51 protein-coding genes and 3 tRNA genes (1 of these 54 running past the window's edge) are annotated in these 57,671 nt (G+C 53.4%); 30 read left to right on the top strand and 24 right to left on the bottom strand.

Annotation, left to right across the window (positions count from 1 at the left end; translation table 11 throughout):
• Positions 1-13 carry the 5' portion of a hypothetical protein gene (locus tag Q3F21_RS20990; protein ID WP_340257443.1) on the bottom strand. The gene continues 248 nt to the left of window position 1, outside the view, so only the first 13 of its 261 coding nucleotides appear in the window; it begins with the start codon at positions 11-13; its stop codon lies beyond the left edge, outside the window.
• An 805-nt stretch (positions 14-818) separates the two neighbouring features.
• Between Q3F21_RS20990 and Q3F21_RS20985 the strand changes: the two genes are divergently transcribed.
• The 4 genes from Q3F21_RS20985 (at position 819) to Q3F21_RS20970 (ending at position 3,747) form a co-directional block, all read left to right on the top strand.
• A tRNA-Leu gene (locus Q3F21_RS20985) sits at positions 819-900 on the top strand.
• A 43-nt stretch (positions 901-943) separates the two neighbouring features.
• Positions 944-1,020: transfer RNA gene (locus Q3F21_RS20980), tRNA-Glu, on the top strand.
• A 252-nt stretch (positions 1,021-1,272) separates the two neighbouring features.
• Positions 1,273-2,511: a glycosyltransferase family 2 protein gene (locus Q3F21_RS20975; protein WP_340257441.1), complete on the top strand. Its 1,239-nt coding sequence runs from the start codon at positions 1,273-1,275 to the stop codon at positions 2,509-2,511.
• A gap of 270 nt (positions 2,512-2,781) precedes the next feature.
• On the top strand, positions 2,782-3,747 hold the full coding sequence (locus tag Q3F21_RS20970; RefSeq protein WP_340257439.1) for a TIGR01212 family radical SAM protein: 966 nt from the start codon (positions 2,782-2,784) through the stop codon (positions 3,745-3,747).
• Between the two features lie 62 nt (positions 3,748-3,809).
• Here Q3F21_RS20970 and Q3F21_RS20965 read toward each other — a convergent pair whose 3' ends face one another.
• Positions 3,810-4,541 carry a glycerophosphodiester phosphodiesterase gene (locus Q3F21_RS20965; RefSeq protein ID WP_340257437.1) on the bottom strand — a complete coding sequence of 244 codons (732 nt, stop codon included), beginning with the start codon at positions 4,539-4,541 and terminating at the stop codon, positions 3,810-3,812.
• A gap of 352 nt (positions 4,542-4,893) precedes the next feature.
• Here Q3F21_RS20965 and ablB point away from each other — a divergent pair, with 352 nt between their 5' ends.
• Positions 4,894-5,733, top strand: coding sequence for a putative beta-lysine N-acetyltransferase (gene ablB, locus Q3F21_RS20960; protein WP_340257435.1), 840 nt, complete (start codon positions 4,894-4,896; stop codon positions 5,731-5,733).
• Between the two features lie 6 nt (positions 5,734-5,739).
• On the opposite strand, the gene Q3F21_RS20955 is transcribed toward ablB, so the two are convergent.
• The gene (locus Q3F21_RS20955) at positions 5,740-7,299 is read right to left on the bottom strand and encodes a PucR family transcriptional regulator (protein ID WP_340257433.1); all 1,560 of its coding nucleotides are present in this window, start codon (positions 7,297-7,299) and stop codon (positions 5,740-5,742) included.
• 142 nt (positions 7,300-7,441) lie between these two features.
• Between Q3F21_RS20955 and Q3F21_RS20950 the strand changes: the two genes are divergently transcribed.
• The 7 genes from Q3F21_RS20950 (at position 7,442) to Q3F21_RS20920 (ending at position 14,582) form a co-directional block, all read left to right on the top strand.
• Positions 7,442-8,794 (top strand): aspartate aminotransferase family protein, encoded by a 1,353-nt coding sequence (locus tag Q3F21_RS20950; protein WP_340257431.1) that lies wholly within the window; start codon positions 7,442-7,444, stop codon positions 8,792-8,794.
• Positions 8,795-8,812: 18 nt separating this feature from the next.
• Positions 8,813-9,505: a 3-oxoacid CoA-transferase subunit A gene (locus Q3F21_RS20945; RefSeq protein ID WP_340257429.1), complete on the top strand. Its 693-nt coding sequence runs from the start codon at positions 8,813-8,815 to the stop codon at positions 9,503-9,505.
• Positions 9,487-10,164 (top strand): 3-oxoacid CoA-transferase subunit B, encoded by a 678-nt coding sequence (locus Q3F21_RS20940; protein ID WP_340257427.1) that lies wholly within the window; start codon positions 9,487-9,489, stop codon positions 10,162-10,164. The genes Q3F21_RS20945 and Q3F21_RS20940 overlap by 19 nt, the downstream gene beginning before the upstream one ends.
• A gap of 13 nt (positions 10,165-10,177) precedes the next feature.
• Positions 10,178-11,449, top strand: a complete 1,272-nt coding sequence (locus Q3F21_RS20935; protein WP_340257425.1) for a peptidase — start codon at positions 10,178-10,180, stop codon at positions 11,447-11,449.
• Positions 11,450-11,493: 44 nt separating this feature from the next.
• Positions 11,494-12,855: a 4-aminobutyrate--2-oxoglutarate transaminase gene (gabT, locus tag Q3F21_RS20930; RefSeq protein ID WP_340257423.1), complete on the top strand. Its 1,362-nt coding sequence runs from the start codon at positions 11,494-11,496 to the stop codon at positions 12,853-12,855.
• A gap of 54 nt (positions 12,856-12,909) precedes the next feature.
• On the top strand, positions 12,910-14,328 hold the full coding sequence (locus Q3F21_RS20925; RefSeq protein ID WP_340257421.1) for an aldehyde dehydrogenase family protein: 1,419 nt from the start codon (positions 12,910-12,912) through the stop codon (positions 14,326-14,328).
• A 165-nt stretch (positions 14,329-14,493) separates the two neighbouring features.
• Positions 14,494-14,582 (top strand) — tRNA-Ser (locus Q3F21_RS20920).
• A 106-nt stretch (positions 14,583-14,688) separates the two neighbouring features.
• On the opposite strand, the gene Q3F21_RS20915 is transcribed toward Q3F21_RS20920, so the two are convergent.
• Positions 14,689-14,997, bottom strand: a complete 309-nt coding sequence (locus Q3F21_RS20915) for a DUF3817 domain-containing protein (RefSeq protein ID WP_340257419.1) — start codon at positions 14,995-14,997, stop codon at positions 14,689-14,691.
• A 572-nt stretch (positions 14,998-15,569) separates the two neighbouring features.
• On the opposite strand from Q3F21_RS20915, the gene Q3F21_RS20910 reads away from it, so the two are divergent.
• Positions 15,570-17,144 carry a fatty acyl-CoA synthetase gene (locus tag Q3F21_RS20910; protein ID WP_340257417.1) on the top strand — a complete coding sequence of 525 codons (1,575 nt, stop codon included), beginning with the start codon at positions 15,570-15,572 and terminating at the stop codon, positions 17,142-17,144.
• Between the two features lie 79 nt (positions 17,145-17,223).
• Here the strand turns inward: Q3F21_RS20910 and Q3F21_RS20905 are convergent, their stop codons facing one another.
• Together Q3F21_RS20905 and Q3F21_RS20900 are read right to left on the bottom strand one after the other, a co-directional pair.
• Complete coding sequence (locus tag Q3F21_RS20905) at positions 17,224-17,367, bottom strand: hypothetical protein (protein ID WP_340257415.1); 144 nt, start codon at positions 17,365-17,367, stop codon at positions 17,224-17,226.
• A gap of 92 nt (positions 17,368-17,459) precedes the next feature.
• Positions 17,460-19,598: an exo-beta-N-acetylmuramidase NamZ domain-containing protein gene (locus tag Q3F21_RS20900; RefSeq protein WP_340257413.1), complete on the bottom strand. Its 2,139-nt coding sequence runs from the start codon at positions 19,596-19,598 to the stop codon at positions 17,460-17,462.
• Between the two features lie 278 nt (positions 19,599-19,876).
• On the opposite strand from Q3F21_RS20900, the gene Q3F21_RS20895 reads away from it, so the two are divergent.
• From Q3F21_RS20895 to Q3F21_RS20870, 6 genes are all read left to right on the top strand, one after another.
• The gene (locus Q3F21_RS20895) at positions 19,877-20,500 is read left to right on the top strand and encodes a YhcN/YlaJ family sporulation lipoprotein (protein WP_340257411.1); all 624 of its coding nucleotides are present in this window, start codon (positions 19,877-19,879) and stop codon (positions 20,498-20,500) included.
• A 133-nt stretch (positions 20,501-20,633) separates the two neighbouring features.
• Complete coding sequence (locus Q3F21_RS20890) at positions 20,634-23,825, top strand: BTAD domain-containing putative transcriptional regulator (protein WP_340257409.1); 3,192 nt, start codon at positions 20,634-20,636, stop codon at positions 23,823-23,825.
• Between the two features lie 117 nt (positions 23,826-23,942).
• Positions 23,943-24,521: a TetR/AcrR family transcriptional regulator gene (locus tag Q3F21_RS20885; RefSeq protein WP_340257407.1), complete on the top strand. Its 579-nt coding sequence runs from the start codon at positions 23,943-23,945 to the stop codon at positions 24,519-24,521.
• A 79-nt stretch (positions 24,522-24,600) separates the two neighbouring features.
• Positions 24,601-25,791 carry an HlyD family secretion protein gene (locus Q3F21_RS20880; protein ID WP_340257405.1) on the top strand — a complete coding sequence of 397 codons (1,191 nt, stop codon included), beginning with the start codon at positions 24,601-24,603 and terminating at the stop codon, positions 25,789-25,791.
• Positions 25,784-26,959: an ABC transporter permease gene (locus Q3F21_RS20875; RefSeq protein ID WP_340257403.1), complete on the top strand. Its 1,176-nt coding sequence runs from the start codon at positions 25,784-25,786 to the stop codon at positions 26,957-26,959. Before Q3F21_RS20880 ends, Q3F21_RS20875 begins: the two co-directional genes overlap by 8 nt.
• A gap of 95 nt (positions 26,960-27,054) precedes the next feature.
• The gene (locus tag Q3F21_RS20870) at positions 27,055-27,555 is read left to right on the top strand and encodes a DUF3907 family protein (RefSeq protein ID WP_340257401.1); all 501 of its coding nucleotides are present in this window, start codon (positions 27,055-27,057) and stop codon (positions 27,553-27,555) included.
• Between the two features lie 60 nt (positions 27,556-27,615).
• Here the strand turns inward: Q3F21_RS20870 and Q3F21_RS20865 are convergent, their stop codons facing one another.
• The 6 genes from Q3F21_RS20865 to Q3F21_RS20840 form a co-directional block, all read right to left on the bottom strand.
• Complete coding sequence (locus Q3F21_RS20865) at positions 27,616-28,209, bottom strand: NAD(P)H-dependent oxidoreductase (protein ID WP_340257399.1); 594 nt, start codon at positions 28,207-28,209, stop codon at positions 27,616-27,618.
• Between the two features lie 65 nt (positions 28,210-28,274).
• A complete protein-coding gene (locus Q3F21_RS20860; protein ID WP_340257397.1) occupies positions 28,275-29,672 on the bottom strand; it encodes a S8 family peptidase in 1,398 nt (465 codons plus the stop codon).
• 151 nt (positions 29,673-29,823) lie between these two features.
• On the bottom strand, positions 29,824-30,597 hold the full coding sequence (locus tag Q3F21_RS20855; RefSeq protein WP_340257395.1) for a Cof-type HAD-IIB family hydrolase: 774 nt from the start codon (positions 30,595-30,597) through the stop codon (positions 29,824-29,826).
• Between the two features lie 120 nt (positions 30,598-30,717).
• On the bottom strand, positions 30,718-31,833 hold the full coding sequence (locus Q3F21_RS20850; protein ID WP_340257392.1) for a sn-glycerol-3-phosphate ABC transporter ATP-binding protein UgpC: 1,116 nt from the start codon (positions 31,831-31,833) through the stop codon (positions 30,718-30,720).
• A 107-nt stretch (positions 31,834-31,940) separates the two neighbouring features.
• Positions 31,941-32,942 (bottom strand): PucR family transcriptional regulator, encoded by a 1,002-nt coding sequence (locus tag Q3F21_RS20845; protein ID WP_340257390.1) that lies wholly within the window; start codon positions 32,940-32,942, stop codon positions 31,941-31,943.
• A gap of 40 nt (positions 32,943-32,982) precedes the next feature.
• The gene (locus tag Q3F21_RS20840; RefSeq protein WP_340257388.1) at positions 32,983-33,933 is read right to left on the bottom strand and encodes a metallophosphoesterase; all 951 of its coding nucleotides are present in this window, start codon (positions 33,931-33,933) and stop codon (positions 32,983-32,985) included.
• 163 nt (positions 33,934-34,096) lie between these two features.
• Between Q3F21_RS20840 and acsA the strand changes: the two genes are divergently transcribed.
• A complete protein-coding gene (gene acsA, locus Q3F21_RS20835) occupies positions 34,097-35,812 on the top strand; it encodes an acetate--CoA ligase (protein WP_340257386.1) in 1,716 nt (571 codons plus the stop codon).
• Between the two features lie 90 nt (positions 35,813-35,902).
• On the opposite strand, the gene Q3F21_RS20830 is transcribed toward acsA, so the two are convergent.
• The 4 genes from Q3F21_RS20830 to Q3F21_RS20815 all read right to left on the bottom strand — a co-directional run bounded on the left by Q3F21_RS20830 (position 35,903) and on the right by Q3F21_RS20815 (position 40,217).
• On the bottom strand, positions 35,903-36,973 hold the full coding sequence (locus Q3F21_RS20830; RefSeq protein ID WP_340257384.1) for a cation diffusion facilitator family transporter: 1,071 nt from the start codon (positions 36,971-36,973) through the stop codon (positions 35,903-35,905).
• A 34-nt stretch (positions 36,974-37,007) separates the two neighbouring features.
• Entirely contained in the window at positions 37,008-38,057 is a 1,050-nt protein-coding gene (locus tag Q3F21_RS20825; RefSeq protein ID WP_340257382.1) for a flavin-containing monooxygenase, read from the bottom strand.
• 177 nt (positions 38,058-38,234) lie between these two features.
• Entirely contained in the window at positions 38,235-39,611 is a 1,377-nt protein-coding gene (locus Q3F21_RS20820; protein WP_340257380.1) for a hypothetical protein, read from the bottom strand.
• Positions 39,612-39,836: 225 nt separating this feature from the next.
• Positions 39,837-40,217: a metalloregulator ArsR/SmtB family transcription factor gene (locus Q3F21_RS20815; protein ID WP_340257378.1), complete on the bottom strand. Its 381-nt coding sequence runs from the start codon at positions 40,215-40,217 to the stop codon at positions 39,837-39,839.
• Between the two features lie 177 nt (positions 40,218-40,394).
• Here Q3F21_RS20815 and Q3F21_RS20810 point away from each other — a divergent pair, with 177 nt between their 5' ends.
• Complete coding sequence (locus Q3F21_RS20810; RefSeq protein WP_425341290.1) at positions 40,395-41,387, top strand: permease; 993 nt, start codon at positions 40,395-40,397, stop codon at positions 41,385-41,387.
• 15 nt (positions 41,388-41,402) lie between these two features.
• Entirely contained in the window at positions 41,403-42,497 is a 1,095-nt protein-coding gene (locus Q3F21_RS20805; protein ID WP_340257373.1) for a TIGR03943 family putative permease subunit, read from the top strand.
• An 84-nt stretch (positions 42,498-42,581) separates the two neighbouring features.
• Here Q3F21_RS20805 and Q3F21_RS20800 read toward each other — a convergent pair whose 3' ends face one another.
• The 6 genes from Q3F21_RS20800 to Q3F21_RS20775 form a co-directional block, all read right to left on the bottom strand.
• On the bottom strand, positions 42,582-43,463 hold the full coding sequence (locus Q3F21_RS20800; RefSeq protein ID WP_340257371.1) for a metal ABC transporter permease: 882 nt from the start codon (positions 43,461-43,463) through the stop codon (positions 42,582-42,584).
• Positions 43,460-44,815, bottom strand: coding sequence for a metal ABC transporter permease (locus Q3F21_RS20795; protein ID WP_340257369.1), 1,356 nt, complete (start codon positions 44,813-44,815; stop codon positions 43,460-43,462). Before Q3F21_RS20795 ends, Q3F21_RS20800 begins: the two co-directional genes overlap by 4 nt.
• The gene (locus Q3F21_RS20790; protein ID WP_340257366.1) at positions 44,812-45,603 is read right to left on the bottom strand and encodes a metal ABC transporter ATP-binding protein; all 792 of its coding nucleotides are present in this window, start codon (positions 45,601-45,603) and stop codon (positions 44,812-44,814) included. The genes Q3F21_RS20795 and Q3F21_RS20790 overlap by 4 nt, the downstream gene beginning before the upstream one ends.
• A gap of 29 nt (positions 45,604-45,632) precedes the next feature.
• Positions 45,633-46,568, bottom strand: coding sequence for a metal ABC transporter solute-binding protein, Zn/Mn family (locus tag Q3F21_RS20785; protein ID WP_340257445.1), 936 nt, complete (start codon positions 46,566-46,568; stop codon positions 45,633-45,635).
• Positions 46,569-46,806: 238 nt separating this feature from the next.
• Positions 46,807-47,469: a response regulator gene (locus tag Q3F21_RS20780; RefSeq protein ID WP_340257363.1), complete on the bottom strand. Its 663-nt coding sequence runs from the start codon at positions 47,467-47,469 to the stop codon at positions 46,807-46,809.
• On the bottom strand, positions 47,466-48,275 hold the full coding sequence (locus Q3F21_RS20775) for a sensor histidine kinase (RefSeq protein WP_340257361.1): 810 nt from the start codon (positions 48,273-48,275) through the stop codon (positions 47,466-47,468). Before Q3F21_RS20775 ends, Q3F21_RS20780 begins: the two co-directional genes overlap by 4 nt.
• A gap of 107 nt (positions 48,276-48,382) precedes the next feature.
• Here Q3F21_RS20775 and thiD point away from each other — a divergent pair, with 107 nt between their 5' ends.
• Complete coding sequence (thiD, locus tag Q3F21_RS20770; RefSeq protein ID WP_340257359.1) at positions 48,383-49,177, top strand: bifunctional hydroxymethylpyrimidine kinase/phosphomethylpyrimidine kinase; 795 nt, start codon at positions 48,383-48,385, stop codon at positions 49,175-49,177.
• 119 nt (positions 49,178-49,296) lie between these two features.
• Here the strand turns inward: thiD and Q3F21_RS20765 are convergent, their stop codons facing one another.
• The gene (locus Q3F21_RS20765; protein WP_340257357.1) at positions 49,297-50,724 is read right to left on the bottom strand and encodes a DUF4179 domain-containing protein; all 1,428 of its coding nucleotides are present in this window, start codon (positions 50,722-50,724) and stop codon (positions 49,297-49,299) included.
• A 4-nt stretch (positions 50,725-50,728) separates the two neighbouring features.
• Positions 50,729-51,244 carry a sigma-70 family RNA polymerase sigma factor gene (locus Q3F21_RS20760; RefSeq protein ID WP_340257355.1) on the bottom strand — a complete coding sequence of 172 codons (516 nt, stop codon included), beginning with the start codon at positions 51,242-51,244 and terminating at the stop codon, positions 50,729-50,731.
• A gap of 142 nt (positions 51,245-51,386) precedes the next feature.
• On the opposite strand from Q3F21_RS20760, the gene Q3F21_RS20755 reads away from it, so the two are divergent.
• The 7 genes from Q3F21_RS20755 (at position 51,387) to Q3F21_RS20725 (ending at position 57,471) form a co-directional block, all read left to right on the top strand.
• A complete protein-coding gene (locus Q3F21_RS20755) occupies positions 51,387-51,596 on the top strand; it encodes a hypothetical protein (RefSeq protein ID WP_340257353.1) in 210 nt (69 codons plus the stop codon).
• Positions 51,597-51,678: 82 nt separating this feature from the next.
• On the top strand, positions 51,679-52,752 hold the full coding sequence (gene splB / locus Q3F21_RS20750; protein WP_340257351.1) for a spore photoproduct lyase: 1,074 nt from the start codon (positions 51,679-51,681) through the stop codon (positions 52,750-52,752).
• A gap of 305 nt (positions 52,753-53,057) precedes the next feature.
• Positions 53,058-53,693 carry a deoxynucleoside kinase gene (locus tag Q3F21_RS20745; RefSeq protein ID WP_340257349.1) on the top strand — a complete coding sequence of 212 codons (636 nt, stop codon included), beginning with the start codon at positions 53,058-53,060 and terminating at the stop codon, positions 53,691-53,693.
• 44 nt (positions 53,694-53,737) lie between these two features.
• Positions 53,738-54,424, top strand: a complete 687-nt coding sequence (locus Q3F21_RS20740) for a deoxynucleoside kinase (protein WP_340257347.1) — start codon at positions 53,738-53,740, stop codon at positions 54,422-54,424.
• Positions 54,425-54,539: 115 nt separating this feature from the next.
• Entirely contained in the window at positions 54,540-56,255 is a 1,716-nt protein-coding gene (locus tag Q3F21_RS20735) for a hypothetical protein (RefSeq protein WP_340257346.1), read from the top strand.
• 105 nt (positions 56,256-56,360) lie between these two features.
• On the top strand, positions 56,361-57,098 hold the full coding sequence (locus tag Q3F21_RS20730) for a class I SAM-dependent methyltransferase (protein ID WP_340257345.1): 738 nt from the start codon (positions 56,361-56,363) through the stop codon (positions 57,096-57,098).
• Between the two features lie 88 nt (positions 57,099-57,186).
• Complete coding sequence (locus Q3F21_RS20725; RefSeq protein WP_340257343.1) at positions 57,187-57,471, top strand: 4a-hydroxytetrahydrobiopterin dehydratase; 285 nt, start codon at positions 57,187-57,189, stop codon at positions 57,469-57,471.
• Positions 57,472-57,671 lie beyond the last annotated feature (200 nt).

Genomic DNA, 57,671 nt, shown 5'->3' with positions numbered 1-57,671 from the left:
CATCGGGAATCATGGTTTACCTCCGTAAAGAACCAATGTACACTCAGTTTTACCTGAAATGGTCCTCTGTATCCAAGAGAGCCTTTTCGTTTCGGCAGTTATATAACGAATGCAGCTAGAGGAACTGGACATAAAAAAGCCACTGGCCAAATGCCAGTGGCTTTAAGGTATCGACTCATTATTTTAGTTAAATGGGAATAGATGGCAAAACCGGTGTCATCCATCCTCATACTTTGAGCGGTCACGGAAAGTAAGCTTTCTGCTATCGAAAACTGCGTTTCCGACCATTGGCTCCTTTGGTAAACCTATTTTACAATAACATAAACTCCCTAAATTGTCTATATTAGGAAAATAATGTTTGATTGTTGAGCTATTATAATCAAAGAGTCGCAAGCATAGATGGGATAAATAGGAAGATAGGAACGCTCCCGTTTCTTGATCGACAGAAACAGTTAGCACAGCATTTGTTTGTGTCGAATATATGTCAAATTTTTGACATCGAGGTCAGTTCTGATTGTTTTTTGGGTGGTGTGTTTTTTTGCAGGTAACAAGGTGAAGGAGCTTCGCGAAGAATTCGTATTATTGTCGAAACGCATATTATATAGGAAGAAACAAGGAGTCCTAAAATTTCTATTGACTTGAAAACAATAACCGTGTATACTTCGTAATTGTTAGTGAATCAGCCGGAAGCAGTTCGGACTGCCCTCAAGTTGACGAAAAGGCTAAGACAAGCGCATAATTTGAGCATCAGCATAACTTTCCGTACGAAAAAGGCTGTCGGTCGGAAATTCGGTTCACTTACTCCATATTATTAACTTGCGGTCGTGGTGGAATTGGCAGACACACCATCTTGAGGGGGTGGCGGGGCGACCCGTGCGAGTTCGAGTCTCGCCGACCGCATTATGGCGATTATTTCTGAAGCCAGGTGAAATCCTGCAACCTTGGCCCGTTGGTGAAGCGGTTTAACACAGCAGCCTTTCACGCTGTCATTCAGGGGTTCGAATCCCCTACGGGTCACCATTTATGGCATATCGTTTCCAGACCAAGCCTTTTTGAAGGCTTTTTTTTCTGCCTACTGGCATGGATTCGAATAGAACTGAATAAAGGTGGGAATGGTGATAGAAGTGCCTCTTTTTTTCCCACTTTTGGGTCATTGCGATATGCGGGATTTTGAGGTACACTCCCAATTGAGAGATAGATTAGAGTAAAAATTTGGAAAAACACTGCCTGAATCAAGAAAAAAAACAAGATTTAGGTCGAGGAGAAGAATCCATGAGTGAATTGAAAGAGATCATTGAGGGACTGTTCATCGGATTTACTAGTACGGTAGGTGTAGTAAGTACGTATCAGACACTTGTGTCATGTGCAGGCCTGTTCCGCAAAAAGGAGCAGGTTACCCATGAGCCGCAGAAAACATTTGCCGTCCTGGTTGCAGCACACAATGAGAGCGCCGTGATTGCGCCGCTCATCGAGAATTTGAAGCAGCTTGATTATCCCCGTGAGATGTACGATATTTTTGTTATCTGTGACAACTGTACGGATAATACTGCTGAGATCGCACGTCAGCACGGAGCCTACGCTTGTGAGCGTTTTGACGCATCGAAGCGAGGCAAAGGTTTTGGGATTGAATGGATGTTGGAAAATCTTTGGGCACGGCCGAAGCAATATGATGCCGTCGTTATGTTTGACGCTGACAACTTGGTAGAAAAGAACTTTTTACGCGTCATGAATGACCGCCTTTGCAAAGGAGCGCGGGTTATCCAAGGATACCTTGACTCCAAAAATCCATTTGATTCGTGGATTACGCTTTCATATGCGGTTACCTATTGGTTCACCAACCGGATGTGGCAATTGGCGCGTCACAACCTTGGACTCCCTAACACTTTGGGGGGAACAGGCCTTTGCATTGAAAGCAGCTTACTAAAAGAGATGGGCTGGGGAGCAACCAGCTTGACGGAAGATCTGGAGTTTGCCACTCGATGCATTGAGCGGGGGATCTACCCGACGTGGGCACACGATACAAAGGTGTGGGATGAAAAGCCAATCGATCTGAAAGCTTCGATGCGCCAGCGCTTGCGCTGGATGCAGGGTCACTACGATGTTGCCGGCCGCTATATCGGTTCGGTGTTGAAAAATGGCTTACTCAAGCGCAAGCTGGGCATGCTCGATGCGGCTTTTTACCTGTTCCAGCCGATGTATGTGCTGATGGTGACGATGATGTCGATTCTGTTCCTGGGCCGCTTTTTGCAGATCGAAATGCTCATGCCGGTCGCAACTATTTTGCCAACCTGGCTTGTGTATGGGTCGACAGCTGTCTTTTACATGCTGCCCCTGCTGGCTCTCTATCTCGATAAAGTTCCGTGGAAAGGGTATTTCGGCTTATTGCTGCTGCCTTTCTTCTTCTTGACGTGGCTGCCGATCATGTTTTATGCGTTTTTTACCAAGAAGAATCAAGTGTGGAGTCACACATCCCATACTCGCGCGATACGTATCGAGGAGATACAACAATAGCACAGCGCAAAACAACCACAGGGAATGGTGCCCTGTGGTTTCCTGTATTGCGGTTCCCATTTCGGCCTCTCGGTCTGGTATAATGGAGAAGCCGTTTCTGAAGCAGCTTTACAGGTGAGCAGCATCCCCGTGTCGCGGGAAGTATATATGAAGTATATATAGTCGAAGTTGTACGCTCTCTCAGAAGTTTTTGTCGGACTCAGATGAGGTTTCGCCGAGCCTACGTTTCGATTTCGAGGAAGCATTGCGGTCAAGAAGGGAGAAAACATGATGAATACGCAGATAAAACCGTTGGAAACCCCGCAGATGTGGGGCGACAAACGTTATCATACATGGAACTACCATCTTCGCCAAACCTTTCAGGAGAAGGTGTTTAAAGTACCGTTGGACGGCGGATTCAGCTGCCCGAACCGGGATGGCAGCGTGGCAACGGGGGGCTGCACGTTTTGCAGTGCCAGAGGATCGGGAGACTTTGCCGGCGATCGTCGGATGGATCTGGAAAGGCAGTTCCACGACGTAAAAGACAGGATGCATCAAAAATGGCCGACAGCCAAGTACCTCGGTTTCTTTCAGGCGTATACGAATACGTACGCCCCTGTGGAAGAGCTCCGCGAAATGTATGAAGTCGTGCTGAAACAGGAAGGCGTAGTCGGGCTTTCGATCGCAACACGCCCGGACTGCTTGCCGGATGACGTAGTGGAATATTTGGCGGAGCTGAACGAGCGCACGTATTTATGGGTCGAGCTGGGGCTGCAGACCATACATGAACGCACGGCGCAATTGATTAACCGCGCTCACGATTATCAGTGCTACCTGGACGGTGTAGAAAAGCTGCGAAAGCACAACATCCGGGTTTGCTCGCATATTATCTACGGCTTGCCGGGCGAAACGCATAAGGACATGATGGAGACAGCCAAAGCGGTGGCGAATCTGGATGTGCAAGGCATTAAAATCCACCTGCTCCATTTGCTGCGCAAGACTCCGATGGTCAAACAGTACGAAGCAGGCTTGCTGGAGTTCCTGACACAGGAAGAATACACCAAGCTGGTGGCAGATACACTGGAAATGCTGCCGCCGGAGATGATTGTGCACCGCGTCACCGGAGACGGACCTCCTGATCTGCTCATCGGTCCGATGTGGAGCCGGAAAAAATGGGAAGTGTTGAACGGAATTGATGCCGAGATCGTTCGCAGAAACAGCTGGCAAGGGAAGTTTTATACACCGTGTTCTCGATAGGAAAGAGGGCGTACTCACCCGTCTCTTGTGGACAGTGAGCCGCCCTCTTTGCGTTTTCCCCCTCAGGGATGTTTGCTTAACGCTTTTCTCGCCCTGCCCGGGTAATTGGTAATGATGCCGTCAACGTTCATTCGTGCGGCTTCCCGTATGCCGGCTGTCGAATTAATGGTCCAACCGAGGACCCGGAACCCATCCGCTTTCGCCTTGCTGACCAAGTCGGGAGTCAATTCGTCTTTGGGGACATGCAATTCGTCGACGCGGTACCGTCGCCCCACTTCCCATGGGTTCATAAGCGGCCCAATGTACAGCAAAGCGGTCGTCTGATGGGGGTCAAGCTCCTTGACTGCAAGCAGACTGTCAAAGTTAAAAGAGGAGATGACGGTGCGGTTCGTTAAATCGTACTGGCGGATCAGCCCGATCACGTATTCCTCCAGTTGGGGCTGGGCATAGAAAAAGTTTTTTAGCTCGATGCAGAAACGCAGTTTCGTCGGGGCAAACGTTTGGAGCACCTCGCGCAAAGAAGGGATGCGGATGTGTTTTTGACGAGATGGAACGGCTTTGTCTGCACGAAATTTTTTCAGCTCATTCCAGGTGTGTTGGCGAACGATTCCGCGTCCGTTGGTAGTCCGTTCGAGGTGATGATCGTGAATGACGACCACCTTGTCATCCTTGCTCAACTGGACATCCAGCTCAATCCCATCTGCGCGACGTCGCACAGCGGCGCGAAAAGCTTCCATTGTATTTTCCGGATAGCGCCCGGAAGCACCGCGGTGTGCGTAGATCAGTGGCGTCACGAGAGCTTCCTCCTTCCGTTCGTGGCTCATCCTGCACAAGTGGTCCTTATTACATACATATGTATATCGCCCCTCGCTACAACCAGAAGAGAGGCGGCTGGCTCATCATTCAGGTGCACGAACAAAGCACAATAACGAGCAATACGAACAGGACAAGCACAAGCGTAATGTTGTTGTTCCGGCTGCAACTCATCTGATTCTCTCCCTTCGGCAGTCTGGCGTACTTTATCCTATGTCTGTCTGCTAGGATTGGAACTCGTCAAATACCTGCGCCGTTTTTGTACAGTCTGGAGGATGAATGAACAGAACAACATGGTAAAATAGCAGCAAGCGAAGGAAAGGCGGGATCAGCATGCTTGATGTGTCTACCATGATTTCAACAGGAGATTTGGTTATCGATCAGCGAAGCAAGCGTGTGAAAGTGCACGTTTACGACCCGGAAGCCATCTCTGAATTGCACGGGAAAATGATTGAATGCGCCAAACAATCTGAAGCGACAAAACTGATTGTGTACGCAAAAAGAAAGGATGTGCCTGCCTGGCTTACTCTCGGCTATCGCCAGGAGGGTGTCATCGACGGGTTTTTTCGGGGAGAAAATGCGCATATGCTCGCCAGCTTTTTAACAGAGGAGCGAGCGACCTCCACGCATCATCTGGCTGAGGAGGAGATTCTTCAGCTCAGCTTGTCCAAGCAGGTTGAGACGAAACCGCTCCCGGACGGATACAGCTTGCGCGAGGCGACCGAAGAGGATGCCGAGGAGCTTGCGAATTTGTACCGCATCGTATTTGCCACTTATCCAACGCCGATGGATGACCCTGCGTACGTTCGCAAAACGATGAGGGAATCAACCCATTATATCGTCGCCGAGCACAAGGGCCGCATAGCCTGTGCAGCCTCTGCGGAGGTGACGGAGCGTTTCGGTTCTGCGGAGCTGACAGATTGTGCCACGCATCCGGAGCATGCCGGGAAAGGACTGCTTCAGCCGATCTTTACCGCATTGGAGCAAAAGATGAAAGGCCAGGGCGTTTATTACTTGTACACCCTGACCCGGGCCCAATCGGCCGGAATGAATATAACTGCGGCAAAGCACGGATATACGTATCGAGGCCGTTTAATCAATAATTGTACGATATTTTCCGGCTATGAAGACATGAACATATGGGTGAAATCGCTGCGTCCGACCTGGGAGTAGCGTTCCTTACTCCGGCGGAAAGAGCTGTTCCTGCAGTCGGCGTGCCATCAGCGCCAGCTGCAGCTGCCACCGCTGGTGAGCGTCGTCCAGATCACAGCCTGTTTTCTCTTTGATTTGCGTGAGCCGGTATGTGAGCGTATGCCGGTGAATATATAGTGCTTGAGACGCTTTTAATCCGTTTCCATTGTGGATCAGGTACATGTCCAGCGTTTCCAAAAGCTGCTGCTTATGCTTTTGATCGTAGCGCAGCAAAGGAAAAAGAAGCGGCTTCCAGATCGCTTCCAGCAGCTCGGCTTTGTGGCGATAGGGAAACAGAAACTGATAGCCCTGCATGTGCTGGTAGGACAACAAAGCGGGCGAGCGGACCAGCAGCGGGTACGCTTGCAGGGCAAAGAGCGCCTCCTGCACGGCCTCGGCCAGGTCAGTCAGCCGTCCGCGGGGGGAGCTCAGTCCGACTCGCAGGCTGTGCCTGCGCTCAAGTCTGTCCCAACGAGCGGTGAACTGTTCCAGCAAAGCGAGGCTGGTCTGGTCATGCTGCATAATGAAAAACAGCGAATGTGGCCTCTCGCGCAGCAAGTAGGGGCGATTGTGCGAATCGAACAGCCGCTTCATGAGCGTTATGCAGGCTTGATGTAGCTCGAAGGAAGGACGGTCCGAAGAGGGCTCTACCTGTAGGGCAGCGACAAAATGAGCGCCTGATAGCGGATAGCCGAGCATGCGGCAGCGGCTCTCCAGCTCGGCTGAAGCCAGCTCCGTGCCGCTCAGGAGCTCTTCCACGAAGTCGCCTTTCAGCCGCCATTCCGTTGCGGCCACTGCATTTTCCTTGATGTATTCCATGGCGCAGAGCGTCGCGGCGTGCTGCAGGGCCACATCGTCCAGCTCCTTCCACTCTTCCCTGGGCTTGGACAATCGCAGTGTGCCGAATTTCTCGCGATGGGCGCGTATCTCGACGGTGTGCGTCTGCTCCTTTTCCTGCCTGTCGCTGCTCCCCTCGGCCTGTTGGGCAGCTTCCCCTTCCTGATTGCCGTACACCTTGAAGCCAAGCGCATCTGTCAAAGAAACCCGGCCTCCGGTCAGCGTAGCGAGCTTTTCCACGATCGCTCCCAGCCCGCCTTTGGAGAGGGCGGCTTCAATCATCTGATGGTGAATGGCTTGGGAATAGGCGAGCGTTTCGAATTGCCGGTTGACGATCGGCTGAAGGATTGCTTTGGTGATCGTCGAAAAGTTCATTTCAACGGGTATTTCGATAAGCGGCAGCTGATGACGGTCAGCCATGCGGATCAAATCATCGGGGATTTCCCGCAAATAAAAGCCGGTATGGAAGGCGATGCCGCTCAGTTTTCGCTTGGCCAGCGCCGGAATGAGGGCGGCTCGGCGCTTTGCGTCTTCGGCCAGCCCAAAGCCGGTCGTGATCAGAAACTCGCCTTCCTGCAGCCGTCCCACATCCTCCAATACCTCGACAATCGTCACCCAGCGGATGGGATTGTCCAAGCCCTCTGCGCCACCGACCAAACGAGTCTGAACCATGTCAGGGAGCTGCAGCGCTTCACGTATGGTGATCGTCATTTTTCGAACCCCCTACGAATCTCTTTATACAAAATGTATAAAACATTCCGTCTCTTTGTCACGCTTTTTCTTCCAGCCAGTCGAATGGCACCGTCATCCTCATTCGTTACGATAAGGGAAGAGAGAAGGAGAGGTGGCTAGCATGCAGAGAAGTTATGTGATAAAGCCTGAGCTTGGCAAAGAGTATCCCCGGGTTTCGCACGGAAAAGGGATTTACTTGTACGACACGTCGGGCAAACGATACATCGACGGCTGCTCCGGTGCGGTAACGGCCAGCATTGGCCACGGCATCGAAGAGATCGCCGAAGCGATGGGAGAGCAAGCGCGAAAGGTCTCCTTCGCGTACCGCTCGCACTTTAGCAGCGAGGCTGTCGAAGAATTGGGAGCCAAGCTTGCCGAATGGGCCCCCGGCGAGCTCAATTGGAGCTTTTTCGTGAACAGCGGCTCCGAGGCCACGGAGACGGCGCAAAAGATCGCGATCCAGTATTGGCAGGAACAAGGGCGGCCTTCCAAGACGAGAATGATCTCCCGCTGGATGAGCTATCACGGCATCACCATGGGGGCCCTGTCGATGTCCGGACACGTGCTGCGGCGCAAGCGGTTTGTTCCGTTGCTGGCTGATTACCCCGCGATTTCGCCGCCGTATCCGTATCGCAGGCCGGATGGGATGTCTCTGGAGCGGTACGCGAGCCTTTGCGCCGATGAGCTGGAGACTGCCATTTTGCGGGTAGGTCCGGATCAGGTGGCCGCGTTTATCGCCGAACCGGTAATCGGTGCCTCAGGCGGCGCCGTCGTGCCTCCTGACGGCTACTTCCAACGCATCCGGGAGATTTGCGACAAGTACGACGTCTTGTTTGTTGCCGACGAGGTGATGACGGGTGTGGGCAGGACCGGCGAGAAGTTCGGGATCGACCACTGGGGCGTCAGGCCTGACCTGATGACGCTCGGCAAGGGGATGAGCGCCGGCTATACGCCGATGGCTGCAACCATGGCGACGGAACAGATCATCGCCACGATCACACGCGGCTCCGGTCTGATCATGGCTGGCCACACGTACAGCGCCAACCCGCAATCCGCCGCCGTATCGCTCGCCGTGCTCCGCTACGTCGAAGCCCACAACCTGGTCGAGAAGGCGGCCGTACAGGGCGCCTACCTGCTCAGAAAACTGCGGGAGCTGGCAGACGAGTCCCCGCTCATCGGGGAAGCTCGCGGCCTGGGGCTGCTGTGCGGCCTGGAGTTTGTCAAAGACAAGCGGACCAAAGAGCCGTTCCCGCTGTCGAAGGGAGTTGCATCCAGGGTTATTGCTCGGGCGTTTGAAAACGGTCTGCTCGTCTATCCGGCGACAGGCGGGTTGGAGGGCGTAGCGGGCGATGCGGTTATCCTTTCCCCGCCGCTGACGATTACGACTGCGGAAATCGACGAGCTTGTGGATCTGCTGAAAAAGTCTGTTCTGCGTGTACAGGAAGAATTGAGACAGGAAATGCAACTGACCTGACCCAGGGGAGGAGGACACATGGCAAACCAGTTTGACAAAGTAATCACAGTCGAAGAAGCACTCGCCCATTTTCACGACGGGATGACGCTCATAGCGGGAGGCTTTGGCGGGGTTGGCAATCCACCTACCCTGATCCAGGGCATCCTCGACAAGGGTATCAAAGACATCACACTGATCAGCAACGATACGGCTTTCCCCCATATCGGCGTAGGGAAGCTGGTGGCAGAGCGGCGGGTAAAAAAAGTGATCGCTTCTCATATCGGCTCCAATCCGAATGCCGGGGCCCAGATGACGGCAGGCGAGCTGGAGGTGGAATTTTGTCCGCAGGGCATCCTCGCAGAGCGCGTTCGCGCCGGAGGAGTCGGCCTGGGCGGGATTTTATCCGACATCGGCATCGGCACCATCGCGGAAAAGGGAAAGGAAAAGGTGCTGGTGAACGGCAAGGAATATTTGCTGGAAACTCCGTTGACTGCGCAGGTAGCCATCGTTCACGCGAAAAAGGCCGACCGCTTCGGCAATCTCGTCTACGAGACGAGTGCCCGCAACTTCAATCCATTGGTAGCGATGGCGGGCGATATCACAATCGTCGAAGCAGACGAAATCGTAGAGATCGGAGCGCTGTGTCCGGAAGAGATCGTCACACCTGGCGTCTTCGTCAACTACATCGTGAAAAGCGAGGGGGTAAACTGGCAATGGGCGTGGGAGAAGTAAAAGAGACGGAGAGCTTTCGTGAAAAAATAGCGCGGAGGGCAGCGCAAGAGATCGAGGACGGCATGATCATCAACCTAGGAATCGGCATTCCCACGTTGGTTGCAGACTTCATTCCAAAAGACAAAAGCGTTATGTTTCACGCGGAAAACGGCATTCTCGGAACGGGTCCAAGCCCTTCTCCGGGAGAAGAAAACCCGATGCTGTGCAACGCAGGCGGCTTTCCGGTCACACTGGCAGCCGGAGCTTCCTTTTTTGACAGCGCCACCGCTTTCGCGATCATTCGCAGGGGCCTATTAGATATGACCATTCTCGGCGTTCTGGAAGTAAGCGAGCGCGGAGACATCGCCAACTGGATTGTTCCCGGGAAGCGTGTGCCTGGCATGGGCGGCGCGATGGAGCTGGCGCAGAAGGCAAAGAAGGTCATGGTCCTGACGACGCATCTGGATAAAAACGGGAGGTCGAAGATTGTCCGCGAATGCTCCCTCCCTTTGACTGCGGTAGGCGCAGCCGATCTGATCATCACCGATATGGCCGTCATGGAGATTCGGGGGGATGGCCTCTATTTGAAAGAAGTCATGTACCCCTATAGCGTGGCAGATGTGATCGGAGCCACGGAAGCGGAACTGAGAATGGACGAAGAGGTCAGAGTTTTCCGATAAAGGGAGGATACCGATGACAAACTGGCAAGCGCTGATACGCGAGAGAATCGAAAAGGAGCGGGATGCCGCCACAGAACTGCTTCAGGAGTGGGTCCGCGAGCCGAGCGTTCAGGGAGAGGAGCGCTCCATCCAGGAAAAAATCGCCCGGACGCTTCACGCCATGGGAATGGAAGTGGATCTGTGGGTGATGGGAGGAGAGGAGCTGCTGAAGCATCCCTACTTTGTCTCGCCGAGAACCGAGTTTTCAGGCAGTCCGAATGTCGTCGGCGTCTGGAAGGGAACCGGCGGCGGCCGCTCGATCATTTTGAACGGACACGTGGACGTGGTGCCCGCGGGCGACCCGGACCAGTGGTCTCACGATCCTTTCAGCGGCGAGATCGAGGATGGGAAGCTTTACGGTCGAGGCTCCACCGACATGAAGGGCGGCAACCTCTCTTCGCTGCTGGCGATTCAGGTCCTGCAAGCGCTGGGCATCCGGCTGAAGGGTGACGTCATCTTTCAAAGCGTCGTAGAGGAGGAAAGCGGCGGCGCGGGAACACTCGCGGCGATCCTTCGCGGTTACAAAGCGGATGCGGCCCTGATCCCGGAGCCGACCAACATGAAGATTTTCCCCAAGCAGCAAGGCTCGATGTGGTTCCGATTGCAGGTGAAAGGACGCTCTGCACATGGAGGCACACGCTACGAAGGGGTAAGCGCCATCGAGAAAAGCCTGCAGGTCGTAAGCGCAATCGCGAAGCTGGAAAAAGTGCGCAATGATCGCATTGCCGATCCGCTGTACGCGAAGCTGCCCATACCGATCCCGATCAACATCGGTGTAATCGAAGGAGGCAAATGGCCGTCTTCCGTAGCCGATCTCGTCAAGCTAGAGGGACGAATGGGGGTAGCCCCTGGCGAACAGATGGAAGACGCGAAGCGGGAAATGGCGGAGGCGCTGGCGGCTCTGGCGAATGACGACCCGTGGTTTTCGGAGCATCCGGTTGAATTGGAGTGGTACGGAGCGCGCTGGGTGCCCGGCGATGTGGGGGAAGCCCACCCGTTAATGGAGATTTTGCAGGAGCAATTCGTCAAGGCAACCGGCGAGCGGGCGGTCGTGGAAGCTTCTCCATGGGGGACGGATGGCGGGCTGCTGACAACCTTGGCCGACACTCCTGCGATCATCGTGGGCCCGGGTACAACGGCTGTCGCCCATTACCCGAACGAGTCTGTCGAGTTGGACGAAGTATTCCGCTGCGCCGAAATTTTTGCCCTGACGATCTTGGAATGGTGCGGCTACGAACAAGAGTGATGTGGTCTTCCAAAACATAAAAAGGATGAAGGGAGCAGATCAAAATGGATTCGACGACAACGAAATACATTCAGATCAAAACACAGATTCCGGGACCAAAGGCTCAGGAGCTGCTGGCGCGGAAGGAAGGCAATGTGCCGCGCGGTCCGTTTAACACGTTGCCGACTTTTGTCCAGAAAGCGGAAGGGGCGCTGTTGACAGACGTCGACGGGAATACGTTTATCGATTTTGCCGGTGCGATCGGGACGATCAATGCTGGTCACTGTCCGCCCTCCGTCGTGGAAGCTTTGAAGGAACAGCTGGATCAGTACATTCATACCTGCTTTCACGTCATGATGTACGAGCCGTATGTCCAATTGGCAGAAACCTTGAACAGAATCACGCCTGGGACGCATGCCAAGAAGACATTCTTTTTGAACAGCGGTGCGGAAGCTGTGGAGAATGCGGTCAAAATCGCCAGAAAGTACACGGGGAGAAAAGCGATCATTTCGTTTGAACGCGGCTTTCATGGCCGCACTCTGCTGGCCATGTCCCTGACGAGCAAGGTGCGTCCGTACAAATACCAGTTCGGCCCGTTTGCTCCCGATGTATACAAGATGAGCTATCCGTATTACTACCGCGCGACGGCAGGAGCGACGCCGGAGGAATGCGACGAGCAGGTACTGCGCCGCTTTGAGGACTTTTTCCTCGGGGAAGTGCCAGCGGATGAAGTCGCAGCGGTCATTATGGAGCCTGTTCAGGGCGAAGGCGGGTTCGTCGTGCCGTCCAAGCGGTTCGTCCAGGGAGTAAAAGCGATTTGCGAAAAATACGGCATCCTGTTTATCGCCGATGAGGTACAGACCGGATTTGGGCGCACAGGCAAAATGTTTGCCGTGGAGCATTTTGGCATAGAGCCGGATTTGCTTGTCATGTCCAAATCGCTTGGGGCCGGTCTGCCGATCAGTGCAGTTACCGGCCGCGCCGAGATCATGGATGCCCCAGGTCCGGGGGAGATCGGCGGCACCTATGGCGGAAGCCCGCTCGGCTGTATCGCTGCTCTGAAGGTGATCGAAATGATGGAGCAAGAAGGCTTCATGGACAGGGCCAATCAGATCGGAAACAGCATTTTGCAGCGGTTTGAAAGCTTTCGGCAACGCTTTGAACAGGTAGGGGACGCCCGGGGGATCGGAGCGATGTGCGCGATCGAGATCGTCAAAGACAAAGCGAGCAAAGAACCGGACAAGGAGCTGACGGCGAAAATTGCGCAAGCCTGCTGCCAGCGGGGCCTCGTTGTGCTCACTGCAGGACTTTACAGTAATGTCATCCGCATTCTCTCCCCGCTCGTAATAACCGATGAGCAGTTAGAGGAAGGTTTGGGTGTGATGGAGAAAGTGTTGGAGGAACTGTGTACGCCTTCGCAAAGCTAGAACAAGGCGGACAGAAGACGTACGACGGGAAAACAAGAGAGGGAGGCTGGACGGATGAAAAAAGCGTGCTATATTGGCGGACAGTGGGTGGAGGCCAAAAGCTACTCGCCCCTCTACGCACCGTACAGCGGGGAGCAGATAGCCGAAATCGCGCAGGCGGACAGCGATCTGGTCGAGCGGGCGATTGCCGCAGCCCAGGAGGCTTCGGCGGCAATGCACCGGATGCCGGCCTACCAGCGTGCGGCGATCCTGGAGAAAATTTCATTCATCATGAACGAGCGTCTGGAGGAGGCTGCCAAGATTATCGCGCTTGAGGCAGGCAAGCCGATCAAAACCGCTCGCGGCGAAGTCATCCGCACAATCCAGACCTACAAATTCGCTGCGGAGGAAGCGAAAAGGATACATGGCGAGACACTGCCGCTGGATGCCGCTATCGGCGGAGAAGGTCGCCTCGCTTATACCGTGCGCGAGCCTTTGGGCGTCATTGGCGCCATCACTCCTTTCAACTTCCCGATGAATCTGGTCGCCCATAAGGTGGGGCCGGCATTGGCGGCGGGGAATACCGTGGTGCTCAAGCCAGCATCCCAGACGCCTCTCTCCGCTTACTTTCTGGCGGAGGTTGCCGAGCAGGCCGGAGTTCCTGCCGGAGCACTCAATGTCGTGACGGGCAGCGGGGCAACAGTAGGCGACCTGCTCGTTACAGACCCGAGGGTAAAAGCGCTGACCTTTACCGGCAGTCCGGCCGTCGGAATCGACATCCGCAATCGGGCTGGACTAAAGCGGGTAACGCTGGAGCTGGGCTCCAATTCGGCCGTCATCATCGATAAGGGCGTAAATCTCGACGAGGTCATTCCGCGCTGCATTTTTGGAGCATTCGCTTACTCCGGGCAGGTATGCATTTCCGTACAGCGGATTTATGTAGTAAAGGATGAGTACGAGAAATTCGTGGAGCGGTTTGTGGCAGAGACGAAAAAGCTGGTCGGCGGGGACTCGTTGTCCGAGGATGCGGACTATTCCGCGATGATTTCCCCGAAGGAAACAGATCGGGCGCTTGCCTGGATCGAAGAGGCCAAGGAGCGGGGCGCCCGTGTAGAATGCGGAGGGAAAGTGGACGGCCGCGTGCTGCAGCCCACCGTTTTGACCGGGGTTCCGGCAGACGCCAAGCTGTCTTGCCAGGAGGTATTTGGACCAGTCGTCCTGATCAATGGGGTGGACTCCGTAGAAGAGGCAATCGAGCTCGTGAACGATTCTCGCTATGGTCTTCAGGCCGGACTGTATACGCAAAACCTGTCCCTTGCTTTGAAGGCGGCAGACGAGCTGCATGTGGGCGGCGTCATGATTAACGACATCCCGACCTTCCGCGTCGACCATATGCCTTACGGCGGGGTAAAGGAAAGCGGCATGGGCCGGGAAGGGATCAAATACGCGATAGAAGAGCTTACAGAGTTGAAATTGGTTGTGGTAAAGCGCTGATCCAGGAAAGCGGATGCTTTTGGTCAAAGAGGAGATTGATAGCCATCCGGATGGTTGGCGGTATGAACAAGAGCTTCCCGGATTCTGCTGCGGGAAGCTCTTTTTGTAAAAAAATGTTGCCAACAGAGGCGTCCTTGTGCTATAGTAAAACTTGTTCAACTATACGGAGGGATACCGAAGTGGTCATAACGGGGCGGTCTTGAAAACCGTTAGGCGGCAACGTCACGGGGGTTCGAATCCCTCTCCCTCCGCCATATGAAAGCATGACAAGCAGGTGTAAAGCCTGTTTTTTTATTTGCATGCACCGGGTCGATGCCGCGTAAAAACGCTTGACGATTTTCTTTCGTCAAGCGTTTTATATTAAGAGCGCTTCATGGAAGCCTCTTCTTTTTTCAATTGCGCATCGAGAACGAAGTTTCCAAACGGGATCAAAGAAGCGACAAACGCGCCGAGCGCCCTGAGGATAGACCATCGGTTTGCGAAAAAGACGTGAGCGAGTGCCAGCATGAACAACACGAAAAACACGCCATGCAAGGAACCGGCAATTTTCACAGCTATTGGCATCTCCAAAAGGTATTTCAGTGGCATGGCAATTCCAAGCAGGACGAGGTAAGATATTCCTTCGATGAGGCCGATGAAGCGCAGGCGGCCTAGGGGCGTTTTTAGCAAGTTGAACACCTCCAGTAAATAAAACCAGTCATCACTTATTCTATCGACATAAAGGGCCTGTATCAATGGAACATAGGCAATTTTGAATCTTTTTCGATGAATTTATGACGAAAACCAAAACTTTCTTCTGTAGCCATCGACTTCATATCGCAACGTATGTACTATTTGATATATGCTTTAGGTAAGCACTCAGACTGAGTTCTTGGGGGCTGCGGCGACTTACTAATGCAGATCGGGTCGCCGCATTTTTTGTTCGAGGTCTTCATGCATCCAGGATGAGTAGGCAGCTGGCAACACATCAAGACCGGACGCGAGATAGCGAGACAGGTATCCTTTGGGCAATAACGTTTTGCCCAAGGTTCTTTGCGGTTTCATTTTCTAATATATCCCGGTTGAGTATATACTCAAATATATACTATAATGTAGATACAACCTCATAACCTTGAGTTCTTCTCCCTGACTTTTGATAGTCAGGGTTTTTTTGTTGCCAAATATTTCGGTCTGGAATAAAAATTATATTTTTCGGAATATTCGTTGTATAATGAAAGCAGGAAGATAACGGGGGGATGGCCATGAAAGAAATCCAGCGGGCAAGAAGAAACACGCTGGGAGATATACTGCGCAGAAGCCGCGGAAGATTTCCGCAAAAGACCGCATTGCGCTTTGGAACCGAGGCCCTTACATACGAACAGCTTGACATCCTGACGAATCAGGCCGCTCACATGGTACTGGATTCCGGGCTGCAAAAAGGGGACAGGGCCGCTGTACTTTCCCGGAATTCAATGGATTTTGTCATTCTCAACTTTGCCCTCGCCAAGGCGGGAATCATCATGGTCCCGATCAATTACATGCTTAATGCCGATGATGCGGCATACATCGTGGGACATGCCGAAGTCCGGGCGATCTTTGCCTCCCTCGAATTTCAGGCGGCAGCTGACGAAGCGATTTTACGCTCAGGCTGTCATCCGGTTCTGCGATGCTCGATCTCCGAAAAAAACGAGCAGGCGAGTCACTGGTTGCATTTTCGTACGCAGCTTGCCCAAGCGAGCACAGAAGAGCCTGAGGTTGAACTGGAGGATGACGATGTTGTGCATATCCTCTACACCAGCGGAACCGAATCCAGACCAAAAGGGGTCATGCTGACGCATAAAAGCGTGTTGACTGAATATGTCAGTACGATTGTTGACGGAGGGATGACGGAAGACGATGTCGCCATTCACGCCCTCCCGCTTTTTCACAGTGCCCAATTGCACTGCTTCCTGGGGCCTTATGTATATCTCGGCGCGAGCGGCATTATTCTGGAGCAGGCACAGCCTGCCCAGATGCTGAGGCTGATTGAGGAGCACAAGGCTACACAGCTCTTTTGTCCGCCAACCGTCTGGATCGCCTTGCTCCGCTCTCCCGAATTTGCCCAGCGGGATTTGTCTACTTTAAAAAAATGCTACTACGGAGCAGCGATTATGCCGGTCGAGATCTTAAAGGAGCTGGGGAGAAGGCTCCCCCACGCGCAATTTTGGAATTTTTACGGCCAGACAGAGGTAGCCCCGCTTGCCACCGTCTTGAAGCCGGCCGATCAAATTCGCAAGGCTGGTTCCGCCGGCAGACCGTCCTTGAATGTCGAAACGAGGATTGTCGATGATACAGGACAGGATGTTCCCCGCGGAATGGTAGGCGAAATCGTACACCGGACCAGCCACGCCATGCTCGGATATTTCCGCGACGAGGAAAAAACGACAGCCGCTTTTCAGGACGGATGGTTTCACAGCGGCGACCTCGGGATCATGGACGAGGAAGGCTATATAACCGTCGTTGACCGGAAAAAGGACATGATCAAATCAGGGGGAGAAAACGTCGCCAGCAGGGAGGTAGAAGAGGTGATCTACCAGCACCCGCTCGTTTCCGAAGTGGCCGTGATCGGGATCCCCGATCCGTATTGGATCGAAACCGTCGCGGCGGTTGTGGTGCCCAAGGCTGGTGAAGTCTTGACAGCAGAAGAGCTGCTTGCTTTTTGCAAGGCGCGGCTGTCTGCGTTTAAGGCTCCGAAGCATATTGTCCTGGCAGAAAACCTTCCCCGCAATCCGAGCGGCAAGATATTAAAACGCGAGTTGCGGGCAAAGTATGAGGGACTTGGGTCGCCACAGGGTTGAAAGAAGTAATCCCACATACAGACAAGGAATGAGAAAAAACCGCTTGATCGATCTCGGTCAGGCGGTTTTTTCCCGTTCATTACGGTTCTACTTTCAGACCTTCGAGCCAATCGGCATAGCATGAGCTGCACAGCAGCTCGTTCTTTTCCTCTTTCCCTTGAAAGAACGTGATGAGATGAGCGGTTTCGGATTCGTGTTCGCAGTGGTAGCAGGTGTAGCTCACCAGATGTTCCTCCCCATGTAGATGGTCGTCAATGATATTGTTGCCAGAATGAAAAAACCAACTCCTGAAAGAGTTGGTTGCAGAATCGCCAATTATTTCACAGTGGCAACTGTGGCCTTGTCGGCATGGATGGTTTCAAAGCGGTATCCATGCTCCTTGAGGAACTGGATCACGGCGGGAAGAGACTTGGCTGTAGAGCTCTTGGTCGCAGCATCGTGCATCAATACGACTATTTCTTTCTGATTTCTCACCTGCGCCTTTATATTCGCCAGCGCATTTTCCGGCGTGTACTTGTTGCTGCGCGCGTCTCCGTTGGTTATGTTCCAATCGATAAACGCATAGCCGCGTTTCGCAGCCTCCGTTTTGATAGCGCTCATGACCGTATGCTGGTTGTTGTAGAGTGCGGCGTTTTGATAAGTCTTGCTGACCGTATTGGTGCTGCCGCCCGGGTATCGAAAAACGGTGGGCTTGATTCCCGTGGCTTTCTCGATCAGTTGATTGCCTTTTTCCAAATCTGCGAAAAAGGAGGGAAGATCTTTGTAAATGGTGCGATAGTTATGGGAGTATGTGTGCCCTCCCACGACGTGCCCATCGGCTATCGCTCGTTTCAAGATCGCTTCGTGTCCCGGAACGCTCTTCCCTACGACGAAAAAGGTCGCCTTGACGTCATGGGCCTTGAGAATGTCCAGCACCTCGGTGGTAATCGGAGAGGGACCGTCATCAAATGTCAGATAGGCCACTTTTTCTTGAACCTGGCTGCTTTCTGGCTTGGCTGGAGTCTGCGAGGCAGACGGCTTAACAGGCACGGCGGGCTTTGTGCCGGGGTTTTGCTGTTCTGTCCCGGCCTGCTGCGGCCCCCCAGGCAGTCCTGCCGACCCTGAAGACTCTGAAACTGGTCCTGCTGCGGGCGGGCTGCTGATCGGGCGGTTCGACGAAGGCGTTTGTGCTTCCGGCTTGGCTGGGCCAGGCAGTTGTTCAGGAGCCTCCGGCTTCGTTTGCGCAATGCCCGGCTTCGACTGAATGGGCTGCACGGGCATGTAAGGCGTGTCGCTATAGATGAGGTAATGGCTCCGAAGCTTGCGAAAAGCCTCCAGGTCACTTGCATAACGTTCCTCGATCTGTTTGGGAGACAGCCCTTGTTCCAAATACTGCCCGATTTTGTTCGTTCCCATGACCAGGTCAAACATCACTTTTGTTTTCCCGCTCTTCGGGACCTTAAACTGGCTCAATTGGCGAGCGTATGCCAAAGCGTAAATGCCCGTTTTGGCCGGATTGAACTGGTGGGGATTGGTGATTTCCAGCCGGACTCCGCCTTTGGAATCCTTGGTCTCGGGCAGAAAGACGACACCCGGCAGCAGCGCTCCGTTCAACAAATCCGCGTACTTGTTGGAATCGATGCCCGGTCCCCCGATCCAACGGAAATTGTCGGCCTGGACAATCCCGCTTCCTTCGCCCAGTCCGGTTGCCATATAGCCGAATACAGCAACCAGGTCCGGTATCCGCGGAGAGCTGGGAATCCATTGCAGCCCGGTATCCTGGAAGAGCATGTGACGGGTGTAGCCCTTCATCGGGATGACGGTCAGGCTTGCGCCGATGTTGCGGTTGAAAAATTGCGCGAGCTCGCCGATTGTCATCCCGTGCGCCATCGGCAAGGTGTCGACACCGACAAACGAACGGTAGGCGGCCTCCAGAACCGGCCCCTCGACAATCGTTCCGCCTACAGGATTGGGGCGATCGAGCACGATGATGGGCTTGCCTTGCTCTTTTGCTGCCGCCATGCAGTATTGGAGCGTCGATATGTAGGTATAGGTGCGTGCTCCGATATCCTGCAGGTCGACCAGCAGCAGATCAATGTCGGCGAGCATTTGCTTGGTGGGTTTTCTTGTCGAACCGTAAAGGCTGTAGACAGGAATGCCATAAACGGGGTGCTTGTAGGAAGCTACGTAATTCCCGGCTGGTGTTTTCCCGTCCAGACCGTGCTCGGGCGTGTACAAAGCAGCCAGTGTCACCGACTTGTTCCGGCGCAGCAAATCGATCGTGCTGATTCCTTGACTGTTGACACCGGTCTGATTTGTGACAAGGCCGACTTTTTTTCCGGTGATGACTTGGTGAAATTGATCGAATAGCATGTCGCTTCCGAGCAGAACAGCTGTCGCGTTCGCAAAGCTCCCGCCAGGAGGGATGATGGTTAAGATAAGGACAAGAATGAGAAAGGGAATAAATCGTTTCATAGCTTCGGCCTCTTTCGGGAAAAATGTCGTCGATGTATGTTCATTGTAGCGTGTTTTTGTAGAGAATTGGTTTCATTTTTGTAACAATTTGAAAATAGGAAAGAAGTCAGGGGAGCGAAGTCACCTTTTGCGCGTGAAAACCTTCCCGTCTTGCTTTTGAAAGGAATCAAAAAAGTTGCAGAACATTCGTGATCCTGAATTAGAAAAAAGAAGCAGTAGCCCTTTCGAGTAAGAACACCTCCGGCTCCTCAGACTAGGGAGTGAGGAGGTGTATTTCTTTGAGACGTTGGGGTTCAGCGCTTTGTGCGCTATTTCTGGTCGGAGTCTTTGGGGCCGGCTGTACGCCTAACAAGGAACAAGGCACAGAAGACTACCATGGGGAGCCGGCGAAGTTTGACGCTTACGGGATCAACCTGAAAAACGACAACGTAGGTATGGACAAAGGGCCGGCAGCCATGCTGACGCAAAAGAACAGACACAACCGCGAGCCGCATCTCGTTCGGACTTTGGAAGCTGAAGCCGAAAGAACGCCGGGGGTTGTCGACATCAAGGTGCTTGCCTATAAGGATAACTTGCTGATCGGCGTTCTTCCTGACGGCTCGACAAAACCGGACACCATTGACCCAACTCCGTCCGTCCTGTATACGCCTGGCAAGCCTTCGCGCATCGACAACGGGCATACGGATCGCCTGCAGCAGCGCGTAGCGGGTGTCATGCGCAGCAGGCTGCAGGCTCAAACACGCTACAACATCATGTACGTTTCTACCAACCCGGCTGTTTACCAGCGTATCGCGGACATTCATCAGCGTGTTGTTCGGGGAGAGGCAGTCCAGGAGGATGAATTTCAAACGCTGCTAAACGATATCGGCTATACGACGAAGGGCTTCAATTTGGTAGATTGATCGTGATATTCGCTTGCGACGTAAAAGACCACCTGATCGACGGGTGGCTTTTGTCATGGACAGGAGGGAGGATTTTGGAGCGGCCCATGGAACTATAACTGGGATGATGTGATCGGTGAGGAGTGTACAAGCGATGAATGCATCCAGGGTGAGCCTGATCAGAATAACCCCTCCGCGCATGGGGCCTTACGTGTTTTACAGATTGTCGTTGGCGAGGAAGCTTAGACTGATGAAGCACAAAGCCCTGTCCGTGATCCATGCTGGTGCAGGATACGGAAAAACGACCGCGGTTGCCGCTTTCTTTGACCAAGGCAACAAAGAAGCATGCTGGTATCGGATCGGTGAGAAGGATGGCGAACTGCCCGTTTTTCTGATGCATCTGGTGGAGAGCATACGGTTGTCGCGTCCGGCTTTCGGCAGTTCTGTTTTGCAAACGATGCATTCTGACGGCTCCCCGTCCGGAAATGATTCAACGGAGTCGATCGCGGATCTGTTCATTCGTGAATGCATGGGAGTCGATGACGAGCTGGTTTTGATTCTGGACGATTTTCACAATGTTCACGCGAATGTTGCAGTCGACCGCTGGATGCAGTATTTTGTACAGAACATGCCCCAGCACATACGGGTTGTCATATTGACCAGAATCCGTCCGGACTGGCCCTTTTTGGATGTAATGGCCGCACGCGGCGATGGTATGGAGCTGACAGTGTCCGACCTTGCTTTTTCCCTTGAGGAAATGGAGACGTTTTTCCTAGACGAGTACGATATCGCTCTGTCGAAGGACGATGCGGAACGGATCGGCAATGTCACCAAAGGCTGGGCTGCAGCTGTCCGAACGATTGGCGAGGCGTTGGCGATGGGTGTTCATACCGTCGGCAGCGCTTCTGAGGCTTCTCGCTTCCTCCCGTTTTTGGAAACGGAGGTCTGGGATAGGCAGGAGCTGGAGCTTCGGACGTTTATGATGAGGTCCTCCGTGTTTGAAAGCTTTGAGGCGGAAGATATTCGCCAGGTATTTGGCGAACAGGCCGTTCATTTGCTTGCTGAAACACAGCGCCGCAATCTTTTTTTACTCAGGGAAGGCAATGCCTATGCATACCATCCGCTTCTGCGGCGTCTTTTAATAAGCAAACTGGCCGGACAGCCAGAAGAGTACATAAACATGCACCGGCTTGCTGCCGCCTGGTACAAGCGAAAAGGAAACGTGCAGCAGGGCTTTGAGCATTTGCGCCTGATCGAAGCCTGGGACGAGCTGGGGGAATGGCTTTGTGAAGCGGCGAGCCCGCTGCTTCAGACAGGAAAACTGGATCAGCTGTCGCAGTGGCTTCAATTGGTGCCTGAGGATGTGAAGGAACGGTTTTACATTCTCTGGCTGTATCAGGCCGAAGTTGAACGGTACCGCTGCTTGTACCCGAAGGCTTTTTTGTCTTACCGCCGGTTCATTTCGCTGTGCGAGGAAAAACAGGATATGATCGGCCAGTGCCGAGGGCTGGAGGGACTCGCCCGGGTTCACCTGGACAGCGTGCAGAGTGTAAAGGCGGAGGAGCTGTTGAAGCTTGCGATCCGCCTGCTCGAGCCCGCAGATCACGAGATGGCGCCGCGGCTTTACCGGTTGCTCGCGGAGATCTACACCAACAGAGGGGACTTGCAGCAGGCTGCCGATTGGTACCGGAGGAGTCAAGAGTGGGAGCAGCGGACGGAAGTCGAGCTGGAATCCCGCTTGCTGTTCCGGACAGGCAGGCTTCAGTCGGCGGTCCAGCTGCTCGAGAGCGAATGGAAGTCGGAACAGGTAAAACAGCCCGCATTGATGAGATCCTACCGGGAAACCTCTCTGCTTCTGGCCTTTGTTTACGGCTTGAACGGCGAATGGGAAAAGGGTCTCAGAGCAGCGGAGACGGCTATTCAACTGGGGAAGGAAGCTCACTCTCCGTTCGTTGAGGCAAACGGTTATGTTCGCAAGGCGACGGCTGCGTTGGTCAGCCAACAAATGCCTTATGATCAGATTCGCCAGCTGTACCTGCTGGGACTGCAAATCATGGAGGAGCTGCAATCGACGCGAGGCAAATCGGAGACCTTGCTTGGACTGACCCTTTTGTACGGACGAGAGTCCAATCTCGATCTGGCGCTCGCTTATGGTCAGCGGGGGCTGCAGGAAACAGAGGCGATGCGGGATGACTGGCTGAACAGTCTGGTCCGTCTGGCAAGCGGAATCGCGTACGCCTCCTGCGGGCAAGACAAACAGGCGGAAGAGTGGATTCGCGATTGCGAAGAGCGTTTAAGCCGCTGCGGGGATAGCTTCGGGGTAGCGATTTGCCATTTGTGGCTCAGCTTTTTTGCCTATCGCCAGAAAAACTGGCCCGCTTTTATACCGGCCGTTACCCAGGCGCTTACCGCTATTCAGGCGGGCGAGTACCATTTCCTGCTGCAGCGGCCGACGATGTTTACTCCGCATGACGTCCAGCAGCTGATGCCTGTCCTGATAGAGGCCCAGAGACGCCGGGTTTTTCCCGATTACGTGTCTCAGCTGCTGACAGACCTTGGCCTTCAGAACGTTTCTTTTCATCCTGGTTATACCCTGCGGATTCAGACACTCGGTCAATTTCGTGTCTGGCTCGGGGAACGGGAGCTGGGAGAAAAATCTTGGCAGCGGGGAAAGGCGAAGCAATTGTTTCAGCTACTGCTGACGAAAAGACAGCATCTTTTGGCCAGAGAAGAGATTGTCGCGACACTCTGGGGAGAAATTGACGAAGAGACAGCTGCCCGCGACTTCAAGGTCGCTTTGAACGCGTTGAACAAAGCCCTTGAGCCGAATCGGGAAGCCAGGGCGAGCGCTTTTTTCATCCAGCGCCACGGCAGCTCCTACGGTTTTAACCTGGCCTCCGGCTTTCAGATCGACGCGGAGGAATTCGACCGCTATGTCACGCTTGGGCTGGAAGCGAGTGAAGCTTCCCAAGCGATTGTATTATTGGAAAAGGGGCTGTCTTTTTACAAGGGGGACTACCTGCCGGATTGCCGATACGACGACTGGTGCGTAGCGGAAAGAGAGAGATTGCAGCTGCTCTTCCTGCGAGGTGCGGAGCGGCTCGCAAAATTGCTGCTGGAATCGGAGCGGATTGACGAAGCGATCCGCTGGTGCGAATCCATCCTGATGGCCGATGACTGTTGGGAGGAGGCATACCGGCTCCTCATGCTGGCCTACTATCGGCAAAACAATCGGGCACAGGCCATCCGCATATACGACAAATGCGTGGCCAATCTGCAAAAGCAGCTCGGTGTGCAGCCGATGCCGCCTACAGTGGATACGTTCCGTTTTATCATGGAAGGCTAAGACCGCGAGCGAGTTGCGGTCTTTTTTTGTTTATCTATTGACGAAATCAGGAAAACGGCGTAAACTATTTTTTGTACTGACCAGTCAGTTCAAAAATGAACAGGAGGTTGAGGAGGGATGGCACGTTCCAAGAAAGATCAAATCGTAGAAGGAGCGCTCATGGCGTTTGCCCAATACGGCTACAGCGACACCACGATGGACGCGATCGCCGATGTGGCGGAGGTGGCGAAGGGAACGCTGTACTATCATTTTTCAACGAAGGAAGAGCTGTTTCTGTACGTGATTGAAAAAGGCGTGAAGATGCTGATCGATTCCGTGGACAGCGTGATGCAGCGAGAGGATTTGTCAATGGATCAGCGCGTGCTGTGCGTTCTGGATGAGCATCTTCGCTTCTTTTCCGAGAATCGAGAGCTCTGCCTTCTCCTGCTGAGCTTCTTTACCGGCGACCAGCAGCGGGACGAAATGATCGGCAAGCTGCTTTCCGGCTATTTCACGACGATGGAAGCCTATGTGGCCGAGCTGCAGCGGGAAGGCTTTGTCAGACCGGATATCGAGGTCCGCACGATGGTCTCCTCCCTGTTCGGAATGGCTGGTTTTACAATGCTGCGAAAGCAATTTCGCAAAGAAACGGGAATCACGGACGCGGACAAAAGAACGCTTCATTTATTGCTGTCCGGCGTCCTGACAAAAGGGTAGGGCAATACAAAAGCGGTCCGGGCATGCGGCTGGACGCTACAGATGCAAAAGAAAGTTCGGAAAAAGAGGAGAATGAACGATGAATAAACGAGCATGGATGGGAGTAACCGGTTTTGTCGTCAGCATTGCTGTACTGGGAGCTTATCTGATGGGACCAGGCGCAGGAAGTGTGGCTGGTCAGCGTTCAAAGCAAGTGGCCGGAGTCGTCGAAGGGACATCGGTGGACCTTTCCTTTAAAATGGGCGGCTCCATCGCGGATATTTTGGTCAAAGAAGGCGATGAAGTGAAAGCGGGGCAGTTGGTCGCCACCTTGAACAACGAAGAGCTGCTGGCAAAGCGCGAGCAGGCACAGGCCTCCTACCATCTGGCCCAAGCAAAGCTGGAACAGGCAAAGAAAGGCGTTGGGGTTATGGATGATTCCAGCAATGCCCAAGTAAATCAGGCGCTTGCGGCCGTCAACGCTGCCAAGGCTCAGTATGAGGCGAACAAGAACGGTGCCCGCACAGAAGAAGTGAACCAGCTGAAAGCCAAGCAGCAGGCGGCGCAAACCGCCAAGCAAATCGCGGAGACCCAGCTTCAACGGATGAAAAAGCTGCTGGAAGAAGGCGCAGTGCCCCAAGTGAAAGTCGATGAGGCGCAGATGGATTACGAAAAGGCGGCAGCAGAAGAAAAGGCTGTCGAAGAGCAGTTGAAGATTGCACAATCCGGCTCCCGAAAAGAGATGCTGGATGCCGCGAAAGCTCAGTGGGAGCAGGCGCAGGCAACATATGATCAGGCAGTCGCCGCCCGCGGCCAGGTCGGTATGAAAGAGTTGGACGTGAAGCAGGCTGAAGCGGGAGTGCAGCAAGCGAAGGGCGCTTTGGAAGAGGTAGAAGCATACCTGAACAACACCAAGCTGAGTGCACCGGTCGACGGCGTCGTCAAATCGGTAGCTGTCCAAAAGGGCGAACTGGTCGCCCAAGGCTTTACTGTTTTGACTATCCAGATGAAGCAAGACAATTACGTGAAATTTTACGTGGATGAATACGAGATTGCCGGAATAAAAGCAGGGGACTCTGTGAATCTGTTTGTGCCGTCTCTGAATCGCGATACCCAGGCGCGTGTGGTCAGCGTAGCTCCTGCAGCCGATTTCGCGGTAAAAAAAGCGACACAGGAGCTCGGAGATCGCGACATCCGCGCATTCCAGGTCAAAATGGAAATTCCAGATCCGGAAATTTTGCCGGGCCTCAGCGTAGAATGGAAGCTCGAAGGGGCTGGTGAGCGTGAGTAATCTGTCCCGGCTTTTTTGGGAAGAATGGCGGCGCATTTTTACAAACAAGACCATTGTGATGGTTATGTTTGCGGTGCCGGTTATCTACCTGACCTTGTTTGGCTTTTTGTACAGCGAGAAAAAAGTAACGGAAATTCCGACGGTCGTGGCAGATGCCGATCAGACCGAGCTTAGCAGGGAGCTGTCGCGAGCTTTCGACGCGGATCAGACGTTCCGCGTCACCCATATCGTCAGCACAGAGACACAGGCGATGGACCTGATCGATAAAGGCGAAGCGGCAGTGGCTATCATCATTCCGGATCATTTGGAGACGGACGTAAAAGCCGGACGCGATGCCAGTGTGCTCACAGTTATCGACGGGAGCAACATGATGATCTCCAATACGGCTGTCCGTGCCGCCAATACAGTCACGAAGACTGTTTCCGCGGGCGTGACTTTGAAAAAAATGGAGGCTCACGGCGGTTGGGGCGAGGAAGGCATGAAGCTGTACACGGGGATCGACTACCGCTATCGCGTCCTGTACAACCCGACCTTCAGCTACATGTCATTCATGGTATTCGGCCTGGCTGGAACCGTCCTGCAGCAGGTTCTGTTCTTGGGCATCGCCCTCTCTGTCACCCAGCAAAAGGAGGCGGGCACGTGGAGAGCGACCCTTGCTGAGAATTCCTTCCTGGCCATCGCAATCAGCAAACTGCTGCCTTACTTTTTGGTCGCGACCTTCAACCTGGTGCTGACCTTTGTGATCCTGCTGAAAGGTTTCGGCATCCCTTATTACGGCAACACGGCCCATCTGCTGCTGATCGGAACTGCTTTTAACATCGCTGTACTGGCGATCGGGTTTGCGATCTCGTTTTTCTCGAAGGATCAGCTTCAAGCTACCCAGGCAGCTATGATGATTGCGGTACCGTCCTTTATGCTCTCGGGATATACCTGGCCGATCATGTCTATGCCGCCGGCGATTGCGGCGATCGGAAAATCGCTTCCGCTAACGTACTTCCTTGATGGGGTTCGGGAAGTTTTGACAAAAGGGCACGGACTTTCGCATATCGCTTATCAGGCATCCGTCCTGTTGTTCATGACGCTGCTCAGCTTGTTTGCCGCTTATCTAACCTATCTTGTCCAAAGCAAAAAAGCGGCAGCCACTGCCCCCGAAACGACAAGCGCATAGGCAGGATTTGCTGAAAAGAAATCCTTGTGTTGCAAAGAACCTATCCAGTATACTATTCAAAAAAAAGCAGATTCTTTCAACGCGAGGGGGACATTATGTCAGTGACTCATCTGAAGCAATTGTGCGAAGAGACGTACACGAAGTTGAAAAGAGTAAGCATGGATCTGGAGCGCTTTTTGAATCAAGTCACCTTGATCGGGCTGGTCAACCAGTCCGGTGATCCGGAGGAGTACGAAGCTTACTACCGCAACTACCTTTCCGACTTGCGCCATTTGCTGGTGTACTGTGAGAACGCGTACGAGAGGCTGGGAGTTGCTCTCCGCCGGGCGAAGTTCAATGAAGAGTACGCCGAAGAAGTCCTGTACCAGGTGTATCATTCCTGTATCAACAACTTCTACTACCCCAAAGGAGAAGTATACGAAGAGGATGGGCGTTATTCGTACACAGACCATGACGCCATTATCTTCCGCAAAGAGGTAACCCCTGAGCTTAAACAATTGACGATTTCGCTTAGCAAGGTATTTGAACAAATGCGTGATGATCTCCATTATTACGAAACGGATTATATTACAAAAAAACGGATGCAAAAAGCATAAAAATGGAAAAGGACCCTATCGGCAAGGATTTGCAGTCAGCTGCCGACAGGGTCTTTTTGTTTATACTTCAACAGGTTGAAGGGTCTTTTTGATCAAACGCTCCACCTCTTCCAGCATGGCCAGGCGAGCGGGCTCGCTTTGGTACGGAACGGCTGCGAAGTTATGGTACTGGGTCTTGTAGCCCATCATGCTCAAGGTGCCGTCGGCCATTTGTTTCTTCATGACCTGATCCATCCCGCTTGCGCGCATGTCATGCTCTGATTCACGAGTCGTTGTCATGACGAGGGCTTGCTTTCCATGAAGCAGGCCAACCGGCCCTTTTTCCTCGTAGCGAAAGGCGAAGCCGTTTGTAAACACCCTGTCGAAGTACCCTTTCATAATGGCTGGCGGAGACCACCACCACACAGGGAAAATCATGACCAACAGGTCCGCATCTGTAATTTGCTGCTGTTCATCGGCAATGTCAGCACTGACGTGCCCTTCTTCGACGCGGTGCATGTCCTCTCCCCGAAAAACAGGCTGGAAGCCTTGCTGGTAAAGATCCCGCACCGTATAGGAGATCCCTTCTCGCTCAAAGGTTCGCCTGGTCCTCTCGAGTATTTCATGACAAAAACTGGTATGTCCCTCATGGGCAAAAACGATGTACGCCTTCAATAGTTGTCCCTCCAGTCGGCGTCAGGAAGCGGTGGACAGAGCGTTACCTGAGCCTGCCGTTATTCTTATTCAAACGTGGAACGCAGACGCAAGAAGAACTTGCTGAGAAGACCCCCGATCGTTTCGGGTTCCTTTCCTCTCATTTCCTGAGCAACAGGCTTCAGGCTCCTTATCGCGGTATTGACGTTGATTAGGCCGTATCCGTACAGAGTATCTTTTCCAGGAGGCCCGAGGTCATCCGCGGAAGCCCGGATCGTTTCCATCACTTCGGTGTTCTTCATACCCGGACGGACAGAGCGGAGAAGCGAAGCCAGAGCTGTAACGTGCGGACAAGCCATCGAGGTGCCGGAGAGCACGGCGTAGTCGCTATAGATGTAGGTGCTGGGAATATCCACGCCCGGTGCGGCGACATCCACCTCCGCTCCAAAATTGGAGAAGTCGGCCCGTTCGCGGTTGTGGTCTACTGCCGCCACAGACAACACTTCTTTGTAGGATGCCGGGTAACTGGGCTGTTCGCTGGCGTCATTGCCGGATGCGGCGACGAGGACAACATTTCGCTCAAAAGCGTATCGACAAGCTTCCTGAAGGGCCGCAGATGGCGTGTAGTTGCCGACGCTCAGGTTGATCACGTCTGCGCCATTGTCGGTGGCCCAGTATATGCCTTGGGCGATATCAAATGCGGAGCCGGAGCCGTCCGCCCCGATTGCCTTGATCGGCATGAGCTTGCTGTTCCAGGACATTCCGGCAATCCCGTCGGCATTGTTTGTGCGAGCGGCGATGACGCCTGCCACGTGGGTACCGTGTCCGTTGTCGTCTTCAGGTCTGTTATTGTCTTCTATTACATTGTAGCCTTGTACCAGCTTGTCTTGAAATTCGGGATGCTCCATGTCAATGCCCGTATCAACGATGGCGACAACGACCTTGTTGCTGCCCCTGGTGATATTCCAGCTTTGCTCCATCCCGATCATCGGCAGATTCCACTGGTATTCCTTGTAGAACGTGTCGTTCGGAACACGGTTCGGCAGCAGGAGGTAGTTAGGCTCGGCATAGACGGAGTCGGGATGTTCGGCCAGCTTTTTCATCAATTCCTGAGTCGTAAGAGAGCGGGATTTGATAATCATGGCTTGGCCGTAATCGCGTTTGACCTTCCCATCCAAAGAAGAGAGCAGATGGTCAATCTTTTTTTGATCGGGACGAGGGTGGAAACGGACAACAACCTCGTGCTCGACATAGTGGCTCTTGTCCTGTTCGTTGTGGTGCAAGACTTTGATATGGGCACGGCTTTCCAGATTTCGGCGCACGTCGCGCACCTGCTCGATATAGTTGATCCTCGGGATCGTTGTATGAACCGAGGTAACGCGGGGGTGAGGCTCGCGCATTTCCTGGTTATGGTGCCAGGTCAAGGGGATAACCGCCAGGCCGACCAGCGCGAGGGCTACGAAAATCGGGGGCAAGGCTCGCAAAAAAAACTCACTCCCTCCATGCTTTATACATATATCGTGCGCATGGAAGGAGTGTTTATGAAGAAAAAAAGCTGACAGTTTATAGAAAAGAAGAGCGTTTCGACAGCTTCACCCGGATGTCCGAAGGAGCGTCACCCAGGTCAAAAGAGGCTCAAAGCAGTTTCAGTTGCAGGAGGCCGTGGAAGATGCCGGCTTCGTCTACATGACGTGTAACCAGGTTTGCCAATGGCTTTACGTCGTCATGAGCATTTCCCATTGCGACACCCATGCCGACAAAGGAGAGCATTTCTTTGTCATTCAGTCCATCGCCAAAGGCAACAGCATCCTCAGGGGCAAGCCCGTAATGGCGGAGCACCGCTTCGATGCCGCTTGCCTTGGACCCGTTGGGCGGCAGCACATCCAGAACATTCGGGTGCCAACGGATAAAGGTGACCGGATGAGCCTTCTCTTCATATGCTTTCGTTTCCGCTTCGGTGCAGTACAAAAATGCTTGGTAAATCGGTGTCCTCTCCCAATATCGCCGGTGGCAGCCAGGGGGAGACAGCTTAAGATAGTGAAAGGAATCAATGACATCCGGGTGGTCAGCCTCATTCGCATAGCAAGTGTCGGCGCTCAAGAAGACCATCGGGTGACCGTTGGAGCCGGCGTGCGCTTCCAGAGCTTCCAGTGTAGCCGTACTCAGAGGCGTATGGTGGATCAGCTTTCCTTCGACGACGACATAGGAGCCGTTGAAGCTGACAAAGGTGTCGATGCCAAGCTCATCCGCAATCGGCGCCAGATGATAAGGGGCTCGTCCGGTTGCGATCGCTACGCGTACGCCGTTTGCTTTCAACTTGAGGACAGCTGCTTTTGTTTCGGGGGGAATGGTGTGAGCTGTGTTCAACAAAGTGCCGTCAATGTCAAAAAAGACGATTTTGTATGGCATTCTCTTTCTTCCTCTCCAAATACGCGCCAAGCGCAATCTGTTGCCTGATTCCACTGGGAGCAAAATCGGCGTAATAAAGAAAAGGAATGTCGGTGGAGACATTCCTTTTGCCACTCAGACCTAGAATACCGCCAATTCCGTCTCGCTGTCAAATACATGGCATTTGGACAGATCCATGCCCAGCTTGACGGTCATGCGCGGTTTGAAGCCTTCGCGGGCGTCGACGCGAGCGACCATTTGCGTATCGCCTACGTTGGTAAAGTAAACATACAACTCGGAGCCCATATTTTCCACCACGTCAATAACAGCTTCGATGGAACTGTCAAACGGGTTGGCTTCGATAAATTGGTTGTCGCTGTAAATATCCTCCGGACGGATGCCGAAGGTGACCTCCTTATTGACGTAGCCGCGCTGCTTCAACAGCTTTGCTTTGTCCTCGGGAAAGCTCACATGAATGTGAGGCGCCTCGAAAACGAGTCGGCTGTCCTTTTCGGAAATCCGTCCTTTGATAAAATTCATCGCGGGAGAGCCGATGAAGCTGGCGACAAATTGATTGACAGGGTAGTTGTAAATGTCTGTCGGAGTAGCCACTTGCTGGATCAGGCCGTCCTTCATGACGACGATCCGGTCTCCCATGGTCATCGCCTCGGTCTGATCGTGTGTGACGTAAATAATGGTCGTATTCAGGCGTTGATGCAGCTTTAGGATTTCTGTCCGCATCTGTACGCGCAGCTTGGCGTCGAGGTTGGACAGCGGTTCGTCCATCAAAAACACTTGCGGCTCGCGTACGATGGCTCGTCCCAGTGCGACGCGCTGGCGCTGCCCGCCGGAAAGCGCTTTCGGTTTGCGGTCCAACAGATGGGCAATATCGAGAATCCGGGCAGCTTCCTGTATCCTTTTGTCAATTTCCGCTTTGGAAAATTTGCGCAGCTTGAGGCCAAACGCCATGTTTTCATACACGTTCATATGCGGATAGAGCGCGTAGCTTTGAAAAACCATCGCGATGTCCCTGTCTTTCGGAGCGACATCATTGACGCGCCGGTCACCGATAAACAGGTCGCCCTCCGATATCTCCTCCAAGCCTGCGATCATCCGCAGGGTCGTCGATTTCCCACAGCCGGATGGTCCGACGAGTACGAGGAATTCCCTGTCTTCAATGTCAAGGTGAAAATCATTCACAGCGATGACATTATTGCCGAATTTTTTGTAAATGTGCTGTAAGCTTACTTTTGCCACAAGCGGCACCTCCCCTGGAATATGCATCCTGTCTCTCTCGTATGGCATCCATATCGTAACAGCAACAGGAAGGGCCGCTCTATGGTCAAATTGCACGAATTGTTTGGTTATTTTTGCCGAAAGAGCAGAAAAAGCTGCAGAAGAACGGCTTCGGTGAACTGCCGCGGGTCCAGGCCGGTCTGTTCAGTCAGCTTGTCCAACCGATACAATAGCGTGTTGCGATGTAGAAAGAGCTGCCGGGAAGTCTCGCTAACGTTCAAATGTCTGGCAAAAAACGTTTCCAGCGTTTCGATCTGCTCTGCGTTCAACTGCGGCAGGGGGACCATCGCTTCGATCGTCTTTCGGAGCGACTCCGCCATCTCCATGTCAAGCATGGCGGCCCAACGCTCCAGCGGAAATTGGTGTACGCTTGCGACCATCGTTTTTGGCCGGTATTTGCGCAATGCGCCAGACAAGGTTAACGCCTGCTTGAGCGCATCTCCAAGCATCGATGGTTGCCCGACCGGTTCGCCTACGATAATGCGGACATCTTCCATGCATTCATTCGAGATCAGGTCGTGCAGGCTGGATGCCCACTCCAGTCTCGTTCCTTCATCCAGATCCGAGCCGAGAGTGGACACAGGCACAGCCAGCAGAAGATAGGGAAAGGGCAAAGAAAAGTGAGAAAGCGGCCCTTTGAAAAAATCCGGCAGCATCGGAGGCAGCGTATGCCAGGAAAAACTCCCTTCGTCCCTGCATTGCTCCAGCAGAAAAGGGACCCGCGGCTCCTGCCAATGCAGCTGCTGCGCCAATCCCGCAGGAGGGGGAGCAAGCGCACCGGAAGCAATCCCGTGCAGCCAGTTTGCAAACCGTACGTGAACCGAATCCGTTTGCAGCTTCTCGGCGAGCAACAGGGAAAGCAGTGTACGCGGGACGTCTTTCCACTCGGCCCCCGGTATCATCACGAGGCTGCCTTGGTCACCCGTCATTGCAGAGACCACGACCTCCCAGCCGTCTTTTTCGAGTCGAGCCGATTCCGCTTTGATCTGTTCGGCGGTACCGCTCAAATAGGAAATAGGCAGGTTTGTCGCCTGCCGGATTCTATCTACTTCGTATTTCCAATCATTCATATCCGCACCCCGTCTTCTCATCCGTTGCCATCATTATACCTTAATCGAGGGCCAGCGTGGGGGCGGCTTCCGCTGCGGGAACTTCTTTTTCGGCGTGGATGTCTTCTGCCTTATGCTGAGCGTCAGTATACACTGCGTTCGATTCTTTACGGGTAAAGAACGAAGCGGGTGCGAGGGTGTGCAAAGTAATCTCCGGACGCGAGCGCAAACGAATATTCAGCCCGGTCTGTCCCAAGCCCTCGCTGATGTAGAACGGACGTCCGTCGAACTGATGCAGTCCTTTGACCATGTTGAGCTTTGGCAGTTTTCCCATCTTTGCCAGATGGTATGGCTTTGGCCAGTGAATCTGGCCCCCATGAAAATGGCCGGAAAGCAAATAGTCGTACGGATAGTCCTTCATCTCCAGGACGAGGTTCGGGTCATGCGTCAGTACCAGTCGCAAGCCCTCTTCAGGTACGCCGTTAAACGCTTTTTTCAGATCGCTGTGGCGGGTGGCGTAATCGTCAACCCCGATAATGTGCAGCGGCTGACCATAAGCATTCACTGTTACGTGCTCGTTAATCAGGACCTTGCAGCCGATCCGTCTCAGCTCAGCTGTCAGCTCCGCCAGTTTTGGCGAGGAAAGAACATAGTCGTGGTTGCCCAGAACAACGTAAGTGCCCAGGCGAGGCTGAAGCGACATGACCGTTTCCACGTATCGGATCGCTTTCGGAATATTTTTTGCGCGATCCAGGAGATCCCCGGTGATCGCGATCAAGTCGATTGTGCGAGCAGCATAGTCGCGGACGATCTGCTCCGCCTTGATCGAAAGATTTTCCATATGCAAATCAGAAAGGTGCAGAATGGAGAGCGGGAAGTGCTGCTCTGTGTCAGGCACGCGATCCGACTGTTTCAGTGCAATATCGACAAACGTCGTGCTTACGTGAAACGTATTGCGGTAGGCACGGGCAAAAAGGACAGCAACCAACAAAAAAAAGAAAATCCAGGTCATCCCGGATCTCACCTCCGCATTATGTTTTCTACGTCTATTATAACGGATAAAAGATTCGATAGGATAAGTAGGTTTTTGGTAGGAGGAATTTGTCAAGAAGTGAAGAAATATTATGAAAGTTATAAAGAAAAGATCCTTCAGCCACACAAGGAGAGTGAGAGGTATGAAAGTGGAAATGATTCCGTCTACGGAAGGACAAAGCAACCTGACGAACTACGAGGAAGCATATGCCAACTTTGATTGGTCCGAAGTGGAAAAGCAGTTTACCTGGTACGAAACGGGAAAGGTAAACATGGCTTACGAAGCAATTGATCGACATCTTTTGACAGACCGTAAGGATAAAACTGCTCTGCTATTCAGCGATGCGACAAGAAATGAAAGCTATACGTTTGCCCAGTTGAGCGAGTTGTCCAACAAATTCGGGAATGTGCTGCGCAATCTGGGGATTAAAAAGGGAGATCGGGTATTCGTCTTCATGCCGCGTTCGCCTGAATTGTATGTAAGCTTTTTTGGCATTCTGAAGCTTGGCGCTATTATCGGGCCGCTCTTTGAAGCGTTTATGGAAGCTGCCGTCCGCGACCGTTTGGAGGACAGCGAGGCAGTCGCTATCATCACGACTTCTGCCTTGCTGCCACGCGTACCTGTAAAAGACCTGCCTCATCTGAAGCACGTTATCGTAGTAGGTGCGGATGACTCACTGCCTGAAGGGCATGTCAGTTATGAAAGGGCAATGAGCGAGGCTTCTGCCGATCTTGAGATCGAATGGGTCGACCGGGAAGACGGCATGATTCTGCATTACACCTCCGGTTCTACAGGAAAGCCAAAAGGGGTCCTGCATGTACACAATGCGATGATTCAGCATTTACAGACAGGTAAATGGATTCTCGATTACCAGGAGGGAGACGTATACTGGTGTGCAGCCGACCCGGGGTGGGTAACAGGCACCGCTTACGGCATTTTCTCCCCATGGCTGAACGGCGTTACCAATGTCGTACGGGGTGGACGTTTTACGCCGGAGGCATGGTACAAGACAATCGAGCAGTACAAGGTGTCGATTTGGTACAGTGCCCCTACAGCCTTCCGCATGATGATGGGCGCAGGCGACGAACTCATTAAGCAGTTTGACCTTTCGTCACTGCGGCACGTCCTCAGCGTCGGGGAGCCGCTCAATCCGGAAGTCGTTCATTGGGGAATGCGCGTCTTCCAAAGACGGATTCACGACAACTGGTGGATGACCGAGACAGGCGGGCAAATCATCTCCAACTACCGCTGCATGCCGATCAAGCCTGGTTCGATGGGCAAACCGTTCCCGGGCATATACGCGACGATTCTCGATGACCAGGGTAATGAACTGCCGCCAAATCGCATGGGGAATCTGGCCGTTCGCGCCGGCTGGCCTGCAATGATGCGGCAAATTTGGAAAAACCCGGCCAAGTACGAGGAGTATTTCCGCTTTCCGGGCTGGTATGTATCCGGAGACTCCGCCTACAAAGACGAGGAAGGCTATTTCTGGTTCCAGGGCCGGGTAGACGATGTGATCAACACCTCCGGAGAACGGGTCGGACCGTTTGAAGTGGAGAGCAAGCTGGTAGAGCATCCGGCGGTTGCAGAAGCAGGTGTGATCGGCAAGCCTGACCCGGTGCGTGGGGAGATTATTAAAGCGTTCATCTCGCTGCGGGCCGGCTACGAGCCAAGCGAGGAATTGATGGATGAAATCCGCAAGTTTGTCAAGGAAGGGCTGGCTGCGCACGCGGCGCCGAGAGAAATCGAATTCCGCGACAAGCTTCCGAAGACGCGTTCCGGTAAAATCATGCGCCGTGTGCTCAAGGCGTGGGAGCTTGGACTTCCTACCGGCGATTTGTCCACATTGGAAGATTAATCGGAAGCCTGGTTTTACAGTTTTCCAATACGAAAAAACTCCTGACGGTCGCAGCTGCGTCAGGAGTTTTTTTATGCTTTGTAAGCCAGGTCATGTAGTAGCTCTTGGCTTTCCGTGGCGATGGTTGCGGCTGTGATTTCGCTCATCCCCCTGGTGGCTGTGGGAGTGGCTATGACTTTGCCCGTGACGGTGGCTCTCATCGCACGGCTGCACTCGCTGGCTGTTTTCGCCGTGGTTTTCGCAAGCCAGCTCCGCATGCCTGATCGACGAGTTTTCTACCTGGATCGTCGTATGTGTGATGCCGAAGTCATCGTGTAAAATGCGGATGGCTTCATTTAAAATCGGGTAGCTGGGCAAGTCGTCGCGCGCGGTTACGTGGCAGGTGAGCGAATCAAAACCGGACGTGACCGTCCAAACGTGAAGATCATGGACCTCCTGTACGCCCTCGATCTGTTCCAAGCGCTCCCGTATTTTTCTCGTGTCAATCCGCGAGGGGACCGCCTCCATCAAAATGTTGACAGACTCTTTCGTGACTCTCCACGCGCTGAACATGATCAGGACAGCCACAATGATGCTAATCAGCGGATCGGCCAGATACCAGCCAAACGACATCATCAAAAGGCCGCCGACGATGGCCCCTACAGAGCCGAGCAGGTCGCCGAGCACGTGCAAAAAAGCGCTGCGAACGTTGACGTTGTTTTGGTAATCGCCGCGCATCAGGACGAGTGCTGCGGTGATATTGGCGAAAAGACCGACGGTTGCGATCACAACCATGGTGCCGCTGGCTACTTCAGGCGGATTCCATAGCCGCTGATAGGCTTCCCACAAAATCACAAGCGAGATGACTACCAGCGTCACGCCGTTGATGAGCGCAGCGAGAATCTCAAAGCGGTGCAACCCGTACGTTCTCTCAGCCGACGGAGGGCGGGAAGCGACGATGAATGCGAGCAGGCTCAGCAGCAGAGCCATTGCGTCACTCAACATGTGACCGGCATCGGATAAAAGGGCTAGACTGTTCGTGATGAATCCGCCGATGACCTCGACGACTAGAAAGATAGCGATAATGGACAAGGCAATTCCCAGAGCGCGCTTGCTGGCGCCTTTTCCGTGATGATGGTGCGAGTGATCGTGTGCTTCGCCGTGGTGGTGATGGAAACCCATAATACATGCCTCCTCTATCAAGCAAAGCTTGGAATCAGTACTGGCAAATAAAATCGAGCAAGTAAGCCGCGTCGTCGCCAACTCCGCCCAGCAGCGCTGAAGATCGGCAGTACTGCCAGGGAAGTCCCAGAAAATAAAGGCCCCTGACGGGAGAAACACCGCGCGTATGGATAGGGAGCCCTTGCGAATCGAGCACTCCCGGGACGTTTATCCACTCGTAGCTGAAGGAAAAGCCGGTACCCCAGATCACATTGCTGATGTCGGAGCGGCTGCCGTCTGCAAAAACCACAGTTCGTCCCGACAAATCGACGGTTCGCTCTTTCATTTGGAGTGTCCCGGCTTTTTCCTGCTTTTCCAGCTCACGCCTGTAGCCAAAGATCGGGTCAGGGCGCGAGCGGAGCCATTTCCCTGTTCTTGAGGTTATCGGAGCCGTCAACAGCCCGGTGGCCTGAAAGTACCTGAATACGGGCTTGCCAAATAAAGTACGGGGAAGAAACATCCGCTTTTGACCCATGGAGAGAAAGACGGTTCGACTGGAAGCCAGCTCGGCTGCGATTTGTGCGCCCGAATTCCCGGACCCAACCACGAGAACCGGTCCGTCTTTGAGCTGCGACTCGTTCTTATAGTGAGCCGTATGGAGCTGCACGAGATCGTCAGCCGCACGCTTGTGCATCTGCGGGATGATAGGCACCTGGAACGGTCCGGTCGCAATGACGACTTGCCGGGACGCATAATCTCCCTGCGACGTGATCAGGCGATAACCTGTTTCGAGTGGAAGCAGTGCCTGGACCTCCGTATCCAACTGAATCGGAAGAGAATGGCGGCGAGCGTACAGCTCCAGATAGTCGGCGACGTCATCCTTCGTGGGAAGGCCGTTGCGCTCGCCCGGAAACGGCAGTCCGGGCAGATCGCACTGCTCGCGAGGTGTGAACAGGACCAATGAATCGTAACGCTTGCGCCAGGCTTCCCCAATTTGCTTATGTTTGTCCAGGAGAAGGCAGGATATTCCCCTTTGTTTCAGGTAGTATCCGATTGCCAAACCAGCTTGACCGGCTCCGACGACGATGACTTCGTATGTTTTCATAAAAAAACCTCTTTTCCCGCAAAAGCTATTTTAAAAGTGGGCGAAGATGTCTTCGTAACCTCTTAGGAAAAGTATACCAAAAACAAAACGATATTCAAGCATATGTTTGAATGAAAAAAAAAAGCGGCCGCCCAAGCTGCTGCGGCCCTGTAAAAATTGGTAAAGCTTTGGAAGAGTTTATCCGGCTGCCGGTTGAGCAGCGGGCAATCTGTAAGCCCGATGACGCGTCAAGTCACCGGGATGTTTGACATAAAGCGGTCCCCATGATGGATTGGCATCGTGCATTTCCTTGAGCAAGGACAGCATGCCGGCAAAAATGGATTGGATGTTTGCGTCTTTCTCCAAAGAGGCCGTGACGGAAGCTGCCACTACATGCGCGGCATACATCCCTGAAACGTAGCATTCGTGCAAATTTGACTTGGAATGAATGTGGGAGCGTATTTTACTGGCGATGCGCTCGTCTTCGTTATGCCAGTTCTGTATTTGTGCGAGCGAATGCTGTTCCAAACTGTCCAGACGCGATTCTGTTATCGCTTGCGCTACGACAGCTGCCGATTTCCGAGCCGTTTTGGCATCGACGGTTTGTCTTCCCAGCTGGATGGTCGTCAGGTCCTTCTCGGTCTCGGCCATGATTGTCTCAGCCCACGACTCAGCCTGATCAAAATGGAGCAGACGAACGGTCTCTGCAGCCAGATAGCCGCGCAAAATATCTGCCGGATGGGAATCGTACTCGGGTCCTGTGTTTCGCAAGGCAGGCTTCCCGTTCCAGGCGCCGTTCAGACCGCGGAAATAGCCGATCAGGCCGATACCGGCGGCGGGTCCCATATTGAGGATTCCGAGTACATCAGAAGCGGTTTCGTCCACTCGCTGCGACCAGTAGTTTGCCAGTCCCAGCGTAAAATTCTGTTTCAACAGCTGCTCGCGGATTTTCTGCGCCAGTTCCTTCAAGAGGCCAGTGTCTGCGTGGAGGATGTCATGTCCCGCCGTTTCGTGGCTGAGCGCAGACCATCCGAGCAAGCCGCGTTTTGCATGGGAGGGGGGGAGATTGACAATACCGGTTTGGAGACCGAAGTGAGAAGCGGCAGAAATCGTCCACGTATAAGGACCGTATTCAGGCCGTCCCCATTTCACCAGAGGCGCTGTTACGCTCAGGTCGGGCGGCTTGATCCCGTTTCGGTCGGTTGCACTGAGGAAGCCGTCATACAGGTCGCTGACTACCTCCTGGAAGGCATCGGTAGCCAGGTCTTCAAAAGCTTCACCGTTTTGGAGTATGGCCTGTGCGATGTCAAGCAGCAAACCTGCTGCCTGCTCCCGATTCGGGTCGCGGCGAAGCAGCTCGGAAAAGCCCTTTTCGCCCAGCTCGTCCAGCGTCTTGATGAAGGGCTGGTAAACGCGTTCCTGATAGAGGGGCGGAAGCTTTTCCCGGGCGGCGATCAATCGCGTGTACAACTGCTGAAAGTCGGCAGGGTCTTCAGGACCGCGGTTGTTGTCCAAAGCTGCCTCTATCACGTCTTTCATGCACAGTTCCATATTCCCGATATCCGGTTGATTCATAATGACGCCTCCTTTTTGTCAAGAGTTTGCTCTAGACCAGTCAGCAACGTCAAACGGTGAATCTATCGCGCGGGGAAAGCCGAAAAAGCCAACCACCTCCTTTCCGGATGAAGCGGTTTGGATAACAGTGAAGGTTTGAAGAAAACTGGCGCGTAGGTTAAGAGAGTTGCGGCGGGATGAGCGAAGTGCCCGGAGCAGGGGAAAAGGGGAGAGGAGCTCCGGGAGTTAGGATTGCCTCCGTTCGGCGGCATGCTCAACGCCAGACAGAATCAGATGGCGAATATGTTCATCATCGAGGGAATAGTAGACGAGCTTGCCTTCTTTCCGGTGGCGAGCCAGTCCCATATTGCGCAAAAGGCGAAGGTGATGAGAGGTATTGGCGATCGTACCTTCGATTACGTTTGCTACGTCGCAGACGCACAGCTCCCCTTCAAGGGCGAGAGCGTAAATGATTTTGGCTCTGGTATCGTCGGCAAGCGCTTTAAAGATCGCAGCGACGCCGGCTGTTTCCTGCATGCGCGGCTTCAAGCGTTTTACCTTTGCTTCATCGACGCTTGGCGTCTCACAGATGTGAGTGTCTTGTTGGAGCGTATCATCAGCTGGCACGTCTTCACCTCCCTGTGTAGGTATTATAAAACGGATTGATCTGGAAAAAAAGTGCAGCGGCGCAATTCGTGTCCGAAATCCCATTTTTACATTTCCCAATAGGTGGAATTGTCGTGAATTATGCATATAATGAAAAGGACAAGCAATGGAACGGAGGAACGAACTTTGCTGGCAAAGATGCGCGGGCTGTCTGTGGAAATACTCGGGGCCTTGTTGTTAGGTACAGTTGTCGTCCTGTTGCTCGGGCAGGGAGGAGGGGCTGAACCTGGCTTGATCAGCTTTCTGCAATCCCCGAGCTTGCTCGATGTGAAAACACTCTTTCTCAGCATTCTGCTCGAAGCCATACCGTTTGTGTTGTTGGGTGTCTTCTTTTCCGCTTTCATCCAGACATTTGTCTCGGAAGAGCAGGTTCGGCGCTGGACGCCTCGGCATCCGCTTGCGGCAATTCCCTTTGCGGGGCTGTTTGGCATTCTTTTTCCCGTCTGTGAGTGCGCCATCATACCGGTCGTCCGCCGATTGATTCAAAAAGGGATGCCGGTCCATGTAAGCATTGTCTTCTTGCTCGCTGGACCTGTCGTCAATCCGGTCGTGTTTACGTCGACGATGGTCGCGTTTCAGCGCTTTCCCGATCTGGCCTACTACCGGGTTCTGGCTGCTTTCCTCGTCGCAGTGGCCGCGGGTGTGCTGATTTTCTTGTCAGTAAAGAAGAATCCGCTCCGCCTGGGCGTTGAACTAGAGATTCGACATGAGACGGCCCATGCGGAAGCAGTCCGCGGCAAGCTCGGCGCGACGCTGAACCACGCCGTCGACGAATTTTTTGATATGGGCAAGTACTTGCTGTTTGGGGCTTTGATCAGCTCGGTATTGCAGGTGTGGATCAGCCGGGAGACGCTGACGGCGATCGGGCAAACGCCGTTTACTTCCCATCTGGTCATGATGGGCATGGCATACGTGTTTTCTCTCTGTTCGGAAGCGGATGCTTTTATCGCGGCTTCCTTTGCGAATACGTTTCATATCAGCTCGCTGCTGGCCTTTCTCGTCTACGGTCCGATGCTTGATCTGAAAAGCACGATGATGCTGCTGGGCACGTTTCGGTTCGGCTTTGTCGTCAAGCTATTGGTGATTGTAACGCTGCTGGTGCTCGCCGTCACTTTGCTTATACCGGTATAGGGGAGGGGACAATGGATGGATGCGAATCGCGCAAAACGTCATTATTGGGTTCGGAGCTTGCTGTTGATCGGTTTTACCTGGCTGCTCGCGGAGTTGATCCTGTCGGGACGCCTCAGTCAGTATCTGGCTCCGCGTCTCCACATGCTCAGTTATGTCACTCTTGGGATATTTTGCCTGCTTGCGATTGTGAGCATCCGCCAGGCTGTGTCCGGACCGGCTGCCTATGAGTGTGACTGCGAGGACGCCCACAAGCTGCCGCGGAACCGCTGGATTTCTGCTGTCATATACTCGCTGTTTGCTCTGCCGCTCTTGATGGGGTTTGTGATGCCCGACAAGATTCTCGGCAGCTCTCTGGCCGAGAAGCGGGGAGTTACGCTCTTGACCGGGGAAAGCAACTGGGTCAAAAAGGTCACTGCCTCTCCGTCTGAATCTCAAACAGATGCGGGAGTGAACAGTGGAAGCGATCACTTACCGGTCCCATCCGAACCAAACGAGGAAGCGACTGTTCTTGCCGGAGCAGGGGGAACGGCATCCGGTCCGACGAAGGAAGGGACGGATTCGCCAGATGACCCGGACTCGTCCGAAGCAAGCGGCGCTGGACCGGAGAGCCCGAAGGCGAGTCATACGGCAAACAACAATGGGGCGACGGACGAAGAACTTCGGGCATTATTTAATCCCGAACAATTTGGGGGCTTTTATACCGATTTGGCGGTTATGATGTACAAACAGCCGGTCATCTTGCTGGATGACAAGCTGTTTCTCGACGGATTGACGACGATGGATTTGTTCTCCAAGGAGTTCGCCGGCAAGGAGATGCAGACGATGGGCTTTGTCTACCGGGAGGCAGGACTTACGCCGGAGCAGTTTGTCGTCGCCCGGTTTTCTGTCTCCTGCTGCACTGCTGACGCGACTGTCTTCGGGATTCTGGCGGAAGCGCCGGAAGCCGGCAAATGGCAGCCGGACAGCTGGGTGCAGGTCAGGGGCAAGCTGGAATTGAGAAAGGTGAACGACTACGACATGCTCGTGTTGAAGGCTTCGAAGGTAGAACAAGTAAAGGCGCCGAAGGACCCGTATGTGTATTACAACTTTGAAACGGCTCCCTCTCCTTGAAGGAGTTGTGTGAGAAAGTACAGGACGACAAGCGAATCAAAAAAAGCTGACGGGATATTCCCCGCCAGCTTTTTTATGCATATATTAATTTGTTTCCAAGCGCATCCTGCGGCGAGCCAGCATCCGGGTAACCATTCCGTGACGCGGCGAGAAGAGAAACGCAAGCAAAAACAGAAGGCCGGAGACGGCTGTCATCGAGCCGGCGATGGAGCTATCCATCCACGAGGCGAGAATATAGCCAAATACGGAGCAGAGGGCGCCTACCCCCATGCTGATGAAAAGCATGACATGCAGCTTTTCCGTCAGCAGGTAAGCCGTCGCGCTGGGTACGACAAGCATCGCCACCACCAGAATAGCACCCACGCTTTCAAACGCCGCCACTGTTGTAAAGGAGACGAGTGTCATCAGCAGGTAGTGGAAAAATACGACAGGAATGCCGATAGCGGCGGCAAGGGCGGGATCGAAGCTGCACAGCTTGAATTGTTTGAAGAAAAGGCCGACAAGCAGCAGGCTGAGAAGGAACACACCGCCGATTCCCCAGGCAGCCCGGGGCCCCATGTCAATTCCGGCCCACTGCCACGTATCCCATGGTACATAAGCGATTTCCCCGTAGAGGACGCAGTCCAAATCGAGGTCTACCTGAGCGGTGTACAAGGACACCAGCACGACGCCTACAGAAAACAGCGCGGTAAAGGTTACGCCAATGGCAGCATCCGCTTTCACGCCATTTTGATTGAGAAGCTGTACGATAAAGACGGTCAGAAGGCCAACGGTTGCAGCGCCGATCAGCATCGGCAAAATATCGCGGCTTCCGCTCAGCAAAAAGGCAATCACAATGCCCGGAAGGATCGAATGGCTGATCGCATCCCCGAGCATCGCCATTCTGCGGAGGATCAAAAAGCAGCCGAGAAAACCGCATGAAGCAGCGACCAGGGCTCCGGTCAAAATAATCCAGAACGTATTCATAAAGACACTCCTCCCTGCTCGCTCGCATACAAGCGGCTGCCGGCGGGAGCAACCTCCGTCAGCTTCGGCGTCAGATCATACGCCTCTAGCTGGGCGAGCATCTGCGCCAACACCTCATCAGAAAGCTGCGGGGCGAGCTCTTCCTGAGATTGATCGATGTGAATGTGATGGTACTCATTCTGATTCATGTGGTACAGATCCCATAGCCTTTGGTTCAAAACAAGCTCATACGAGGATTTCAGCCCATCCGGTGTAAAAGTCCACCCCGAAACCCCGCTTGCTTTGGGCCGTTCGATGACTATTTTTTTGCGTACCATTTCCGCCAAGGCTCTTTTCACCTGGGACAGGCTTTTTCCGCTTTTCTGAGCCAGTTCTGCCGCTTCGACACCCAGATAGATACCGCCAACCCGCAGGCTGTATGCCTGCTCCTCTAGACACTCGTACAAGGCTTGCTGGACATCCTCTGCCAGCACTTTCTTGCGAAGCTTGAAAAAGCGGTAGAAACGGGCCAGCACCCCTCTACGCGGAGAGAGCAGGATCGAGACGACAAAAAAGCAGGTAGCAGACAGGACGATGGTCGGGCCGGTGGGCAGGTTCTCCTGCTGTGTGCTGATCAAGGTGCCGAGCACGCCGCTGAGAGCGCCAAATACTCCCGACAAAACGACCATTTTGCCCAGCTTATCCGTCCAGTAGCGGGCGGTAACCGCCGGAGCGATCAACATGGCGGCGACAAGCACGACACCGACTGCCTGCAAGCCGATAACCACTGACATCAGCAGCATCAGCATGAGCAGTCCGTCCAACCATCCCATCGGGAATCCAAGACCTCGGCCGAATCCCGGGTCGAAGGAGAGAAGGGTGAACTCCTTGAACAGCAATACCGTCAGCCCTATCAAAACGCTGGCTACAATCATGATCGTCACCACGTCGCTTTTTACCAGCGAGGCGGCCTGGCCGAATAAAAACTTGTCAAGTCCGCTCTGATTTCCGCTGGCGCTGTGCTGGATGAAGGTCAGCAGCACAATGCCGATGCCGAAAAAAACAGAAAGGACAATCGCGAGGGAAGTATCTTCCTTTATGCGGCTGTAGCGCGAAATGGCTATAATGCTGTAGCTGGCCAACAAGCCGGCCACCCCTGCCCCGATGAGGAACAGCCCGATCGATTTGGAGCCGGTCAACAGGAAGATCATGCAAACGCCGGGAAGCGCAGCATGGGCGAGAGCGTCGCCGACGAGCGAGCGACCCCGCAAAAAGGCGAAGCAGCCGAGAATCCCGCTGCTGATTCCAAGCAGAATGCATCCCATCAAAACCCACTGTGTGTTCGGATCCTGAAGGGCGAGGAGGAGGTTCATGTCGCATCCTCCTTGCCGGACGTTTTGTCATTGTTGAGCAGCACTTGGTTCCCCAGCACCTGCAGGCGGCCGCCGTACGTTTTTTGCAGGGTTTCCGCCGTAAAGGTCTCCTTGACCGGACCTGCGGCAATCACGCGTCTGTTCAGCAGGATGACCCAGTCAAAGTACTCATCGACAGTCTGAAGGTCGTGATGGACGACCAGAACGGTTTTTTGCTGCTTTTTCAGATCGTTCAACAGCTGGATAATGGCACGCTCGGTTGCGGCGTCTACCCCCGCGAATGGTTCGTCCATAAAATAAAGCTGAGCTTCCTGGGCGAGCGCGCGGGCGAGAAAGACCCGCTGCTGCTGACCGCCAGACAGTTGACTGATTTGCCTGTCGGCGTAATCCGCCATTCCGACTTTTTTCAGGCACTCCATGGCAAATTCCCGATCTGCTTTGCCCGGACGGCGGAACCATCCCAGGCGACCGTATCTTCCCATCAGGACGACATCGAGAGCGTCTGTCGGAAAATCCCAGTCTACCGATTCGCGCTGAGGGACGTAGCCGACAGATCTTCGCTGCTGGGCAAACGGTTTTCCATACACCTCCGCCGTCCCTGAAGCGGTCGGAATCAGTCCTTGAACCGCTTTGATAAACGTCGATTTACCAGCTCCATTCGGTCCGATAATGCCGATCAGCTTTCCTTCCGGCACAGAAATATTCACGTTTCTCAGTACGGGCTTTTTCTGGTAAGCGACAGTCAAATCACGTACCAGCAGAGGCACAGCACTAGTCTGGATGCTCATCTATCTTTCCTCCTTTAAAAAACTGCATGTCATTTTAAAGCGTTCACGATCGTATCGACGTTGTGGCGAACCATTCCGATGTAATTGCCCTCCGGTGTGCCAGGCTCTCCCATTGCGTCGGAGAATAGCTCGCCGCCGATGGTAACGGTGTGATTTTTGGCGGCTGCTCCTTGCACCACTGCTTCAATAGAGCGTTTGGGAACGGAGGACTCCACAAAGACGGCTTTGATTTTGCGTTCAACCAAAGTATCCACAAGCGTCTGCACATCCTTCAATCCGTACTCGGAGGCAGTGCTGATTCCTTGCAGACCCATTACTTCCACGTCATAGCCGCGTCCGAAGTACTGAAAAGCGTCATGAGCCGTAACCAAAACCCGTTGTTCCTTCGGGATCGAGCCGAGTTGTTCCCGTGCGTAGTCGTCAAGCTGTTTCAGCTCTTTCAGATAACGCTCCGCATTGGCTTGAAAGGTGGACGAGTGGGGGGCATCAAACTCGGCTAGGTCGTCCCGTACCTGTTCAACGGCCTTCATCCAGAGCGAGACGTCAAACCAGACGTGCGGGTCGGGGCTGTCGGGCGCAGCCGGGTCAGCCAGCAGCTGTTCTTTGGTCAAGCTGGCGGTAACCGCTTTTACAGGCTTCTTCTTGCTCATTTTCTCGAAAATTTCGACCATTTTCCCTTCGAGATGAAGCCCGGAGTAGAAGATGATATCGGCCTCCTCAATTCGCTTGATGTCGCCTTCGGATGCTTTGTACAGGTGAGGGTCTACGCCTGAACCCATCAACTGTGTGACGGCGACATGCTCGCCGCCCACTTCTTTTACGATGTCAGCGACCATGCCTGTCGTTGCCGTCACTTTCCAAACGGTCCCTTCGGAAGCAGGCTGCGATGTCGGTACGTCCTTCGCCCCGCAGCCAGTGAGCAGGAATGTAGCTGTCAAGAGGGTGCAAAACGTTCCCCTCAGCATTTTTTGGTATGTAGTTTTCAAAGTTGTCCCTCCTCAAATATTTTATCTAAACACATAAATGTTTCCCTTGGGCAACTTTAACACAAAAAAATGGCACAGCGCAACACTATTTTCTTTGGACAATAAAGTTTCCTTTGTGCAATTTTTTGTCCTGAGTGTTTATGCTGTGGCTGTGCCCGTAAGATTTGAAAGGGACAGCTGCACGTGTCAACTGTCCCGGAATTTTGTGACGGACCGGCTAACGATCGTCGCTCGGCTTGAGCAAGAGATGATGACGAACGGCGTAAGCTGCAAGCTGGACGCGATTGACCAGCTGCAGCTTTTCAAGAATGTTCTTGATGTGATTTTTTACGGTGTTCTCGGCGATGATCAGCGCGTCGCTAATTTCCCTGTTGGTTTTCCCTGCGCCAACGTACATCACGATTTCGCGTTCGCGCGGAGTCAGAACTTCTGGAACGGGCTCATTCATGCTTTCCTCCCGCCGGAAGCGGGTGAACAGGCGAGCGGCCATCTCTCTCGACAGCTCGCTGTCTTCTCCGAGGAGGGCGTGCAAATAAGTGATCCAATCGTCCGGCTCCAGGTTTTTCAACAGATAGCCTTGGGCCCCAAACTGAATCGCTGTAATCAGGTCGCCTACATCGTCAGAGACGCTGAGAATGACGACTTTTATATGCGGGAATGCCTTTTTTACCTCTCGAGTGGCCTCCAGCCCGCTCCATCTCGGCATGTTGATATCCATCAGCACAAGGTCCGGCAGAAGCTCGCCGCACATCTGATAGGCTTCTTCGCCATTGGTCGCTTCGCCGACGACTTCAAATGAAGGATCTTGCTCCAAAAGGCTGCGGATAGCCAGCCGCGCCATATGATGATCGTCTGCGATCAAAACGCGATACGCATTCACGATTTGTCGCCTCCTCTCTCGAACGTCAGGCGTATCGAAGTGCCGCCTTCCGCTCGCTGTGTAATTTCAATAGCAGAGCCGAGCTGCTTGGCTCTTTCTCTAACCATCTTCAACCCGTATTTTTTCGCTTCATGCCCGTCCAGACAGATTCCCGCGCCGTCGTCTTCTACAGACAAAAACCATTTGTCCGGCCGCAGCGCTTTCAAAGTCAGCCAAGCATGTTTGGCCTTTGCATGCTTCTGAATATTGGCAAAGGTCTCCTGGACAATGCCAAACAGCTGAACTTCTTCGGCAGGGGAAAAGAAGCCGTCCGGCACTTCGATCTGGTGAGTGACGTCGACTCCGGAGAGGGCGCTCCACTGTGCGAGCCAGTTTTCCAGCCGCTGGGTCAGGCTGCTGCCTTCTTCCGGGAGGGAACGGAGGTTGAAAATCGCATGCCGCACGTGATTGTCGATCTCAGAAACGGCTGCGCGGGCATCCTCCAGATGTCCTTGCTTAAGCTTGACGTTGAGGAAGAACAGCGACTGGGCGATGCCGTCATGAAGCTCTCTCGCCAGTCGCTCACGCTCTTCGTAGACGGCTCGCCGTGCTTGTTCCCGCACGATCTTGGCATTCATGCGATCGATTTTGCGGAACATCCAGGTGGCGAAAAGAAAGGAGAGCAGCAGAGTCAAAATCGTGATGTAAACATTTCCCGTTTCCATGGATAAATAAGGCAGCAAAAAATCATGGCGGACGAACTCAAAGCCGCCGATAACGATTGGCGGCAGCAGTACGGTCAACCAGTATAAAACGCGGTAAGTCATGGTAACATCCCTTTCCTTTTGCCAGGTGATACATTCCCAGTATACCGGAGGAGACGGGCTGATGATATACTCATAACAGAAGAAGGAGAGGATAGGAGGAGCAGAATATGAACCGACTTGCAAAAGCGATGACCATCGCGGGATCGGACAGCGGAGGGGGAGCGGGGATTCAAGCCGACCTGAAGACCTTCCACCAATTTGGCGTTTACGGGACAAGCGCCATCACAGCGATTACCGTACAAAACACTTTGGGTGTGGCAGGCGTTTATCCGCTGCCGACAGAGGCGGTAGCGCAGCAGATGCATGAAGTGCTGCGGGATATCGGAACGGATGCGGCGAAGACAGGGATGCTGTTCGACGCCGAGATTATCGAAGCGGTTTCTCGGGAAATCAGCCGGTTTGCGGTCAAAAAGCTGGTCCTCGACCCGGTCATGATCGCGAAAGGGGGAGCGAAGCTGCTGCAGGATGAGGCGATCGCGGCACTCAAGCGCCATTTGCTTCCGCTCGCGGAGGTAGTTACGCCCAACCTGCCGGAAGCCGAGTTTTTGAGCGGGATGCGCATTGAGACCCCGGAGCAAATGCGCGATGCGGCCAAAGCGATACATCAAATGGGCCCGCGTCATGTAATGATGAAGGGCGGCCATTTGCATGGGGATGCCATCGTCGACATCTTCTATGACGGCCGGGACTTTTTTGAAATGAAGCATGAGCGGGTACCGACCCGTCATACACACGGGACAGGCTGCACGTTTTCCGCGGCGCTGACCGCCGAACTGGCAAAAGGAACGCCGCTCGTCGAAGCTGTGGACAAGGCCAACCGATTTATCGTGGAAGCGATCAGAACCGCACCGCAGATCGGCGGCGGACACGGCCCGACCAACCACTGGGCGGCCGTGGAGTAACAGAGGACGGACTTTGCCATATTGGGGCGAGAAAACGAAAAGAGCCCGCGGCTAATCCCTTCTTTTCAGAAGGGCCATCGCTGCGGGCTTTTTGTGTAGAGAAGATTTGTGGCTGTTATTTACTTTACCTCGATCGGCAGGGACAATTCTCCCTTCAATCTGGTTGGATAATGAGAGAGCGTGAATTGGTAGGTACTGGGTATACCCTCTTTAACAGTAGCCGTTCGCTTGAACAGGGCACCATATCTTTGAATGGTCTCAGGTTTTCCCGAGACGGAAGTCCCTTGGACAGACTCGTATCGATTGCCCAGATCGTCTGTCAGCTCGGATATGTGCGGTCCGAAATTGTGGCTGTCCTGTTCATCCACACGAAGATGATAATCCATGCCGACTACGTCCTCATTCTGCCGAAGCGCTTCCAGCGACAGCCTGTCATCCGGCGCTTTCAAAAGCACCTTGTTCTTTGCGTCGATCACCACGAGCAGCTTGTCTTTGTCCAATGCCTGGATGCCGCTTGCTTTCAGGTAGAGCTGCCGGGGGGTGTCGAAGTAGTTGCTCTTCAGATGGTAGATTACCTCGTGTTCGCCATTATTATGGGAAGGGACACCATTTCCCCAGAATGCGAAGGTTTGTCCCTTTTCGTCCTCCAGGCGCAAATTGTCGAACCCGAAGATTTTTTTCGTGTTTTCGGGGGCAAACCGGATCGTTACTTCTGCCTGGGTAGGGTAAACGGCGACCTGCGAAATGGTCAGCTTCTGCCCGTCGACCGTAACCGTCTGGTTGACGGGGTATATTTTTTCTTTCAGGTCGGCATATTTGGATTTGTCGATGGGAACGGTTACGGTGAGTGGAGTGTCCATTGGCACGGCGTCTACAAAGATTGTTGCCTTTACAACCAGGTTATCTGGCAAAGCGGGATTTTCATCCGTCGGGTATACCTCAATCGCTTCCTGCGCATGGCTGGCAGGTTCAAAGCTCCCTCTGGGGAGCGAGTAGCTGAGCGGTATTTTGTTGCCCTTGTCGTCCTGAATATCGATGCTTTCCAATTGAACCACATGCCCCGGTTCCTTGTGCTGGATCGTATACAGCAGCAGCATCCGTCTTTGATCCCCAATGACCTGATCAATCGTGAAGCTGACGTTTTCCGCTTCCGCGAAAGCGCCGATTTCTTGCGCGAGCCCGTGATTCGCGGCCATTTCCAAGCCTTTTTTCGCCTGGATCATTTTGACGAGCGGCTCCATCCCGGGAATATGGCTCACATAGGCTGCGACTGCGGGAGACAGGCGAATCGTAAAAAATAGGCCCACAACAAGGGAGCATGCGGCGAGCAGCGACCAGCGGATGCGTCCTTGGCGCTTTTGCTTCCGCAGCTGCCCCTTTGCTTGGCTCATACCGGCCAGGATATAGGCGTCTGCCTCAGGGGGAGACAAAATCTTTTCGTACTGTTCCTTTTTCTCTGTTAATTGTTCCTTGATCAAATCCTCGATGGGGCGCGATTCCGCCTCTTTCTCTGGGAGAATCCCGTCCGTTTCTTCGCGTCGACTCATCATCTCACCAACCTTTTCCCAAATCTTTGCGCAGGGCGCCCAATGCCTTGTGAAGCCATGTCTTGATCGTTCCCTCGGGATGGCCGAGCAAGGCTGCTATCTCGCGTATCGTCAAGTCCTCGAAGTATTTCAGGATAATCACCTGTCGATGCATGCCAGACAGCCGTGAAATCGCGTCTTCCATCTCCAGTCGCAGGTAGGCGGTATCTGTGTCATCCCGTACCGCCGTCTCGCTGGTCGCCTCACTTGCCATCAATCGTTGCTTCCGCTTTTGCTCATCCACGCAGACATGGATCATGATTCGCGTCAGCCACGTGGAAACATAAGCGGGCTGTTTAAGCATGGGCAGCTTCAGATACGCCCGGCAGGTCACCTCCTGAAGGGCATCCAGGGCGTCGGCTTCATTGCGGAAAAACGCGTAAGCGACTTTGTACAGCTTATCTTTGTGCATTCGCATCAAGTCGTAAAAGGCGTCATCGTCCCCGTGCCGGGCAGCCGAGACGAGTTGTTCCAGATTCACGTTCACCCCTCCTGCTTATTAGACGGCCAAGGGCGAGAAACGGTTTTGGGAAATGTGTATTTCTTCTTGTCCGTGCGGAACCGGACGCTTTCTTTTCGCTTATGGTATCGTATAGCACCTGGAGAGGACGGTCAAAGCGGGGATGTGGATCAAATGGGTGACGATTCATGAGTCGTATGGCTTGCCAAGAATGGCGAATGAATGCAGACATTATTTGGAAATGAAAGGCATTCGTGTCCGCCTCCTGTCTCGCAGGACGCAAAGGACGGGTCACGTTTACGTGCTGCAGGTTCCAGAGAAGGAAAGGGAACAGGCGCTGGAATGGCTTCGTCTGTTTAAAGAGCGCCTGTAGTCGAACCGATCGATGGACAGCCATGTTCCTCCACAGGACGCATCGCTCCGGTTTGGAGATACTACCTCAGGGGGGGATCGACATGGAAACTACACTGTCCGAAAAACCGGAAGCGGCTGCGAATAAGAAGTCAAAGCTGTTTCTGCCCGATTTTGTTTTCTTTGAACCGGATGCGCTCCAATATCCGCTGGGACAGGAAATTTACCAGCGGTATCAGGAGCAGGGAATCCCGATTCGGATGACAACCAGCCACAACCAGGTACGCGGGATTCCCGGAGAAACGGACGTGGAGCAGTATCGCAATGCCAAGCGCACGCTAGTCGTCGGCGTCCGCAAGACGTTGAAATTCGAGCAGTCCAAGCCGTCTGCCGAATACGCCATCCCGCTGGCGACAGGCTGCGCGGCCCACTGTCATTACTGCTATTTGAATACGAATATCGGCACGAAGCCGTATATCCGCGTCTATGTCAATACAGATGACATACTGCGGCAGGCGGAAGTCTATATCCGCGAACGGGAGCCGGAAATCACCCGGTTTGAGGCGGCATGCACCTCGGACCCGGTCAGTATCGAGCACATTACCGGAAATTTGCGGCGAGCGATTGAGTTTATGGGAAAGCAGCCGCTGGGACGCCTTCGCTTCGTAACCAAATTCCATCACGTAGACTCCCTGCTTGACGCTGCGCACAACAAACACACCCGCTTTCGCTTCAGCATGAACGCGGATTACGTGATCAAGAATTTCGAGCCCGGGACCTCCACATTTGCCGAGCGACTGGAAGCGGCGGGGAAAGTGGCTAAGGCAGGGTATCCGCTCGGCTTCATTCTGGCGCCGCTGTACTGGTTTGACGGATGGGAAGAAGGATATACCGATTTGTTGGAGCGGTTGAGGGAACAGCTTGTGCCCGAAGCGCTGGAAGACCTTACGTTTGAATTGATCCAGCATCGTTTCACCAAGGTGGCCAAGAAGCTCATCCTGCAGCGGTATCCGAAGACAAAGCTGGAAATGAATGAAGAGGAGCGAAAGTACAAATGGGGCAAGTACGGGAAAGGAAAGTACGTTTACCCGGACGTGCAGGCCAAAGCGCTGCAAGCGCATTTGAAAAAGGAAATCGCCCGTCTTTTCCCGCAAGCGAAAGTCGAGTATTTCACTTGAGAAGGGATGAACGGAAAAAATTTTTAACCGCCCCCGATGCATGAGAGCCGCCAGCCCCAAAGGCTGCGCGGTTTTTTCGTTGAACGGAAATTCCCAAATCGAGCTTGTCGACATAAGGGCTCATAATCGCTTCACATGTATCCAGGAGAAGAAGATTTGCGTCTCATGGGGAACAAGTTCCACAAAGGCTTCCAGAACCCAAGCTTCCACGTATATGACATTATCCGAATCTTTTCGACAAAATTGACATGTCCATGCTACAATATGGAGGCTTTCATATCTGGGAAAGGATTTGTGCGACAATTATGAAGCCCGTATTTGTAACCATCGAGGGACCGATTGGTATTGGCAAAACGTCGCTGTCCCGTGAGCTCAGCAAAGCCTTTGATCTGAAGCTGCTGGAAGAGATCGTGTATGAAAATCCGTTTCTGGGAAAGTTTTATGAAAACATTGCCGAATGGAGCTTTCAACTGGAGATGTTTTTCCTTTGCAACCGGTACAAGCAATTGCAGGATGTAAACCGGGACTGTTTGGAGCAGGGGATCTCGGCGGTGGCGGATTACAATATTTTTAAAAACACCATTTTTGCCAAACGGACACTGGATGAGGAAAATCTGCCCAAGTATCTGAAAATTTACGACATCCTCACGGAAGGGTTGCCGCAGGCAAACCTGGTCATCTATATGACAGCCTCCATCGAAACGGTGATGAAGCGTATCGAGATGCGCGACCGCGACGTGGAGCGGAAAATGGATGTAGGCTATATGAAAAATCTGATCGCCGATTACGATGAATTTATGAAAGCGTTTGAAAGACGCCATCCGGATACGCCTGTAATCAAGTTTCAGTGCGACGAGCTTGACTTTGTACATAAGCCGGAAGATCTTCAGTATGTGCTGAAGCAAATTGAACCATGTATCCGTTCGCTGCAGGGGGCTTGACTTACCATGCGCACGGCTTGATCACTCAAGAAGGAGTTACGTTCATGTCTGGGTTTAAAAACAGTTATTTGAGAGAAAAATACGGGATACCGAGCAACGCTGTGATTACAATCGGTGGGACAGTCGGCGTCGGGAAGTCGACCTTTACGCATGCCCTGGCCGATTTGCTCGGCTTTCGCGTTTCTGTAGAAAAGGTGGACAACAACCCGTATTTGGGCAAATTTTACGAAGATCTCTCTCGCTGGGGGTTTCACTTGCAGGTTTTTTTCCTCGCGGAGCGGTTTAAAGAGCAAAAGCGGATGTTTGAATATGGCGGCGGTTTCGTGCAGGACCGCTCGATTTACGAGGATACCGGCATTTTCGCGAGGATGCTGTACGAGCAGGGGCATATGACGGAGGAGGATTACCAAACGTATACGAAGCTGTTCGAAGCGATGGTCATGACTCCGTATTTTCCGCATCCAGACATCTTGATCTACTTGGAAGGAAGCTTTGATGATATTCTTGACCGCGTTCAGGAGCGCGGCCGTCCAATGGAGCAGCAGACTCCTGCCGAATACTGGATGGATTTGTACAATCGCTATGAAAAGTGGATCGCCTCTTTCTCGGCCTGTCCGGTGCTGCGGATCAACATTAACGAATACGATGTGGTAGAAGATTTGTCCTCAGTGGAGGTTGTGCTGTCCCGGGTTGCAGAAAAAATCAGTCTCGGACGCTCATTCCGCCGCTAAGGTACGCCCCCTTTGACGAAGGAAAACTCTCTTTGGCAAAGGGGCTTTTTTTCTGATGGGGCACTGCGGTTTATGGTACTATGATGAAAAACGGGTATGTTCGGGAGGCGTTCAAGTGAAGAGGCGGATGCTGATTGTTGTCCTCGGAACGATTTGTCTAGCTTCCATTTGGGTTATGACTACCTTCTACCGGTCGCAAATGATGAAGGAAGCGGCCAAAGCCGTCACGGCAGGAGAAAAATATGCGTTTGAACAAGCTTTTCAGCGAGTGCTAATCGGACAGCAGGACGATCAATCGAGCTCACAGGTAGCAGAGTTTGAGCGGGACAGGATGCCAAGGCAGCCCATACAACTTGGTCTGCATAAAAGAGAAGCCTTTATTCATATTGATTTAACGACAAACCAATCGTTGGAAGCGGCTGAAAGGTTCCTGTCACAGGTGGAGCTATTTGGCGACGTAAAGTACAGTACTTCGGTCCGGGAGGTGTCTCGGGGAAACTACCAATTGACCATGACCTTTTCCGATATCAAAGACCAGCTTGCGTTTCGTTTTGGGAATATTCCGACGATCACGCTCCGCAGGATGGAGCCGCTTACTCTCGCCGTTCTGCCTGGCAAGTCCGAGGGGGCAGTGTTGATGCTGCCGGAGAGCAGAGAATCCCGATCCCTGTACATAACGGAAGGTCTCGGCGATATTCTGCTGCAATTTTCCGAGCCGATGATCCGGAAGGAAGAAGCGGGACGGTCTGTCGATGGTTATCCGGCAGTCTGGCTGGATGAACGGACGATTTCTCTCGACGTTCGGAAGGTCAACCGAACGGCATTGGACCTGACCCAATTCCATTCGCAACGCGGGAACTATCTGCCCCAAGAGTATCGCTACGTGGCCTTGTACAAGAAACGACCGTTATCATGGCTGTCCTATCCTGAAAGCAAGGTGGTCGGGTTTAGCTCGTTTGACTCCTTTTACGAACAATTGATACCGTCTCCTGACCGCGAAAGCTATCTGGGCATCATCGACAGAGGAAGCAGCAAAAGCAGAAGAGGCGGAAGACAGGTCGCCCTCGTGCTGGAGCAGAAGGGACGAAGCCCGCTATTGATCGAACCGATGCTTGAAGGCACCGCACTTTCCAGACATTCGACGATCGATTGGCTGGATGCTGGGAGATTTCTCTATGTAGAAGAGAAGCTCGGAACCGTATACAACCTGGCTAGCGGGGAAAAAACGCCGCTTTTTGATGAGTCCTCGACCGGATCGATTGCCCTGGAGATGGCCGTGGACAATGTGCAGGGATCGATCTATGTCATTTTTGTCCGCTCTGCCGGCGATAAAAACCTGTACCGCTTGGAAAAGCGCACGTATCGCCTGCATGATCTCAAGCTCGAAAAGACGGAATCGCTGGGAGAGACATTGCTTCATCCGCGAGAGCAGCTGCCGGCTTTTCCGATCAAGGTGCGAAACGATGGCGTTTACTATACCGTGCCGGGAGGGCAGGAAAACCGGACTGTGTTTGTCTCGCGTAAGGGGAAATCCTGGGCGACCGAAGGGGAAATTGTCTGGGCGACAGATAGCGGCGAGGCTGTATTGAAGCGGCAAAAAAGCCAAAACGCGAAGAAGTACATGTTTTGGAAGATCGGCGGGCGGCAGCGGGAGGTGTCTCTGGCACGGGGAGAAGTGCTGGCCTTCGGACCGTATCTCGTAGCGGGTGACGGCCTGCGGTATCAAGTCTGGGACGAGCGGAGAAAGCGCTGGGAGCCGCTCGAGTTGGCAGAGGGCGACATCCGGGTCCCTGCTGCGCAGCGGACACCCCTGTATGCGCGGGAACGTTGACAACCCGGATGCACTTTCCGCACATTTCAGTGGCTGAAAACGGCTTCTGATCAAAATAGGCTGTGGTATAATAGGTGCATCTTGGAAGCAAAAAGGAGCACAGACATGGCAGAAGAATGGTTTGAACGAAGCTTTCGCGAGGACTACGTGCTGGTGTACAGACACAGGGACGATGCATCAGCCGATAAAGAGATTGCCAACCTCCTGGATCGTTTGCCCATCAAGCGTTCCGGCAGAGTCCTTGATCTTTGCTGCGGGAGCGGGCGTCATTCTCGTGCGCTGGCCCGGCGCGGGTACGAAGTTGTCGGGGTGGATTTATCAAATGTCCTGCTGCAGCTTGCTGAGGAACAAAAGGTACTCCCTAATCTGCGCTTTTACCAATACGACATGAGGCATATCCCGTTTCGGGAAGAGTTCGATATCGTCGTCAATCTGTTTACCAGCTTCGGGTATTTCTCGGCAGACGAGGAAAATGCGCAGGTCGTTGGCAATATGGCACGTGCGCTGAAATCGGGAGGAGAAGTTGTCATCGACTACCTCAATCCTGCTTTTGTCGAAGCCCATCTTGTGCCGCACTCCGAAAAGGAAGCGGGAGGGCTGCTGATTGAAGAGGAGCGCTGGCTGGAAGCGGGTTTTGTCAAGAAACGGATCGTGGTCAAGGATACGGAAGCAGCGGAGACAAGAGTCTATCAGGAGCAAGTCCGCCTCTTTACCGTTGAGGAGATGACCGCGATGATGAGGGATGCCGGGTTTGTGAACATTCAAACGTTCGGAAACTACCAATTTGAACCGTATCACGCGGACAGTTCCCCGCGAATGATCTTTTTTGCCGTCAAAAAATAGGACGTCGCGGATGAGCGTGACTAACCCGCTATCAAGGTGAATATGATGGTGAAAACGATGTCATTCATCAATGATGGGGGTGCGCTGAGTGAGCAGGCTTTCGCTGGAGCAAGTGAAGCTGTACTTGAACAAAGTGCCAGGCTGGAGACTGATAGAGGATCGGATGGCGCTGTCCCGGACGTACCAGTGCCGCGATTTTTCCACCGCTGTCAGCTTTGTCAACCGCGTAGCGGAACTGCTTGATCAGGATAGTCACCACGTCGAAATCCTGATCAAGCAGGCGGCAGTGACCTTTACGGTGACGACCAGAGAGGCGTGCGGTCTGACCGGGAAAGATTTTGCCCTCGCACAGACGATCAGCAAGGTAAGCTGACGTGGAGGTTCCGCCTTGTTCGGACGAGGCGGCTTTTTTTGTGCAAGCGCGCGCGTCTGTTATTATCAATCGTGCCGTAAAACCCCTTGCTTTAGCTATGGGGATATAAGGCACTTTGCCCTGCATCCCCTGTACAGGGGTGCTAAGAGCAAACAAAATAACGTTGTTTGAACATTTTTGTTAGATAAATCTGGCATACC

The sequence above is a fragment of the Brevibacillus borstelensis genome (genome assembly GCF_037834415.1).
GTDB classification, from domain to species: Bacteria; Bacillota; Bacilli; order Brevibacillales; family Brevibacillaceae; genus Brevibacillus; species Brevibacillus borstelensis_A.
This window is presented reverse-complemented; position numbering and strand designations above follow the sequence as displayed.

Bases quoted from the DNA above. Each gene is read 5' to 3' on its own strand.
- Q3F21_RS20975 (WP_340257441.1), top strand. From the start codon at position 1,273: ATGAGTGAATTGAAAGAGATCATTGAGGGACTGTTCATCGGATTTACT.
- Q3F21_RS20970 (WP_340257439.1), top strand. From the start codon at position 2,782: ATGAATACGCAGATAAAACCGTTGGAAACCCCGCAGATGTGGGGCGAC.
- ablB (WP_340257435.1), top strand. From the start codon at position 4,894: ATGCTTGATGTGTCTACCATGATTTCAACAGGAGATTTGGTTATCGAT.
- Q3F21_RS20955 (WP_340257433.1), bottom strand. From the start codon at position 7,299: ATGACGATCACCATACGTGAAGCGCTGCAGCTCCCTGACATGGTTCAG.
- Q3F21_RS20950 (WP_340257431.1), top strand. From the start codon at position 7,442: ATGCAGAGAAGTTATGTGATAAAGCCTGAGCTTGGCAAAGAGTATCCC.
- Q3F21_RS20945 (WP_340257429.1), top strand. From the start codon at position 8,813: ATGGCAAACCAGTTTGACAAAGTAATCACAGTCGAAGAAGCACTCGCC.
- Q3F21_RS20940 (WP_340257427.1), top strand. From the start codon at position 9,487: ATGGGCGTGGGAGAAGTAAAAGAGACGGAGAGCTTTCGTGAAAAAATA.
- Q3F21_RS20935 (WP_340257425.1), top strand. From the start codon at position 10,178: ATGACAAACTGGCAAGCGCTGATACGCGAGAGAATCGAAAAGGAGCGG.
- gabT (WP_340257423.1), top strand. From the start codon at position 11,494: ATGGATTCGACGACAACGAAATACATTCAGATCAAAACACAGATTCCG.
- Q3F21_RS20925 (WP_340257421.1), top strand. From the start codon at position 12,910: ATGAAAAAAGCGTGCTATATTGGCGGACAGTGGGTGGAGGCCAAAAGC.
- Q3F21_RS20910 (WP_340257417.1), top strand. From the start codon at position 15,570: ATGAAAGAAATCCAGCGGGCAAGAAGAAACACGCTGGGAGATATACTG.
- Q3F21_RS20900 (WP_340257413.1), bottom strand. From the start codon at position 19,598: ATGAAACGATTTATTCCCTTTCTCATTCTTGTCCTTATCTTAACCATC.
- Q3F21_RS20890 (WP_340257409.1), top strand. From the start codon at position 20,634: ATGAATGCATCCAGGGTGAGCCTGATCAGAATAACCCCTCCGCGCATG.
- Q3F21_RS20885 (WP_340257407.1), top strand. From the start codon at position 23,943: ATGGCACGTTCCAAGAAAGATCAAATCGTAGAAGGAGCGCTCATGGCG.
- Q3F21_RS20880 (WP_340257405.1), top strand. From the start codon at position 24,601: ATGAATAAACGAGCATGGATGGGAGTAACCGGTTTTGTCGTCAGCATT.
- Q3F21_RS20870 (WP_340257401.1), top strand. From the start codon at position 27,055: ATGTCAGTGACTCATCTGAAGCAATTGTGCGAAGAGACGTACACGAAG.
- Q3F21_RS20855 (WP_340257395.1), bottom strand. From the start codon at position 30,597: ATGCCATACAAAATCGTCTTTTTTGACATTGACGGCACTTTGTTGAAC.
- Q3F21_RS20845 (WP_340257390.1), bottom strand. From the start codon at position 32,942: ATGAATGATTGGAAATACGAAGTAGATAGAATCCGGCAGGCGACAAAC.
- Q3F21_RS20840 (WP_340257388.1), bottom strand. From the start codon at position 33,933: ATGACCTGGATTTTCTTTTTTTTGTTGGTTGCTGTCCTTTTTGCCCGT.
- acsA (WP_340257386.1), top strand. From the start codon at position 34,097: ATGAAAGTGGAAATGATTCCGTCTACGGAAGGACAAAGCAACCTGACG.
- Q3F21_RS20830 (WP_340257384.1), bottom strand. From the start codon at position 36,973: ATGGGTTTCCATCACCACCACGGCGAAGCACACGATCACTCGCACCAT.
- Q3F21_RS20825 (WP_340257382.1), bottom strand. From the start codon at position 38,057: ATGAAAACATACGAAGTCATCGTCGTCGGAGCCGGTCAAGCTGGTTTG.
- Q3F21_RS20820 (WP_340257380.1), bottom strand. From the start codon at position 39,611: ATGAATCAACCGGATATCGGGAATATGGAACTGTGCATGAAAGACGTG.
- Q3F21_RS20810 (WP_425341290.1), top strand. From the start codon at position 40,395: ATGCGCGGGCTGTCTGTGGAAATACTCGGGGCCTTGTTGTTAGGTACA.
- Q3F21_RS20805 (WP_340257373.1), top strand. From the start codon at position 41,403: ATGGATGCGAATCGCGCAAAACGTCATTATTGGGTTCGGAGCTTGCTG.
- Q3F21_RS20800 (WP_340257371.1), bottom strand. From the start codon at position 43,463: ATGAATACGTTCTGGATTATTTTGACCGGAGCCCTGGTCGCTGCTTCA.
- Q3F21_RS20795 (WP_340257369.1), bottom strand. From the start codon at position 44,815: ATGAACCTCCTCCTCGCCCTTCAGGATCCGAACACACAGTGGGTTTTG.
- Q3F21_RS20790 (WP_340257366.1), bottom strand. From the start codon at position 45,603: ATGAGCATCCAGACTAGTGCTGTGCCTCTGCTGGTACGTGATTTGACT.
- Q3F21_RS20785 (WP_340257445.1), bottom strand. From the start codon at position 46,568: ATGCTGAGGGGAACGTTTTGCACCCTCTTGACAGCTACATTCCTGCTC.
- Q3F21_RS20775 (WP_340257361.1), bottom strand. From the start codon at position 48,275: ATGACTTACCGCGTTTTATACTGGTTGACCGTACTGCTGCCGCCAATC.
- thiD (WP_340257359.1), top strand. From the start codon at position 48,383: ATGAACCGACTTGCAAAAGCGATGACCATCGCGGGATCGGACAGCGGA.
- Q3F21_RS20765 (WP_340257357.1), bottom strand. From the start codon at position 50,724: ATGAGTCGACGCGAAGAAACGGACGGGATTCTCCCAGAGAAAGAGGCG.
- Q3F21_RS20755 (WP_340257353.1), top strand. From the start codon at position 51,387: ATGTGGATCAAATGGGTGACGATTCATGAGTCGTATGGCTTGCCAAGA.
- splB (WP_340257351.1), top strand. From the start codon at position 51,679: ATGGAAACTACACTGTCCGAAAAACCGGAAGCGGCTGCGAATAAGAAG.
- Q3F21_RS20745 (WP_340257349.1), top strand. From the start codon at position 53,058: ATGAAGCCCGTATTTGTAACCATCGAGGGACCGATTGGTATTGGCAAA.
- Q3F21_RS20740 (WP_340257347.1), top strand. From the start codon at position 53,738: ATGTCTGGGTTTAAAAACAGTTATTTGAGAGAAAAATACGGGATACCG.
- Q3F21_RS20730 (WP_340257345.1), top strand. From the start codon at position 56,361: ATGGCAGAAGAATGGTTTGAACGAAGCTTTCGCGAGGACTACGTGCTG.